Origin of the sequence: Streptomyces sp. NPDC001868 (assembly GCF_040297125.1) — a bacterium.
Classification (GTDB): Bacteria; Actinomycetota; Actinomycetes; order Streptomycetales; family Streptomycetaceae; genus Streptomyces.
Map to the genome: position 1 here is coordinate 1 of NZ_JBEOYO010000045.1, position 57,230 is coordinate 57,230.

Consider the following 57,230-nt stretch of genomic DNA (forward strand, 5'->3'; position numbering starts at 1 on the left):
CTCGCCAGGGTGGTCTCGTTGATCCCCAGGTCCTCGGCGACCTCGGCGATCGTCTTGCCGGTCTCCGTGACGATCCGCACAGCCCCCTCGCGGAACTCCGGGTCGAACTTCCGTCGCTTCTCCGCCATGACTCCCAACTTCCCCTGCAGTCACGGTCTTCACGCTACGAGGGGAGGGACACGGCGGCAATGCGGTCGATGTGCAACAGGGTGCCGTCCAGGATCACGAATGCCTTGTTGGCGGCGACGGTCATGGCCTGCTGGAGGGTGGGGGCGACGGCGGCCAGGACCTCAACCGCCTCGACGATGTACCGGTAGACGGTGGCCAACCCGATCCCGAAGCCGGCCGCGAGCTGGGCATACGTGTGCCCGCAGCGCAGATGGGCCAGCGCGAGCAGAGCCTGTCGGTCCGCGGTCAGGCGGCGCCAGCGCGTGCCGCGCTCACGACGCCGGTCTCTCAACAGGTCGGCCAGGTAGCGCAGGGTCGAGTTGGACAGATCGATCCCCGATGGGTAGACAAGCACGTGAAGCTCCGGGCGGACAGGTTGATCTTGGTCGACAACCCATCTACCAGGAGCTTCACCTTTTCCTCAACGCCGCTCTCAGCCAACCGACTTGCTACGCAACCAAGTTGGAAAAGCCTCAAGATCTTCGTGAGCGCCCTCTCGTTGGCTGTCCCGCTGCAAGTAGCTCGCACCGTGTCATCGTCGCGCTGCGCGACCAGCACGTCGGTCTGCCGACGAACGGCCACACCGACGGCGGCGAGTTGATGAGCGTCAAGGCTTACGGGGAGGACGGCTCCACCTCCAGTCTGGTGCGGGGCATCCAGTACGCGGTCGAGCACCACGCGGACGTCCTCAGCCAGTCGTTCATGAGCTACCTCTACCCCGGACGCGGCGCCCCCCGATCCGGCTGGCGGACCGGGCGGCTGTGGCCGCCGGAGTGACGGTGGTGGCCGCCGGCGGCGATTCGGGCACCGTCGGCGCGTCGGCCGGCGACCCGGAGGTGATCGGCGTCGGCGCCAGTACGTCGTTCCGGCTGGCGGCGCAGGCCTACGGCTATCCCCAGTGGGCGAGCGACAACATCTCCGCGCTGTCCTCCGGGGGCACGACCCAGGGCAACAAGGTCGTCGACCTGGTGGCACCGGGCATGGTCGGCGTGGCCGCCTGCACCGTCGACCCGCACTGGAAGGGCTGCACACTTCCGACGCAGGTCCTCGTTCACCGGCCGACCGGCGGACGAGGACACGGCGCACGTCTCGCTCGACGCCACGACCCGGACGATCGACAGCTCGGCGAAGGCGTCGACCGGTAGCCCCTGGGAGAACGACCCCGAGTGGAAACCCGTCACCGTCACACCGGACACGACCGCGACGATGACCCTCACCCTGACACCGACTGCTCCTGCCGACACGGTGGTGCGCGGAACGGTGTACGTCGACGCGCACAGCGGGTTCCTGAGCTTCCTGGATCGGAGCTCATCGGATCCGAGCTCATCGGAATCCCGTACACCTACACCGTGAGCTGATACGACGAGGCTCCGCCCCGGGACTCGGCGACGCGAGGTGCCCCGGTGGCGGAGCCGACGGTTCACACGGTTGATCGGTTGCCGGCCGCCGAGGCGGCGCGGCACGTGGGAAGGCTCAAGTGGCGGAGTCGGACGGGGTCGGCTCCTGGTCCGCGGCCCAGGAGGCCAGGAGGCGCAGACCGACGTCGGACGGGGAGCCGGGCTCGGCGTTCCACACGATGATGTGCTGGTCGGGGTCCGTGCCGCAGGTGAGCGTGTTCCAGTCCAGCGTCAGCTCGCCCACCACCGGGTGGCGGAGCTTCTTGATGCCCTTGCCCCGCATCGCGACGTCATGCTCGGTCCACCACTGCCGGAACTGTGCGTCGCGGGCGGAAAGCTCCTTGACCAGAGCGGCGAGGTGCGGTTCGCCGGGGTAGCGGGCGCTCTCCATGCGCAGCTGCGCGATGGCCAGCCGGGTGACCTCTTCCCAGTCGGCGTACAGCGTGCGCATCCAGGGTTCGGTGAACAGCAGCCGGAGGAACACGCGCTCCTCCTCCGGGTAGCGCCCGAAATCGGTCCACAGGGCGGCGGCGAGCCGGTTCCAGCCCAGGATGTCGGTGCGCCGGCCGATGACGAAGGCCGGAGAGGCGGTGAGATCGTCCAGCATGCGCTGCAACTGCGTGTCCACCTGCTGGCGACCGCCCGACGCGGACGGACGGGCCGTCTGCTTCGCCGCGAGGTCGAAGAGGTAGGTGCGCTGGTCGTCGTTCAGCCGGAGCGCCTGGGCGATCTCGTCGAGCAGGGGAGCCGACGCCTGGAGACGGCCCTGCTCGATGCGCGTGTAGTACTCGGTGCTGATCGCGGCGAGAAGAGCCACCTCCTCACGGCGTAGACCACTCACCCGCCGCCGCTGCCCACCTCGCAGACCGACCTCGGTGGGGCTGAGCTCGCCACGACGGGCCTTGAGGAACTCACCCAACTCGTTCAGATGAGGGTTGCGGTTCATGATGCGCAGCCTCGCACAGAAGCCCGGCGCTGTGAGGGGGAAGGATCGTGCCCAGGTTGGACTTCGCCCTCACCCGCATATGAAAAAATGCTACCGACTCAGACCTGTTTGACAACCAACGGAAGAGGGCTCGGCGGCCCGGGGTGTGTGCCCGGGCCGCCGAGAGAATACACAGCGCGGCCGTCAGCTCAGTGCCTTGAGCACTTCCTGGGCCAGCGGGACCGCCGAGCCGGGGTTCTGGCCGGTGAACAGGGTGCGGTCCACCTCGACGTGCGGGGCGAACGGCTCGGTCTCGCGGTAGTCCGCGCCGAGCTCGCCCACGAGGCGGTCCTGCAGCAGCCACTTCGCGCGGTCCGCGAGTCCGTTCTGCTTCTCCTCGGCGTTGGAGAGGCCGGTCAGGCGGTAGCCGGAGAAGGGGGACGTCCCGTCCGGGCCGATGGTGGCGAGCAGCGCCGCAGGTCCGTGGCACACCAGGGACACCACCTTGCCCGAGGCGAGCCACTCGGTGAGCAGCTTGCCGGAGGCGGCGTTGTCCGGCAGGTCCTCCATCGGGCCCCAGCCGCCGGGGTAGAACACGGCAACGTAGTCGTCGATGTCGACGTCCTCGATGCGCATCGGGTGCGCCAGCTCGGTCGCCTCGCGCAGCGCGGTCCGCATACGCTCGGCGCCTTCCTCGCCGCCGTTGAAGTCCGCGGTGAGGCTGAGCGCGTCCGCCGTGGGCGGCACACCGCCGGGCGTCGCCGCCGCGATCTCGTATCCGGCCTCCTTGAAGACCTGGTACGGGCCGATGGCCTCCTCGGCCCAGAAGCCGGCCGGCTGCCGGGTTCCGTCGGCCAGCGTCCAGTGGTCGGACGCGGTGATCACGAAAAGGATCTTCGCCATGGGTGGGTCTCCTTGGGGGGTGGTCTCAGCCCTTGAGGGCTTCCTGGAGGATGTGGCTGTCGGCGGCCTGCCGCATGCTGACGGCCTTGCCGTCACGGACGGTCCACAGGTGGATGAACCGGACGTCGGCCGTGTCGCCGGACTTCGTCTCGGCGTGGTAGTGCCCGGACACGAAGACATGGCCTTCGTCGTCGGCGTAGAACTCCTCGGGCACCGCGCCGAAGGAAACGATGTTCGGCATGGGTGTGCCGAAGAAGTCCTTCGCCACGCTGTCCCAGCCGTGGTAGACGCCGCTGTTCGGGAAGCCCGGGGTGATGTCCCAGACGAGGTCCGGGGCCATGACCTCCTTGGTGACCTCGGGCGCCATGCGGGATTCGTAGACCCGACGGATGAGGGCGAGGTGCGGGGAGTCGGACATGGTTGCTCCTTGAGGGGGGTGGTGGATCGGAATGCGGAAGAGAGTCCTGGGATCAGGCCGCGAGGGCGGCCCGCCCGGCCCGGAAGATCGCGGCCTGGCGTGTGACGCGCGCACCAAGGTGCTCCGCGGTGGCGATGTCCGACCGGTGGACTGCTTCGGGGCCGGCATCGGTCGGGCTCTGGGCGCCGGCGCCCATGAAGAAGCCCAGCCGGTTGATGTCGTCCTCGCTGCCCTTGGTGGAATCCCAGCCCGGCATCAGGCCCAGGCTGATCCAGTGCATGCCGTGCTGGGCGGCCAAGGTGGCGAAATAGCCCAGAGTGGACGACTTGTCGCCGCTCTTGGCGCCGGAGTTGGTGAAGCCCGCGGCGAGCTTGTCCACCCAGGCGTGGGAGAACCAGCGCCTGCTGCTGGCCTCGGCGAACGCGTGGAAGGCCGCGGAGGCGGTACCCATGTATGTGGCGGCACCGAAGATGATCGCGTCAGCGGCGTCCAGCTGCGCCCACTGCTCGTCGGTGATGGTGTCGACGGAGATCAGGGCCACGTCGGCGCCGGCTCCGGCCGCGCCACGGGCCACGGCTTCGGCGACGACGGCCGTGTGGCCGTAGCCCGAATGAAAGGCAATGGCGATCGTGGTGCGGCTGGAAGAGGACATAATGATCGGGCTCCTCGAAAGTCCTTGTTCGGTGTGTGCCCGAGCATTGCACCTGAGGCGCGCGCTGTGAGGGGTAAGAAATCTTCCCCTGTCTACCGTTCCCCAGGTACGCGATCCCGGCCCGACGGCCGGCCCGGGCTCGGCGCGCGTTCGGCACCACTAGAGAACGGCGAAGAACTCCACCATCTTGGGGATCGCCTGGTCCACGTATTCGGGCACGTCGTACAAGGCGATATGAGTTGCTCCTTCGACGACGAACAGTTCCTTCGGCCCCTTGGAAAGCTCAAAGGCCTGGTCGCTGAATATCTTGGTGTCCGCCTTGCTCCCTGCGATGAGGAGCATCGGTTGAGTCAGCAGTTCCGGGATCTGGTCGAACGTCGAGAAGGCGAACATCTTGTCCATGCTGGTCAGCAGGAAACGGCCCTTCGAATTGGGGTGCTGACCTCGCGGCGTCCTGTAGTAGTCGTACCCCTCGCGCAGGAGGTCCGGCGTGTTTTCGTCGATCTCGTCCAGTGTTTCAGGGACGAACGGGGCGTAGAGGGGTTCCGCCCCTCGAGCCTCCGCCGTGCGCTGGTTGGCGACCATCTCCAGCGTTCCGATCTGCTCGGCCACCGGAGACAGATGCCCCAGGAAACCCCGGGAGCCTTCACCCATGGGAGCTGCGCTGACCGTAGCCACTGCCTTGAAGCGACGTTCGGTCTGGGCCACGCTGATCGCGTAGCCGCCGCCGGCGCAGATACCGAAGACGCCCATTCGCTCGGAGTCGACGAACGGAAGGGTGGTAAGGAAGTCGGCCGCACAACGGGCGTCTTCGACCCGGGTCGTCGGGTCTTCCAGCAGGCGGGGTTCCCCGCCGCTCGCTCCCTGATAGGAGGAGTCGTAGACGACGGTGACGAACCCGTGCTCAGCGAGCCTCTCGGCGTAGTGGCCGATGGTCTGTTCCTTTACGCCGCCCGCCGGATGAATTCCGACGAGTGCCGGGTACTTCTTGTCTTCGCTGAAGTTTTTCGGCAGGTGAAGATGTCCCGCAATTTCGACTGCCTTGTTCCTGAACGAAACAGTTTCGACCATGGCGCCTGCCCCTTTCTCGGCCTCGGCCCGCCGACAGGCGGCCCTCAGCCATCTTTCGCCGCGGTCGAGATGGTGTCCACTCGTGAAGGGGGGAAGAAACTTTCCCCTGGATACGACTCTCCGGGTCAGGGATTTCCTTCCGGAGCCAGAAGTTAACGTCGCCGATAAATGTGTGGGACCTGCACTTTAAATGCTTGGTCACCGTCATCCACCGCCCCCGCCGACTTCAGTCCCGTGCGCCCCCATGCTCGCCGGAGTCGATTCCCAACGCCAACGAGCTCGTGCATGGTTGCGGTGAGACGTCGAGGACGTGGGTGGGACTCGGGGTTCACATCTACTGCGCTGACGTCAGGTCGCTGATCTGCTGGTGGGACAGCAGGCCGGCGATGGCCTGGACCGTTTCGCTCATGTGCTCGCGGCGGCCGAGTTGGCGGGCCAGGACCCGCCAGATGGTCAGTGCGTGAGGTGGGCGAGCACATTCATGTCAGTGTTGCCGGCGCCCCCCGAGGTGTGCAGCGCGGGCCCGGGCTCGGCTGCCCGGCTGCTGGGAGAGGACTGTCACATCCAGCAGCTGCGCCTGCGTACGCGGGTACTTACCGGCTGTGCGGCGTAGCCGGCGTGTGTGTTCCAGTTCCTCCCACAGCTCGCTGCGGCCGGGCAGCCGCATGCCGCGCAGCAGGCCACCGAAAAGCTGGACGCAGCCGTGGGTGTCGGAGCGTCAGGGCGCACTGCGGGGCGAGGAGGCGGGCGGCGGGGGAGGTGAACTGGGGGAGTGCCGCTGCCAGATAGGTGAGCATCTCCCGCACGCGGGTGCGTTCGGCCGGGCCGCCCGGCGGCTCGGGCCAGCATCGAGCGCGTCCGGGAGGGCGCGGGGCGAGGAGGGTGGCCGGGACAACGACCGTGTGGCTGGTGGCGGCCGCGCAGGCGGTGCAGGCGTCGGCGAGATGCCAGGTGCGGCCGCTGCGGTTGCGGGTGAGGGCGAGGAGCATCGGTCCTGCACAGCCGCGTTGGCGGGGATGCCACTGCAGCCGCGTGCGCTGCACCGGCAGGTACGCAGATGCCCCGGCAGAGCGTCGGTCAAGGACGGCATTCCCCGTGACTGAATGGCATGTGCCTGGTCGCCGGTGGCCACGGGCAGCCGACGGGGGCCTGCTACCTGGGCGCGCGGCGGCGCTTTCCTCACTGGTCAAGGGGGTGGGACTTCGGATATCGCACGGAGAGGGCCGCGATGTCGTCGTCCAGCCTTCCGCCGCTGAAGCGGAGCAGGTCGTGGTGAAGTCGGTCGAGCAGTCCGTGGGGTGACACCGGGTTCTGCTGCCGCATCCAGTCCTGCAGTGGGAAGAACTCGCCGGCGTAGTCCCGGGTTTCCGTCACGCCGTCGGTGTAGAGCAGGAGCTGGTCGCCCGGGGCGAAGTGCACGGTGTCGGTGCGGTAGTTGTCTTTGACGAGTGCCGCGAGGTTGAGAGGTGGCGAGGGTTCGCTGGGCTCCAGGACGTGCATCTGACCCTGGTGCACGAGAAGCGGTGGGGGGTGCCCGCAGTTGAGGAGCTTGACGTGGCCGCCGCCGCGCGGGATCTCGGCGAGCAGAGCGGTGGCGAACCGCTCCGGGAGGTCCTGGGAGGGGTAGGCGGCGCTGTGGCGGCCGATGCTGATCTCCAGGCGCTGGATGACGCCCGTCAGGTCGGGTTCGTCGTGTGCGGCCTCCCGGAAGCAGCTGATCAGCGCAGAGGCCGCCCCCACTGCGGACAGGCCCTTGCCCCGTACGTCTCCCAGGAGCAGCCGGACGCCGTGAGGTGTCTCGGCCGCCTCGTAGAAGTCGCCGCCGATCCGGGCCTGGGCCTGCGCCGCGACGTACAGCGATTCGATCTCGAGCCCTCCGAGGCGGCTCGGCAACGGTCGCAACAGGACTTGCTGGGCAGCGTCGGCCACGAGTCGGATCTGGAGAAGTGCTTCCTCCCGCCGGAGCCGGACGTGGCTCGCGTATGCGGCCGCCAGGGTGACGGCGGCGATTGCGGCCGCCGTGTAGGGAGTCCCCAGGTCGGTGTGGACGAGGCCCAGGCCGAGCATGATCAGCGCGCAGAACACGCCCAGGAGGATCGTGGGGAGCACGGGCCACATCGAGGCGGCCAGAGCGGGCGCGGCAGGCAGGAGGCGGCTGATGGCGATGTCCCTCGGTGTCGCGAACGCCAGCGCGCCGATGAGGATGGTGAGGATCACCGGTGACAGCCGGACAACATCCCATCGGTCACCGGGTGGACGACGGCGTCGCTGTCGCCGCAAAGTAGGCACGAACGAATCGTAACTACAGCAAAGCGGTCATCGGGCCAGGCGAGTGGACTTGGGCGAGGCTGTACACCCCCCCCATGCGCGCCCCGCCGAGTTGTTCACGCCCGGCTCAATGCCATGATCGCCGGACGGAGCGCCCCAGCAGCGGGGCGACCTGGTACAGGCGATCGGCGCCGCAGCTGCCGCTCTGCTCGCCGGATTACTGGCGCGTCGAGCTGTACTCGGCAGCCTGAGCCGACACGGTGGGAACCAGGGCCGCGGCAGTGCCCGCAGTGACGGCTGCGGCCAGAATGGAACGCTTACGCAGGATGGTGCTCCTCCACACGGAACGGATGGTGCTGTAGGTGGAGGACTTTTCAGGACCTGCGACAGTTGCATGCAGAGAGGGCTTCCCCCCATTCGTGTGACACGCGGGGCTTGGTGGACGGAGCGGCGGTGTGGTCGCGCGGCAGTGTCATTGGCCCTCACGCCGACCACGGCATGCCCTGCACGCTCGCCCTGGGCTTCCCAACGGCCTGTGGCCGTACGTTCTGGACCCGGCTGGGTACGCCGGCGCTTTCCTAGCGGCCGTAGGCGTCTGGCCAGTCTTCAGGTGAGGGCGCGGAACACCTGCCGCACCCTGCTGCCGGACCCTGCCTCACATCTGAAGACGGGAAGCGCACGGAGGGGCTCATGGGGACCGTCCCAGAGGCCGGGAAGTACTGCAAGATCAAGATACAGCTCGACCACACCGCTCGGGCCAAGGGTGCCGCCTTCAACCTTCGAGAAGGACAACCCTGATCAGTAGCCGACGAGGGCGCGGGCTTCCTCCGCCTGGGCGGCTACGTCGGGGCGACCCTCCTCGATGGCAATCCGGACGATCGGGCCTCCGCAGGTCTCGGCACGTTTCTTGCAACATCAACGCCCCTACACCGAAAGCGCCTTGCCGGTCAGCAGTTGAAAGGTGGAGGGACGGGTCGCCCGTAGGCCATTCGAGGGGCATCGACATGCGGTGTCGCACATGCGCGGTGAGTATGGACAACGGCGCCTGATCCGCATCCGCCCCGCCCCCGCATGCTCGGCCTCGGCCGATCCGCCGGTCGGGGGCAGATAGCAGGAGAGGCCACCCATCGCCTCTCGACGGCGCTCCCCACCCAGCCGCACTCTCCGCGCTGGATTCCGTCCCACACCGAGGAGAACCATGCGTGTCCTCATCCAGATGAAGCCCGAACGCGACGTCGTCGAGGCCGTCGCCAACCCGCAGCTCACCGCGACCACCCAGGATGTCGCCGGGTCGATGCCCGGCGTCGAGATGGACCAGTCGTTCACACCGGTGGCGCTGCCCCGGCCGTTGCCGTCCACGGGTGGCGGGGACCCGCTGTCCCTGACCCAGTCGCTCCGGTTCTCCATGCGGCCGGAAGACGCCACCGTCATGGTCCGTGGGGAGATCCACGACTATGACTCCGCCAGCCGGCTCTCCATGCTGGCCCTCAGCCGCCCAGAGATCGTCGGCATCTCCGCCGACCCAGTCATCCAGACATCGCCCACGTGTCCCGGGGACGGACCGGTCGGGACCTCGCAGGACGTGAAGAACTTCTTCGCCGAGCTCGGCGCGGACGACCTGGACGGCAACGGCATCGCGGTGGCGATCACCGACACCGGCATCAACACCCAGCACCTGATCAACGAACTGGGCCATCCCGTCACGGTCGACGCGGCACGGAGCTGGAACCCGCCCGGAGTGACCGGCAGGCCGGGCCAGTTCCCGGTCGACCACGGCACCATGTGCGCCTTCGACGCCTTGCTCGCCGCGCCGAAGGCGACGCTGATCGACGTGCCGGTCCTGCTTTCGCAGGCGCAAGGCCCGACGGTCATGAGCGGGCTGCTCTCGGACGCCGTGGCGGCCTACGCCCACCTGTGGAGCGTGCTGGAGACGATGCCCGACGACAAGCGGGCCCTGGTCGTCAGCAACAGCTGGGGTTCCTTCTCGCCTCGGTGGGACTTCGCGCCCAGCCACCCCGGGAACTACTCGGACAACCCCGGCCACCCCTTCAACCTGATGGTGACCGCGCTCGAGAGTGCGGGCGCCGACGTCCTGTTCGCGGCGGGCAACTGCGGCCTGGACTGCCCTGACAACCGCTGCGAGTTCCCCGACCGGCCCATCGTCGGCGCCAACTCGCACCCGCGTGCGCTGTCCATTGGCGGTGTCGACACCCGGGGCCACCGGGTCGGCTACTCCTCGCAGGGTCCCGGCCGGCTCGATGCCAACAAGCCCGACATCTGCGCGTACACCCACTTCGAGGGCTCGCACGCCTTCGGGGCGGACGCACCGGACTCCGGGACCTCGGCTGCCTGCCCGGTGGCCGCGGGCGTGGTCGCCGCCATCCGCACGCAGTGGTCGACCAACGTCCTCAAGCCGGCCGAGCTTCGCACCCTGCTCCAGCGGACGGCCGACGACCGCGGCGCCGCGGGCTTCGACCACAACTACGGGTTCGGCATCATCAACGTACCGTCGATCATGGATGCCCTGCGCCGCCGCAGCAAGAACGGGCACGGCACCCGCAGGTAGCCCATCACATCGGAGGAGAGACCGATGGCTCCCGACAAGCCAACCAGCCTCGTCACGGTGACGCTCCCGTCGGGAGCCACGCTCGAGGACGCCCTGCGTCAGCTCGGCATCGGTCGCGAGGCGGTCGACACCGACTACGGACTCGTCGACCTGCACAACGGCACCTACGCCCTGCTCGTCACCGAGGCCGTCGCCGAGCGCGTCCACGGTATGCCCGGTGCCCAGGGGCCATACGCGAACCCGAAGATCGAACCCTTCGGCCCGCCCCAGCCCCGCCCCGACGAAGACTGAACCCCAACGGCGCCGGGGGCCGATCCGCCGCAACGGCGGGTCGGAGATCGGGGCTTGCGAACATGACGCCAACGCCGACGGTCGTTGCCGAGCTTACGACCCGGGCGAAGCCCGATCCGCGCGTCCTGGCCTGGTCCCGGTCAACCGCCCGCCCCAACCGCTTCCTGAGCGTGATCACCGTGGCCGAGATCGGGGCCGGCGTTGCCGTCGCCCCGGATCCCGTGAGGCAGGCCTGCTACGCACAAGCCCTTGCTTCGGTACGGCACGCATCCGTGACCGCATCGCACTGATCGGCGAAGTCGCGGTCGGACGCCGTACTCGTCGTCGGGGAGGTGCCACCGCACGGCGTCGTTGGTGAACGGCACGCTGCCGACGGTGCAGCTGGCAGGCCTCGTAACGCAACTTGACGAATGCCTCTTGCAGAGGGTCAGCGCAGCTGGTCCTTGGCCTTGTAGTAGGCGCCGCCGAACGGCAGGAACCAGGCGGTGCCGTTGTAAAACGGCACCGGGACCTTGGGGAAGCCGAAGCCGCGCAGGGGGTTGGCCTCCGGGTGGCCGTCCATCACCTCGGCCATGGCGCGGCCCATGTAGGTGGCCATCTGGACACCGTGACCGCAGTAACCCATGGAGTAGTAAAGGCCGTTGGCCTCACCCGCGTGCGGAACGCGGTCCCAGGAGAAGCCGACCATGCCGCCCCACACATAGTCGATCCGCACGTCCGCCACCTGCGGGAAGATCTCCGCCAGTTCCCGCTTCAGGACGTCACCGCTCTTGACGTCCGAGGCGGGGTTGGAGGGGGCGAAGCGGGCCCGGCCGCCGAAGGCGAGGCGGTTGTCCGGGGTGAGGCGGATGTAGTGGCCGATGTTCTTGGAGTCCACGACCACGCGGTTGTTGGGGATGAGCTGCCGGGCCCGCTCCTCGCCCAGTGGCTCGGTGACGATGACGAAGCTGCCGACGTTGATCAGCCGCTTGCGGAACCAGGGCATGGCCTTATCGGTGTAGGCGTCGGTGGCCGCCATGACCTGCGTGGCGCGGATGGTGCCGTGCAGGGTCTCGACGAGGAAACCGCCCTCGGGGATGCGGTGCAGCGCGGTGGCGGCGTTGCGTTCGTGGATCTGAGCCCCGGCGCGTTCGGCGGCCTCGGCCAGGCCATGGACGTACTTGCCGACGTGAAGGTGCGCGCTGAGCGGGTCGAGCAGGGCTCCGTGGTAGTAGTCGGAGCCCAGCTCGGCACGTAGATCGCTCTTGCTCAGCAGCGTGGTGTCGTGGCCGAAGTTGTCGGCCAGGTCGCGCTGCTTGGCCCGCATGCCCTCGAAGTGCTGCGGCTTGAACGCGACGCCCAGACGCCCTACGCGGTGGAAGTCGCAGTCGATCTGCTCCTTGACCGTCAGCTCCTCCACCACGTCCACCGCCTCGCGGAAGGCGTCGTACAGTTCCCGGGCCCGCGGCTGCCCGTAGCGCTTGCGCGCCTCGGCGGGGCTGATGGTGATGCCCTGGGTGCACATGCTGCCGTTGCGACCGGAGGCGCCGGAGCCGACCTTGTCCTTCTCCACGAGGACGACGTGGGCGCCCTTGCGTGCCGCGTGGTAGGCGGTGGACAGGCCGGTGAGGCCGCCACCGATGACCACCAGGTCCGCCTGCTCGGGCAGGGGCTTGCCGGTCCGGTCGGGGAAGGCAGGAGCTGTGTCGAGCCAGTAGGGGATCTGCTTCATGACGTACGTCCTCGGGTCTTCCTGGTAGTCCAGGGGTGTGTTGTCCGGGTCCCGGCTTCAGCAGCCGAGAAGGGCCGGCAGGCCGGACAGGTCGGGCAGCTCGTCGAAGGGCTGGTAGTCGGCGCTGCCGCGGGCGCCGATGGAGCCGTTGTGGCCGTAACGGTTGATCCACACGCGGCGAGCGAGGCCGAGGTCGCGGGTGGGGATGAGGTCGTACTCCCAGCCCTGGGCGACGTGGATGACCTGGGCGGGGTCGATGTCCATGGCCTGGAAGGCGTATTCGAAGGTCTGCCGGGACGGCTTGTACGCCTTGGCCTGCTGGGCGGTGATGACATGGTCGAACTCGACGCCCATGTTGGCCAGGTTCTGGGCGATGAGGTCGTCGTCCGTGTTGGAGATGATGGCGATCTCGTACCGGGACTTCAGCGCCCGCAGGGCAGCCGGGACCTCGGGGTGGGGGCCGAAGGTGGGCACGGCCGCGACCAGGGCCTCGCCGTCGGACTGCCGGTACTCCAGGCCGTGCAGACGCATCGCTGTCTCCAGGCTGGCGGGCAGCAGCTCGCGGAAGGGGCGGTATGCCTCCAGGACGGCGTGGAACCGCATGATGCGGAAGTCGTCGAGGAACTCGTCGACGTTCAGACGGTCCAGGTCCAGCCGGTCGGCCAGGACCTTCAGGGTGGTGGGGCCGAGCTGGAAGTCGACCAGGGTGCCGTAGGCATCGAAGGTGACGATCTGACGCATGATATTCGGCCTCTTTCCAGGCATATAGGACATTCGGTTTGCTGGGAGTCACGATCTCGTCGAGTGCGGCCAGGCCGGCCGCATCGGGGTTTCAGGAGGCTGCCGAGCGTTGGGGCGGCGACCGATGGCATGGGGGCTGAGGGGGTGCCCGAGGGGCCGCCGCTGGAGGACGAGCCCCCGGACAGGCCGGGGACGGCGAATGCTGATCAGGTAGTCGGCGGCAGCATCATTGCTGCTCCGATGCGATGAGCCTCTCCGGCTCGAGGTGATGCGTCAGTGAAGCACTGTGGAGAATCCGGCAACAAGGGACGTGAGGCCGCGAGATCGACCGCGTATTTTGTGCCTGTGCACAATTTCTCAGAGGCACCGCGAGCGGCTCCGGCGCGAACTGCGGCCGCTTGGCGCTGCTGCCCGGCGGCGTGACCGGGCTGTCGGCCGCCAAGGCTGCCGTTCTCATGAAGGGCATGTGGCCTCTGACCGCCGCGCTTTGGCTCCAGCTCTCTCGGTCGCGGCCCCGGCCGGGCCGGTTGCCTTGCCCCGTCCAGCGATCGGTGGATCAGGACATCGTCGCCCGGAAGCGGGCGCCCGCGTCCGTCTCCAGCCAAGCCAGGGCGAGGACCAGCCGGGCGGCGTCGTTCGGGCGGGACAGCTTCAGCCCGGTCGCCTCCTCCGCGGCCTGCAGGCGATTGCCCACCGTGTTCCGGTGACGGTAGGTGCGTGCGGCCACCTCGGCGACCGAGCCCAGATCGAAGTACCAGCGCAGGGTCTCGACGATGCTGTCGCGGTCGCGCAGCTCGAGCAGTGGGCGCAGCACGCCGGTGGCCATCGCACCGGTGAGCTCCTCCTGCGCCGACATGATCGCCCCGATCCAGTGGCCCTCCACGTGCCGCACTCCGGGCTGCGCGGAGCTGCGGATCGCGGCACGTGCGAACCGGATGCCCCGCGCCGTCAGCGCCAGGCCGGGGACTTCCGCGACGCCACAGCGCCACGGGGCGAACGGCCGGAGCATGGCAAGCACGGCCTCTTCATCGCGCCGTCCGTGACCGATGATGCCGAGGAGCTCGTCGCCCATCCATCCGAAATGACGCAGCAGGCCGCCCCGACGCAGCGCGTCGTCGACCTGGGACACAGCCGGGTCCCCGGTAGGAACGGATTCGGCCACGACCACGGTCAGGGCGACGTTCTCGGAGAAGCCCAGCAACGTGGAGGCCTCGGCGACGATGGAGGGATCCTGCTCCCCTTCCAGGACCAGGCGGGTGAAGGCGCGGTTGCGCACCTCCGTGCGATGGCTCGCCAGGTCGCGCTCGGTGCGGCGGTAGGCGTCGACGACCTCGACGCTGTTGGCGTCCGTCGCCTCCCAGACGCGGATCAGCCCGTCGAGGAAGTCGGGATCGGCGCTGATGCCACGTGCTCGCCCCTCTGCGAGCACGGCCTCCCACAGGGTCCTGAGGTCCAGTTGGAAGGAGTGCATCAGAGCGGTCAGGGGAAACGCCTGCTCCGCTCGCTCGCGTCCCACGTCCTCGGTGGCGCGCGAGACCGTCCGGGGCACGGGACCGCCGGCCAGCCGGGTCAGGGCGAGTTCGAGGGTTCGTCGCATCCCCTCCCGTTTCTGGACCGGGTCCCAGTCCGCCGACGCGTAGGCGGGCTCCTCGGCTTCCAGTCGTTCGAGAGCACGGGAGGTCAGTTCGTCGAGTCGTTCTTCGAGGAGCCGGCGCGCGATCGCCTGCACGGCGTCGTGGCGGGCCCCGCCCTGACGGCGTCCCGGGCCGCTCATGAGGACCGCCTCTCCCGACGACAGCCGTCACCGGACGGATCCGGGGCCGTCTCCGGGTAATACCGCTGACATGCCGGTGGGGCTCCCTGGCAGTAATTGTGCACAGGCACAAAATAGGGGGTCGATGTCGCGGCCTCGCGTCCCTTGTTGCCGGATTCTCCGCGGTGTTTCATCTGACGCATCACCTCGGGCTGAGGAAGCTCGTGACATGACCACGCACTGGAGCAGCCATGGCACTTCCGTAGGCACCTGATCCCCAGTCCGTCACCTTGAGTAGGCGCTGCTGAGGACGCCGCGTTCCTCGGGTCAGTGTCAGCGGTTCGCCAGGCAGAGCGGGATCGAGATCACCCAGGATCCCCCAGAGACTACGCCGAGCTCAAGGCGAGGGTCGAGGACCATGAGGACACCGCTGGACCCCGCCCAGGCCCTGTGCGGGGTGCTCCCTCCAACGTCACCTGGGACGTCATAACCGCCGCCGCCGCGTGAGCAGATGGCAGGTCTCGGTGAGCGCTCCGCCTTTGACGGACGGCCCACCTCGGACCTGATACGACCAAGTGTTGGAGCGCGTCCTGGCCCGGGCGCCTGCGGCCCTCGGAGTGGGGCATCGAGGCGAAGCACCAAACGGGGGAGTTCGCCCTGGACCTGTCGGTCGTCGACTTGGCCAGGTCTGCGCAGCCCGTGAGGCGATCGAGACACAGCCGCGGCAGCTCTGCCCGCCGCCACCGGGAGCCGCGATCGATCGGACCGTCCGGGAACCGGCTGACAGCGTCGGGCAAAGCCGACACGGGTGGCGGACACGGGTGGCGGCGGGGGACTGGCCACGACCTGGGCGTCGTGCCACAGGCCCACGGTGAGTGATGAGCGACCTGACGACGAGAGAGAGAACGCACCGATGACCTCAGCGACCACCACAGGCCAGGACGGAACGACCATCCCCGGTCACACCGGCCAACTGCCGGGCTCGCTCCTCGATCACGTGCTGTGGCAGTCCTTCGGACTCGAGGGATATGTCCAGCACCCCCTGGGAGGGGAGGTCGACCAGAACGTCCGGATCACCGGCGACGACGGCATGCGCTACTTCGTACGGGTCACCCGCGCGGAGCCGGACTCGGCCGACGTTCTCTGGCAGAACTCGCTCCTCCAGCATCTGGCCTCCACCGTTCCCGACCTCCCGGTTCCACGGCTGATCCCGACACGCGAGGGGAAGTTCCTTGCCGCCGTCGTCCACGAGGGCCGAACGCACATGGTCCGCGTGATGAGCTGGCTTGAGGGCCGGATCCTGGCGGATCTCGACGACCACCCCGCAGCGCTTCTGCGCCAACTGGGAGAAGCCGCTGGGCGGCTGAGCCTCGGACTCTCCAGCGTGGAGCCACCGGTGGGCTTGGAACCGCACGACTGGGACATGCGCCGGGCCGCCGAGATCGTCGAGGCGTCGCTGCACGCTGTACAGGACGCGGACCGGCGGGAGTCGGTGCGCACGATCATGGGCTGGTACGACGATCTCCTGCCGGCATGGGACCGACTGCCGCGGAGCGTCGTACACCAGGATCTCAATGACGCCAACGTCCTGGCCGACGCCGACGAGGACGGGGTGCTGCGGATCTCGGGCATCGTCGACCTGGGCGACTCGCTCTACAGTGTGCGCGCGGCGGAGGTGGCGATCGCGGCGGGCTACGCCATGGTCCGCAAGGCCGACCCGCTCGCTGCGGCGGCCGAAGTCGTGGCCGGCTTCCACTCGGTGCTCCCCCTGACGGCTGAGGAACTGGCGGCTGTTTATCCGTTGGCGGCCGCCCGGCTGTGCATGAACGCCGTGACGTGGACGCGCCGGGTCGCCGAGAGTGACACGCCGTACGGGCGGACCCGCATGCAACACACCTGGCCCGCGATCGCGCAGGTGGCCGAGGTCTGTCCCGACGTCGCCGAGGCGACGTTCCGGGTCGCGTGTGGGCTCCCTCCGACGCGGGAGCAGCGGGGTTTGGAAGAGGTCCTGGTAGAGGCGGCCCGAGACGGTGCCCCGTACGCACCGGCCCCGCAACTGCTCGACCTGCGACCGGCAAGTGATCTCTACGACGAAGTCGACTGGCACGACGCGAGGGCGCTGCGCGCGAGCATCGACAACATCCTCGACGGACGACGGCGACGGGGCTACGTGCCCCACCTCAGCGCATCGCTGCTCCTGGGGGGCCGGCGCCGCCCGGGAGCCGAGGAGCCCGCGACGGTTCAGGTCGGCGGCTCGCTGATCGTGACCGACGCCGAGGAGGTCGCCAGCCCGCTGTCCGGCATCGTCGAAGCCCGCGGTGGCGCAGGCATGCCGTTGGTGCTGCGACATGCGGTCGAAGGGCTGGAGTTCTGGACGTGTTGGTGGGGACTCGACGACTCGCCGCCCGTTGCGGCGACAGTCCCGGCCGGGGCGCCGTTGGGACGTGCCGGCGCGAGCGAGGAGACGGACCCGCTCGGGCCCCGCGTCCAGGTGCAGGTCCACCGCACCGCACGGATGGCCACGTGGCCGCCCCCTCGTGCCGTGCCGCCTTCCGCACGGCAGGTGTGGAGCCACCTGTCACCCGACCCCGCCCGGCTCCTCGGGTTCACCGAATCCCCCGCCGCGGCCCCCACCATCGACGACGTCGTCTCAGTGCGCCGTCGCCACATCGCTCGCTCCCAGCGCAACTACTACCGCACCCCGATGAACCTCGTGCGTGGGCGGGACGTGTGGTTCCACGACGAGGACGGCCTGGCCTATCTGGACTCACTGAACAACGTCACCCACGTCGGCCATGCCGAGCCACGGGTGACGGCCGCCGCCACCCGACAGCTGCGCAAGCTCAACACCAACAGCCGTTTCGTCTACCCGCAGATCGCCAGTTACGTGCAGAAGCTGGTAGCCACCCTGCCCGACCCGCTCGAGGTCGTCTTCCTCGTGTGCACGGGCAGCGAGGCAAACGACCTGGCGCTGCGGATCGCCCGCCAGGTGACAGGTCGTCAGCACATCGTCAACATCGACGGCGCGTACCACGGAAACACCGGCGTGGTGACCGGGATCAGCCCGAACCGTTACAAGGGCCCCGGCGGCGCCGGTGCGCCCGCGACCACCCACGAGGTCGTCATCCCGGACCGCTACCGCAGCACCTACGGGTACGACGACGAGGACGCGGGAGTCAAGTACGCGCGCGACGCCGCGGCTGTCATCGAGCGGATCACGGCCGACGGCCGACCTCCGGCCGCCTTCATCGCCGAGTCCCTGATGGGATCGGGTGGGAACATCGTGTTCCCCGACGGCTACCTCGACGGTGTGTTCACCGCTGCCAGGCGGGCGGGCGCCCTGTGCATCTCCGACGAGGTCCAGGTCGGCGTCGGACGACTCGGGCCCTGGTGGGGGTTCGAGCTCCAGGGGGTGGTCCCGGACATCGTCACGATGGGCAAGCCGCTCGGGAACGGGCATCCCCTCGCGGCGGTGGTCACGACTCGGGAGATCGCCGACGCGTTCGACACGGGTATGAAGTACTTCAACACCTTCGGCGGCAACCCGGTCTCCTGCGCGATCGGCGAGGCCGTGCTCGACATCGTCGAGCAGGATGGGCTGAGGGAGAACGCCGTGAGCGTGGGCGGGTACTTCGCCCAGTCGCTGCGCGAGCTCCAGCAGCGCCAACCGCTCATCGGTGACGTGCGGGCGGAAGGGCTCTACCTCGGCGTCGAACTGGTCCGCAACCGCACCACCAAGATGCCGGCCACTGAGCAGGCCTTCATGGTCACCGAGCTCATGAAGGAGCGAGGCGTCATCGTCTTCCCCAATGGCGTGCACGACAACGTACTGAAGATCAAACCGCCCATGACCTTCCGCCGCGAGCACGTGGACCTCTACGTCGACGTGCTGGACGAGGTCCTGTCCCTGCCCGAGCTGCGCTCGGCCGTTCAGTCCTGAGACGGGCAACCGTCCACTGGGGCAGGGAACGACAGTGGCCCGCGAAACGCGAGAAGTGCCCTGCTGGCCGGCTTCTCCGGCCAGGGCTTCAGGCTCTCGCCCGCCGTGGGCGGCATCGCCGCGGACCTCGCCCTGGAGGGCCGCACCTCCCAGCCGATCGACCTCATCACCACGAACGGCCGCGCCGCGGCCTGAGCTAGAAAGAGGACACACATGACCGCGGGGATCCAGTCGAGCGGCTCGCACAGCTCCCCGCGGCGGCGGGCGTCCTCGAGGAAGACGAGCGCCGTCTCGTCACGGTCAGTGTGTGGTCGGCCTTCGATCGCACGGCGGTCGGATCGGAATCGGAATCGGAAACGGTCCTGGAGGGCCGATGTCCGCGCATCTCGGGCCACTCGGAGACGAGCTGCACGCCGTACGAGGTCGGAAACCGCACCCTGGTCCGTCCGGCCTGCGGCAGGGTGATGCGGTCGACCAGCCCCTCCACGCTCAGCCGGGCCAGCCGCCGCCGGGTCTGCTCGATGCGCACCGAGGGGGCGATCACCCGGCGCATCTGCTCGGTGGTGGCCAGCGGTGCCAGCGTGCGAGGTGGCGCCACTGGCCGAGGCGTCGCGGGCGACGTCGACGCCGGCTTGGTCCCGTATACGCACACCGCCGGCGACGCGCCAGCGCGTCGGGCCGGTCGATCCCTAGTCGTCCTTGCTGCCCCGTGGGAAGACCGCTTCGGTGAGCACCATCAGGCCGCTGCCATCAGGCATTGCCGTGACGGTGTGTTCGAGCTGGACCAGCAGCCCGGCTACTGCGGCCTGCACGATCACCCTCATGCTGTCGTGGCTTGCTGCGTGGCCTGCCTGGTCACGGCTGAGCGCGGTGAACCCGTCCGAGGCCGTCCAGTTGACCAGAGCGCCTGCGGACATCTCGGTCACCCGCAGTCCCGGAATCCCGCTGTCCGTGTCGCCCAGCACCTGAAAGCCGGCCTGGACCAGGCAAGAGCTCACCCGGGAAACGAGTTCAGCCGGGGTGTACGACACGCAGGTCGCCTGCCCACGAGAAGCACGATCATGCCACCGATCTGCACAGGCGCCTGTTCGGACGGCGGCAGGACGCAGGGGCCCCCGGACGTCGGCAACCGGCGGGTGGGCCGCCGCGTGGCCCGGCCGTACACGCTGACGGCTCCCGTCCTGCGAACAGGGAAGGGAGCCGTCCGGGTGGGTCCGGAGGCGTTATGCCTTCAGCGGGTCGCGTGACGGTGCGAATGCCGGTTGCCGGTGACGAGGCGGTAGAGGGCGAGCAGGATGACGGAGCCGGCGATTGCGGCGATCCAGGTGGAGAGGTCGAAGAACCCGTCGATGGAGTCGACGCCGAAGACGACCTTGCCGAGCCAGCCGCCGAGGAGACCGCCGACGATTCCGATGAGCATGGTGATGATGATGCCGCCGGGGTCCTTGCCCGGCATCAGCGCCTTGGCGATGGCGCCGGCGAGCAGGCCGATGATGATCCACGCGATGATGCCCATGGTCTCTCTCCGCTCGGTCGTGTAGAGACTGTGTCAGCTCATCGTCTGTACCGATCGCGCCCGAACAAACGTCTTCTCCGCACCCGGCTGTGCCAGCTCCTGATCCGAGACGAGCAGGCACGAGAGGGGAGGGCCGCGATCAGAGAGTGAAGTCCCGGTTGTGTCGGCCTCCCCCTCTGCCCGCCTGCGAGCGGGGAAGCAGAGACCAAGCGCATGCGGGAGCCGGCGCCACCTCGCCGACGCTCCGCGTTCCGGACGTCTTCGGCTGGGTCAGTAACCGGCGGTGCGGTTGAAGCTGGCGATGTTGAGCGTGATGCCCTCCGCGCTCTTGAGCGTCGAGGGGAATTCACCCTTCGCGGTCTGGCCGGGCTGTACGTCCGTCTCCAGCTGAGAACCGTTCGCCAACCGGGTGCCGCCGGCGTTGACCGCCTCCCAGTCCCACGAGCAGTTGGACTTCTCGCTGCCGTTGTTCCTGACCGTCCACACCAGCCAGACATTGGTGATCCCGGACTGTGAGCGGTCATCGAGCTGAAAACTCACGAGGTCCGCTCGCTCGCTCTTGCCTTGCGGTTACTGCTTCTTTTCCTGCGGCGTCTTTTCCGTGGTGGTCTCACCCTTCGGCGCAGGCGTGCTGCCCTCGTCGTCGCTGTTTCCGCACGCGGTACCGTGAGACCCGCGACCGCAACCGCTGTGACCAGTGCTGATGAGATTCGGCGGCGGTGCTTGCTCATGACTTGTGCCTCCTTTCTGCTTCCGTCGTGCGACGAATGCGAACCTTTATGCAGAATGCACGTTTTGGCGGGCGGCGAACACGGACTCCAGTGCGGCCCTGCGCCGCCGGTACGGCCAGGAAGTCGTGTCCGTACCGGATCGCCGCAACAGATCGAACGCTACGAACTCGTGACACGATCTTGTGATTCGTGGCTGGTGGGCGTGTCCGGTGCGACGATTCCGGCCGTTCGTGAGGGTGTGAGCAACAGACCGTGGATCGTGGCCGATGCGTTGTGGGCGGTGATCGAGCCGCTGCTGCCGAAGTGGCCACAGCGGTCGCCGGGGCCGCGCCGGTGGACGACCGGCGGTGCCTGCAGGGCATCCTGTTCGTGCTGTACACCGGGATCACCTGGCAGCAACTGCCGCTGAAACTGGGCTTCGGCTCCGGACAGACCTGCTGGCGGCGGCTCGGCCGGTGGCGCGAAGCCGGGGTCTTTGAAGCACTGCACCGCATACTCCTGGCCGAGTTGAACGCGGCCGGGCAGATGGACTGGACGCGCGCCTGCGTGGACGCCTCCCACGTGAAGGCGAAAAAGGGGCGAGGCGACCGGCCCGTCGCCGGTCGACCGTGGCAAGACCGGCAGCAAACGCCACCTAATGGTGACTCACGGGGCCGGTGAAACCTGAAGCACCACCGCGGCCAACGTCAACGACGTCACCCAGACACTCGCCCTGGTCGACGGCATCCCACCAGTCGCCGGCCGCATGGGACGACCCCGCAGACGGGCCGAAGCTCTCCTCGGCGACAAGGGCTACGACAGCGATCCCAACCGCCGGGACCTACGGAACCGCCGGATCCTGCCCGTGATCTCCCGCAAGGGCAGCCCCAACATCGCCGGCCTGGGCAAACTCCGCTACGTCGTCGAGCAGACCTTCGCCCTGCTCCACCAGTTCAAGCGCCTCGCGATCCGCTGGGAACGACGCCTCGACCTCCACGACGCCCTCGTCTCACTCACCTGCGGACTCATCTGCTGGCGACGACTCTGACGACGACGTGCGCGATGAGGTTGAGCCTCCTACGCTGATCAGCTGTGACTGACAAACCCCAACAACTATGGCTCGACAGCGGACTCCGCGCTTTTGAGGTAGTTCACTGCCGAGTGACAGGGCATCGGGGACGCTTCGGTGTGGAAGTCGAGGTGGTCGCTCCAGTGTCCGATGTCCTGGCTTTCATCGACTTCGTGAACCTTACCGACAGCCTGGAACACCCACGCCCAGAGGACTTCCCACCGATCGGGAGCATGCTCGATGCCGTCGCGCTCGACTTCATGCCCTGGGGCGAGCTGCGCTTGACAGCTCGTCCATCGTCACTCACACCTCAGCGGCTGTCGGATTCGCCCGCACACGAGAGCGAACTGCCTCACGCAATCCCTGACGTCAGCTGAACCATCCGCTGATCCGAGATCGTGTTACGAGCTCTACGGAGCCCCTTGCGCGAGGCTCGCCGCCGCCGCATCTGGGTGCTGCTTTCCGCACGGGGCGTACCGGTGGCGAAGATCGCCGAGGTGTTGTTCACCAGCGACGACCGGGTCCGCGATGTGATCCACGACTTCACACGGACGGTTTCGACTTGCTGTATCCGAAGTACAGGGGCGGTCGGCTTAAACACGTTTACCCTCGGAAATCGTGGGATTGCGATGATGGCCCCGTCGCGGACAGTCCCGGCTCGGGCTGGCGTTCATTGCGTGGCCCGGAAGTCACCCGGGCGTCCCGGAACCTGACGTCGACGTCACGGTTCTGCCAACGCCGTGCGAACGGGCAGCCGACGGCGCATGTCGGTATCGAGCCGACGGGGCGGGCGGCTTGCCGAGGCGCGCACGGTGGGCATAGTGAATGCTGCGTCCGTCCCGGGCGGGCGCGTGCGGAGGGGGAAACCGTGGTGCGCTACGTTCACCATCAATTGATAACCGTCGTCGAGGCGGGGGTTGCCGTGGCCGTCACCGCGCCTGTGGTCTTCGGCGTGCGCGGGCTGCCACAGGTCGACAGCGCCACGGTGGCTCTCTTGCTGTCCTTTGCAGGGGCCAGTGCGCTCTTCGGCCTGCTGGCGGTTTCGACCCGGTTGGACTGGCTGGGCGGCGAGAAGCGCGATTTCGAGAGCGCAGTCGCCCTGGCCGACCCCGAGGCGATTCTCCCCGTCCCGCGTGAGTCCCTGCGCCGCAGCTTCGACGGAGGCTTCGTTGTCATCGTCGGACTGCCCTCCCTGGTGTTCGGCCTGCTCTGGGCTCCCTGGGCCATCGGTTGGGCGGTCCTCTTTGTACCGGAGCGGATCGTCAAGGGCGTGTACATGTCCCTCTGGGAGCGACGCCACGGCGTACTCCTGTGGCGCGGCAGAGTCGAGGAACAACCCCTGGGCAAGGGCCAGTTCCTGTATTCCTCGCCGCGAAACACGACGCCCGGATGAGTTCGCTCTGCGCGTCATAGCGTCTCACGCCTCCGCGCTGGACGGCCGTATCGACGTCCTGATAGGCGCGGTCGGCATCGGCGGCGGACCGTTCGGCACCGGGGGCGAACTGCGCAGGACCGTACCCGACGTCCGGATCGTCGGAGTCGATCCGAAGGGCTCCATCGCGTTCGGCCCGCCCGCTCACGATTATCACCAGTCCGGCAACCGGGACGCCCGAGGGCGCCACCATCGGCGCCATGGTCGACTACGAACTGCTCGACGAAGGCGCGAAGGTCGGCGACATCGAGGCGTTCGCCACCGCCCGGGCCGTGGCCCGCCGCACGGGGCTGCTGCTCGGCGGGTCGGCGGGCGGGGTGGTGTACGAGGCGCCCGGCCCAGAGCTGGGCCAGGGCCGAACAGGCCGCCGCGGCCTGAATTGGGGTCTGGGAAATGCAGTTAGTTCACCCGGGCGCGATGGCGTACATCCCGGACGATGCGATCGGCGGTCTCCTCGGGAGTAAGGGCCGCAGTGTCGAACCACCAGCCGACATCGCCGAACTCACGCTTCATGTCGGCATCGAGACCCTCATAGCCGTCAAAGTCGAACCGCTCCCGTGGATCACGGATGGTGTTGCGGTACTGGCACACCTCGATGCCCGGTGAGAGAACGACGAACAAGACCTGCCGAGCCGGGAGGAGATCGAGGAAGAAATCCAGCTTCTCCCGGGAGGGGATCATCGCATCGATCAGCGGCGTGAAGCCGGCGTCAGCGAAGTTGTTCGCCAGGGCGCACAGATTTCGGTGCAACAGCTCCACTTGCCGCGCAGCTTCATCCGCGGGCTCGCCCAGGGCCCAGACGAATCCGCTGACAATCATCCTGTTGAGCTCATCGCCGTCAAGCCGAGCGGAACGCGGCAGCCGCTCGGCGACGAGCCTGGTCACGGTCGACTTTCCGGCCCCCGGCATCCCCGTCACAAGCATGCAGCTCGGTGCTCCGGCAGCGGTCATGACCCCAAGCGTGGCAGCGCGCCCACCGGCCTGCAATCGGATTTCCCCAGGCGCTGTCCTCGTGAGGTGTCCGCTCTGTCCCCAGGGCCGAGCACGCCCTCGACAGCTCGCGCAGGAGTCCGCGAGCCGGAACCATCACACGGTTTGGTCCGACGGCGGCCTGGTCATGCAGTGTCGCTGAAACGCGCCGACAATTCTGCCGCCGAGCCCCCTCAAGCGCTTCCGGAACTCACCATCACGCGTTGCTGCTTCCCGGCTCTGGCTCAAGTTCTGTGGAGCGCGCACGCTGAGAAATTGGTGGGGGTGATCTCTCTGACTGGCTAGGCTCCGAGCTATGAGCGGACCGGTGTTGACGATCGAGCTGGCTCAGGCGGTCCCGCCCACCGTGATCCAGCGGCTTCGAGAGTTCCTGATTCGCTCATCAGCACATTGTGAAGAGAAGCGGGTCGGCGAGTACGACCTGAACGTGCACGCGGAGAGCCTCGGCATTACGGACACCGGAGGCGTTGATGGTCGACGGCCCATCATGGTCTCCGTAACGGGGCCTGGCATGGGCGACGAGGCCGCCTTCGAAGCCGAACACGCCGATCAGGGCGACCAAGAGCTCCGTCTCAGCTTCACCCCAACTCATGCAGTCGCCGTCATCGCTTTCTGCAACAGCACGGTTGATCATGTTGTCACAGTCCTGCTGACTGCTGCCATCATGGACCTGACCGGCGGCGTCGCCAACGCCGAGTTGGGAGAGGATCAGGTGCCGACCGTCACTGAACTTCCCGGCATCATCGCGGTGACGGCCGATCCGTGGCCTGCCGCGTATGGCTCCGCAGAGTTCCTCAGAGCCTGGACTGAACAGCCCGGTTTCCGGCTCGTGAAGTAGGCGGAAGTACATCCGGCCGGCTCAAGCCGGCAGCACCCCCGCTTGCGGAGGAGTTCGAAGCCGGCGCGGCCGAACATGTGACGCTTGAGCATCTCGATCCGGTTGACATGGCCTTCGACGACGCCTGAGCTCCAGGGTGTGGAGAGCCTGGCGGTGACCGCATCGAGGTCGCGCTCGGGGCCGTTGGCGAAGGTGTGCAGGCTGGGGAGGCCGCCGGCGCGGACTGCCGCGATCCACTTTGTGATCTGCTCGCTTCGCGCTGGGTGAGCATGTGGGCGAAGGAGCGGATGGACCGACGCCACGTTCTGGCGCTCAGGCACCCGAGTCCTGGCGAAGGTGGAAGGCCGCGTGCGGCGCCGCTCCTACAATCCGGGTGGCTGCGCCTGTCGTTTCGCATGCCCTCCGTGCAGGCGTCTGCGAGGCCGGCTACCTGTCCACCAGGGACCTGGACGCCACCGTGCGAGGCGTCCAGGAGCTGTGGGACAACCGGGACCAGGCGCTCGCCACGCTGGAGAGCGGCGGGATCGGCGGGCCCTGCGTTCTGGCCGTCGGCAGCGCGGCGTACACGGTGCTGACCCGCGAGCGCCGGGAGCTGATGCGCGAGCCCTCGCCCCGGCGCAGCAGGCTGCTGCCGTCCAGGCCCACCAGCAGGCCGCGATGCCGCAGGAGTACCTGGAAGGCCGCACGACCGACACGGCTACGTGGAGGCGCACACCGGAGAACCTGGAACGGCTCGCCGCCTTCACCCGCGCGGCCAACGCCCGCCGTCGCGCCATCGCCGACCGGCCGAAACACGAGCAGCCCGCCGACGTGGTCAAGCCCGCCGACCAGCAGCACCCCACGGACCGGCCCGACCAGGGCAGGGGAGTGGGTCGCGAGTGAGGGATGGCAGCCCGAGCCGCGCACCGGCGGGACCGAATCTCCCTGGCGCGCGGTGCACGGCACCACACCTGAACGGTTCCGTCGCGGCGGCGAGCAGCTCCGCGGCACGTTCCTCGGGCTGCACGTGCCGCGTCTTCCTCGGTGGAGGATCTCCCGGAACTCTTCGCCTGGGGGCCGGTGGTTACAGCACTCCTTCCTCCTGAGCAGGGTGCCTGCCAGGTGTCTACACTCACTTGAGATGTGGTGAACTCATGGGAGGAGTCGGGATGCCGCGCAACCGTCAGCAGATCCCCCGGGAGGAGCGCACGGGTGATCTGCTAGCCGCGGCCACCGAGCTCTTTCTCTCGAAGGGCTACGCCAAGACCACGATGGACATCAGTTCCGCCGCAGGCGTGGCCTGGGGCAACATCTACTGGTACTTCGACTCCAAGGACCACATCTTCGCCGCCGTCATGAACCGCGTGCTCAGTTGCGAGATCCGCATCCTCAACGAGGAGTAGGCCGGTGCCGACCCACTGAGCCGCCTGGGTTCGACGATCGACTGGCGAGGGCGTCGGGGTTCAGTTCCTCGACCAAACGGTGGAGCAGACGGTGAATGGTGTCCTTGTCGTCCGGAGAGAGCGGCGAGGTCGTCTCCGCTTCGACTCGGCGGGCGATCGAGGCGGCACGAGCGGCCGTCGCGTGGCCCTCGGCGGTCGCGAACAGGCGCATGCTGCGGCGGCTGGTCGGATGCGGCTCACGTCGCAGCAGTCCTCGCTCGACGAGGCCGCTCACCGCTGCCCCCATGGACTGGGCCGTGATGCCGGAGCGGCGCGCGATCTCCGCGGCGGACACCCCCGGCGTCCAGAGGACCTGCTGCAGAGCGTTGTGCTGCGCCAACGTGAGGTCCTCCGCGCGCAGCGCCCGCTCCAGTCGTCCCGCGATGAGCTGCGAGAACTGCCAGGCCAGATATCCGGTGGTGGTGGGGAACGCCGCGTCGGTCACGGCCGCAGTCTACGAGAGTGCGGCGTGCCGCTTGCGAGCGTGCTACCGGTCGGCGGAGCTGCGCCGTTGTGTCATGAACCGTGGGCCTGGGCCGTCTTCCGGCCTGCAGGCGGCGCTGGGGAGCGGCCCTCGATCGGGGGCAGGGTCAGCCGACGGCCGCGCTGCGTGACCCGTGGACATCACGCCAGAAGAGCGTCGCGGCGGCAACCAGGATCCACGCCACAAGGACGACGACGCCGGCGGTGAGACCGTCATTGTTGAAGTGGGACAAGCCCTGGACGGCTCGTACGCCGACTCCCACCGGGAGGATCTCCGAGAACGGGTGGAGCCAGTCCGGCAGGTAGGCGGTGGGCAGAGTGCCGCCGCTCGTGCTGTTGCCGAAGGTGAACAGGACCACGGCGGCCAGCGACATCCCGGCCCTGCCGAAGACGCGTATGAACGCCATGGTCGCGCTCCCGACGGCTGCGGCCATCAGCGCGATGACCCCCGCTACGCCCAGGAAGGGTCCCGGCAGTGCCGAGAAGCCCAGGCTTCCGGCTATCACGGCCACCAGAATTCCGGCGAGGACGCTGAAGGAGCCCAGGCTGGCCAGCCTCCACCGGTATTCCAGTCGAGGAGCCATCTGGTAGGTCATCATGCCGAACAGGAACCCGGCCAGAACGACGCCGAACCCGGCGTAGAACACCGACATACCGCGGGTGTCGCCCGCCGAAGCCGGCACTACGTCCTGCACGCTCATCCGCTCGCCGTTCGCCTTGGCGACACCGGAGAAGGCGCCGGTGACCGTCGAGGTCACCGAGGGACCGTTGGCCCCGGCATAGAGCAACTCGGCGGACCTTCCAGGGGCGGCGACATAGGCGGCGTACACCTTTCGGTCCTGCAATGCGTGGCGGGCCGCGGTCTCGTCGGGGTAGCGCTTCACCTCGAATCCACCGGGCAGTCCGAGCTCCAGTCCTCCGGTGATCTGCTCGAGCCGTTGGGTCGTCCCGACGACGGCGACCGGAAGGTCGTGCGGCCGCGGGGCGTGAAAGGCGGCCAGGAACACGCTGACGAAGATCGAGCCGATGACCAGCACGATCACGACCGGGAGCAGAACCCCCTTCAGCCCAGTGGCCCCTTGCGACGCTGGAGCGGTGTCCAACGCGTGGTGATGGGGCACGTGGCGTGGCTCGACGGAAGTGGTGGGTGTTGTGGGCATGGGAGAGGGCTCTCATTCCGATTGGAAGGCACCTTATATTTGTACCATGGAAATGTAAGGTGCCTTACTGTTGGAGTTGCTCATGAGCCGCACACACGCAGATCCGTCCACGCGCATGGGCTACCTGGCGTGGCAGGTGGTGCACGTCATGGGGACGCGCCTTGAGAGAGCGCTGCGTTCGCTCGACCTCACGGCTGCCCAGCACAACGCTCTGCAGCACGTCGTCTGGACGCCGGGCATCTCCGCAGCGGAGATCGCGCGTCGGACCGGCTTCACGCCCCAGTCCATGGGTGCCGCAGTCAACACGCTGGTCGACCGCGGCCTGCTGGTGCGCCGTGAGCATCCGTCGAACCGCAGAACCGTGCAGCTGACCATCACCGACAGCGGCGCGAAGCTCGCCGATCGAGCGCGGGAACTGGTGGAGCGACTGGACACGGAGGCGCTCGCGGTCCTCGCCCCCGCCGAGCGGGCGGTCATTCACTCCCTGCTGTTCCGCGTGCTTGCCGAGCTCAATCCTGATGCCTTGCCGCCGTTGGATCCGCGTGGTGCGGACACCGGTGTGGCGTGATCTTGGTGGGCTTCGCAGAGAAGCCCCTGTTCCCGTTGGCCTTGGTCACGGACACCATGATCTGCTGTCGCACGTCGCCCACCACGTCACCGGCATCGTCGTGCACGCCAACGCCGCGCTGACGTGCAGGTCCCGGGCGAGTTCCCTGCGCTCACTCTGGCGTACGGAGGTCACGGCCCGGGCCCGGCGGGCGTCCAGGAGGCGCAGATGGCAACCAGGTCCACGGCGGCGCCGACGGCGAATGTCAGCACGAAGGAGTATCCGAAGAAGTCACCCTCCGTGCTCCCGCGCAGCGGCAGGGCGATCACCGCGACAGCCGGCGCCGCCGGCAGCGTCACGGCGGTGGCCGGGCGCACGCCCGCCGCGCGGTCCGGGGGAGCAGTACGGCGGCGAGGGGTCCGGAGACCAGGGGCAGCCGGCTCGACCAGCGGCCCTGCGGGTCGTAGTAGGTCACCAGATCGAACTGTCACACCAGGGTCAGACCTGCGCAGAGGGAGACCTTGATGTCACGCCGTACGGCTGGGGAGCGGAGTATCAGGTTCCACGCCGCAAAGGGTACGTAGGTACGGCTGGGCAGTGGGTCGGCCCGCAGGCCGATGCCGGCCGCCTCGGACCGGCCCGGCGGCCGAGGGCGGGCGCGTGCGTCCGGCGGGATCGTCGACGGCGCTCGTGGGCCCGTCAAGGGCCACGAAGCGGGAGGCGCCGCCCTGTGTCCTGGCCTGAGCTACTCCCGTCCCGGACATGCTCGGCCAAGTCGTTTGCGCGTGGAGATATAAAGATGGTTGATGCACCCACGCTTGTTTGATATAGATCAGGAGGTTAATGCTTGGCCTGTGTCCAGAACCCTGGCGCTGATCACCGGTGACTCGTTGGTCGGCGGTGTCACCTGTGCCGTGCCCTCGGCCGCCGACCGCGGCCTCCTCCCGGTGTTCCTGTCGGCGGGGCGGCGTGGCGACCTGGCCATCGATCCGGGCGTGGTCGGCCCGGTCGCGGCGCACCGTCCGGCCTCCGGTGACGTCCGGCTGCTGGAACACCGCGCCGGACCCGGCGCCACTCTTCTCCCGCCGTCCCGAGAGAACGGCAGCCCGCCGGAGCAACGGGCATGGCACACCTTCGCGGACGGCTCTGCCACCCCCACGCCCCCTGACAACCACCCGCACCCCATCGAGGGAGAGTGGACATGTCCACCGAACAGCCCGCCGAAGCAGAGCCTTTCCCCGTCGAGCCTCCGTCCGAGCCCACCCGGCGTACCTTCATCGCCACGACCACTGTTGTCGGAGGAGCCGCCGTGGCAGGCGGCCTGATCGCGGCGCCGCCCGCGCTCGCTGCCGAGGGAGCGGTGGCCGCCGAGGTGGCGCCCGGCAGCCGTGTCTCCTTGACCGTCAACGGCGTCCGGCGCACCGTCACGATCGACAACCGCACCTCGCTGCTGGACCTCCTGCGCGAGCAACTCGACCTGACCGGCTCGAAGAAGGGCTGCAATGCCGGTGCCTGCGGCGCCTGTACCGTCCTGGTCGACGGACGCCGGGTCAACTCCTGTCTGACGCTGGCGGTGCGCCTGGAGGGCGCCGAGGTCATCACGATCGAGGGCCTGGCGAAGGGCGACCGGCTCCACCCGTTGCAGCAGGCGTTCATCGACCAGGACGCCTTCCAGTGCGGCTTCTGCACGCCGGGCCAGATCGTGTCCGGCGTCGGGTGCATCCAGGAGGGGCACACCGGCTCCACGGAGGAGATCCGGGAGTGGATGAGTGGCAACCTCTGCCGCTGCGGTTGCTACGTGAAGATCGAGCGCGCGGTCGAGCAGGCCGCCGCCGGCCGGAAGTGAGGACCGATCCCCGTGCATCCCTTCACCTACACCAAGGCCGCGGACATGCGTGAGGCCCTCAGCGCCGGCTGGCGCGGCGGGCGTTACATCGCCGGCGGCACCACGCTCGTCGACCTGATGCGCGAGACCGTCGAACGCCCCGGCTCGCTGGTCGACATCAGCACCCTGCCGCTGCGCGAGGTCACCGCCACCGAGCGCGGGGGCCTGCGCATCGGCGCCCTGGTCCGCATGGCCGAGGCCGCCGCCCACCCCAAGGTGCGTGTCCTGTACCCCGTCATCTCCGAGGCACTGGAGCTGAGCGCCTCGGCCCAACTGCGGAACATGGCGACCATCGGCGGCAACATCATGCAGCGCACCCGGTGCACGTACTTCCGGGACGTGACCGCCGACTGCAACAAGCGTGAGCCCGGCTCCGGATGTGCCGCGCTGCACGGCTACAACCGCAGCCACGCGATCCTCGGCACCTCCGACCACTGCGTGGCCACGCATCCCTCCGACGTCGCCGTGGCCTTCGCGGCATTGGAGGCGACCGTGCACCTGCTGGGCCCGGACGGGGAGCGCCGTGTCGCCTTCGCCGACTTCCTGCTGCGGCCCGGCCTGACCCCGAACCGCGAACACGCCCTGCGTAAGGGTGAGTTGATCACCGCTGTGGAGATTCCGGCCCACGCCCGCCCACTGAAGTCCGGCTACCTGAAAGTGCGCGACCGCCAGTCCTACGAGTTCGCCCTCACCTCCGCCGCGGTCGCCCTGCACATCCGTGGCGGCGTCGTCCGCGAGGCGAAGGTCGCCGCCGGCGGGGTGGGCACCGTGCCGTGGAAGCTGCCCACCGTCGAGCGCCGTCTCATCGGCGAACGCCCCTCCGACCGGCTGTGGGCCGAGGCCGCCGGACACGCGGCCGATGGGGCCCACCCCCTCACCCACAACGGCTTCAAGCCCGAGCTGCTCAAACGCACCGTCGAACGCCAGCTGCGCACCGTAGGAGGCACCGAATGAGCCAGCCGCAGGCAGCTGTCGGTGCGGCTGTGCCCCGGATCGACGCACGGCTGAGGGTGACCGGGGGAGCGAAGTACGCCGCCGACAACAGTCCCGACGGGGTCGTGCACGCGGTCCTCGTCGAGAGCGGCGTGGGCCGGGGCCGTGTCACCGGCGTCGACGCCCGTGCAGCCGAAGCCGAGACCGGCGTCCTGAAGGTGATCAGCCACCTCAACGCGCCCGAACTGCCGCCCGTCCAAGGAGGATTCCCGCCGGGCCAGCGGCTGCGTCCCTTCCAGGACGACCGCATTCGGTTCTTCGGACAGCCGGTCGCGGTCGTGGTGGCGACCACGCTGGAGATCGCACAGCACGCCGCGAGCCTGGTGGAGGTCTCCTACGATGCCGAGCCTGTCTCGACCGACATCAGCGTCGCCGAACCCGCCGACGACCCGGAGACCTATGCGCGCGGCGACGCCGACACAGCCCTGGAATCCGCCCCGGTCCGGCTGGACCTGACGTACCGGATGGCCCGCAATCACCACAACCCGATGGAGCCGCACGCCACCGTCGCCCGCTGGGACGGTGACCGGCTGACCGTCTGGGAGAAGACCCAGAACGTGGTAGGCGCCCTGCGCACCCTGGCCGGTGAGTTCGGCATTGCGCCCGGCAGCGTCCGCGTCATCTCGCCTTTCGTCGGCGGGGCCTTCGGCAGCGCCGCCCGGACTTACGTGCACGCCGTCACCGCGGCCCTGGCCGCCCGCGAAGTGAAACGCCCCGTGAAACTCGTCCTCACGCGCAGGCAGTTGTACTTCGGCGTGGGATTCCGGCCCGCCTACGAGTACGAACTGAGCCTCGGCGGCGACCGGCAGGGCCGCCTGACCGCGTCGGCGCACGACATCCGCACCGAGAGCTCCCGCTACGAGAAGCACAGCGAACACGTTCTGGAACCCGGCCGGATGCTCTACAGCACGCCCAACGTCCGCCAGGCCTACCGCCATGTCCCGCTGGACGTGAGTACCCCGTGGTTCATGCGTGGCCCGGGCTACGCCAGCGGCGCCTTCCCCGTCGAGTCGGCGATGGACGAACTCGCCCACGAACTGGGCGTGGACCCGATCGAGTTGCGGCTGCGCAACGAACCGGCCGCCGACGAGTCCACCAATCTGCCGTTCTCCACCCGCCGCCTGCGCGACTGCTACCGCGCGGGTGCCCGCGAGTTCGGCTGGCACCGGCGCAACCCCAAGCCCCGCTCGACGCGTGACGGCGACTGGCTCATCGGTATGGGGATGGCCGCCGGTGTCTACGACACCCAGCGCAGCGCGGCCCAGGCTTCGGTCCGGCTCGACGCCGACGGCACCGCCCTGGTGCAGTCAGCGACCAGCGACATGGGCCCCGGCACGGCCACCTCCATGACTCAGGTCGCCGCAGACGCCCTCGGCCTGACCATGCGTCAGGTGACGTTCCGGCTCGGCGACTCCCTCATGCCCCCGGCCCCCGTCCACGCCGGCTCACAGACCATGGCCAGTGTCGGCTCCGCCGTCCAGGACGGCTGCGACAAGCTGCGGGGGCAGGCCATCACGCTTGCGGTCAACGACGACGGATCACCCCTGCACGGAGCCGACGCCGCAGACATCGTCGTACGAGGCGGCCGGCTGTCCGTGAAGGACGAGCCCACCCGCGGGGAGACGTACCAGCGCCTCCTGGCCCGCAACAACCGCACCCACCTCGAAGTGATGGGCGCGTACGCCGGGGCGCCGGAATCGGAGAAGTTCTCCTTCTACGCCTATGCCGCGACCTTCGCCGAAGTCGCCGTCGACGCCCGCCTCGGCCTGGTACGGGTGCGGCGCATGGTCGGCGTGTACGACGCCGCCCGCATCATCAACCCCAGGCTCGCCGACAGCCAGGCCATCGGTGCCATGGTCGGCGGTATCGGTCACGCCCTCCTGGAGCACACGGTCACCGACCACCGCGACGGCCGGATCGTCAACGCCAACCTCGCCGACTACCTGGTGCCGACCCACGCCGACATGCCCGACATGAAAGCCATCTACATCGAGGGTGAGGACTACGAAGCCGACCCGATCGGCGTCAAGGGACTCGGCGAGATCGTCATCGTCGGAGTGGCGCCCGCCATCGCCAACGCGGTGTTCAACGCCACCGGTCGCCGCATCCGCGAACTGCCCATCACCGCCGAAGCACTGCTCTGAGCCCCCCGGATGGCCGGTGTACCTCACCCGGTCACCCGGGCCGTCCGGCGGCTCGTGATGTCACACCGCCGGGCGCCAGGGCCGTCGTCGCGGTTTCCTCCCCTAGGGCGCGGCGACGGCCCGTTAACCCCCACCTCACGGAAAGCCCCCCATGCTGAACATCAGGGACACACTGCACGGCTGGTGCCACGAGGACCGGCCGTTCGCCCTCGCCACCGTCATCGGCGTCAGAGGCAGCGCACCTCTGCCAGTCGGCACCGCACTGGCCGTGGACGCCGACGGCAACGCGGTCGGTGGCATCTCCGGCGGATGCGTCGAGGCAGCGGTGTACGAACTCGGCCGCCAGGTGCTGGCCGCCCGTGCTGCCCCCGCACGCGTTGCTTTCGGGTACTCCGACTCGGATGCCTTCGCCGTCGGCCTGACCTGCGGCGGAGAGATAGACGTCCTGGTACAGCGCCTGGAGCCCGGCGCCCAACCCCAACTCGCCGCCGCCTTCGAGGCCGTGACCGCCGGACGTCCGTCGGCCGTGGCCCACGTCGTGGACGGTCCCGGTGAGCTTGTCGGCCGTACGCTCCATGTCCCCGACGAGGGGGCCCACGAGGGCACGCTCGGCGACGAGAACGAGGACCGGGCGGTCGTGGCGCATGCGCGTGCACTCCTACGGGCGGGCCGTACCGCCTTGATCGAGGTCGGTGGCGGTGGGGGAGAAGCAGAGAACGCGGACGACGGCACCTGCCTGCGCAAGCTCACCGTCCTCGTCCACGTCCACGCGTCCCGCCCACGCATGCTGATCTTCGGTGCCGTCGACTTCACCGCCGCCCTGAGCCGGGCGGGGAGCTTCCTCGGCTACCGGGTGACCGTCTGCGACGCCCGCCCGGTCTTCGCGACCCCCGCACGCTTCCCGCACGCCGACGAGGTCGTCAGCGACTGGCCCCACCGCTACCTCATGGCCACCGAGGTCGACGCCCGCACCGCCGTCTGCGTCCTCACCCACGACGCCAAGTTCGACATCCCCCTGCTGAGCCTGGCACTGACCCTTCCGGTCGGCTACGTCGGCGCCATGGGCTCGCGACGCACCCACGAGCACCGCGTCGGCCTGCTCCGGGAAGCCGGTGTCTCCCAGGATCAGCTGGCGCGTCTGCACTCACCCATCGGCCTGGACATCGGCGCCCGCACTCCCGAGGAGACAGCGATCTCCATCACGTCGGAGATCATCGCCCACACCAACCGCGCCACAGGCCGGCCCCTGTCACACGGCGCCGGCCCCATCCACCTTCCCGCGCAGCCTCTGCCCGGCCTGGTCACGGCGCCGTAACCCCCGCGCAGACGCCGTCCGGCAGCCACCGGGCGCCCGGCGCACCGAGCGGTGTGCGGACGGTCACGCGCCGGGGTGGGCGTGGCCGGTCTGGTAGGCGATCACGACGAGTTGGGCGCGGTCGCGCACGTGGAGCTTGGCCATGATGCGGTTCACGTGTGTCTTGGCGGTCGAGGGCGAGATGTGGAGCTGCTCGGCGATGGCATTGTTGGAGAGGCCGGCAGCGACGAAATCGAGCACTTGGCGCTCGCGGTCGGTCAGGGTCGTCAACTCCGGGGCAGGAGCGTTCGTCCTGTCGGGTGTGGTGAGGTAGTGGGCGATGAGTGCCCTGGTCGCGCTGGGTGACAGCAACGCCTCTCCGGAGGCGACCAGCCGGATGGCGTCGAGGAGGTAGGAGAGCTCCACGCTCTTGCCGAGGAATCCGCTGGCCCCGGCACGCAGCGCCTGGAAGACGTGCTCGTCGGCATCGAAGGTCGTCAGGATCAGCACTCGTACGTCTGCGAGGTCTTCGTCCGCCGAGATGGCGCGCGTGGCGGCGAGACCGTCCATGTCGGGCATCCGGATGTCCATCAGTACGACGTCGGCAAGGGTGCTGCGGGCCAGTTCGACCACCTCTTCGCCCGTCGCCGCCTCTCCGACGACCGACATGTCCGGCTCCGACTCGATGAGCATGCGGAAGCTGGTGCGGACGAGGGCCTGGTCGTCGGCGAGCAGAACGCGGATGGTCATCGCTGCTTCCCCTTTTCGGCGGTCACGCGCGGGACCGTGCCGGACGACCGATCTGACGTCCGGGTGTCGGCCGGTGGTCCGGTCGCCGGCAGCGGTAGACGCACCGTGAGTCGAAAACGACCGTCGGCTTCTGCTCCGGCATGGAGACTGCCGCCGACCGCATGGGCACGCTCACGCATGCCCGTCAGCCCGTGCCCCGTACCCGTCGCGGCCGACGCCGGGCACGGGCCGGAGTGCAGGAGGTTGGTGATCCGGATGCACAGTTCGTCGAGGCCGTAGTCGACGACCAGGCCCGCCTCCGGGGTCGCGCCGTGCTTGTGCGCGTTGGTCAGCCCCTCCTGGATGACGCGGTAGGCGGCCAGGTCGATGGCGGTCGGCAGGGGGCGCGGGTGGCCTGCCTGGCGGTGGCGGACGCTCAGCCCGACGGCGGTCAGCGATTCGAGGAGCCCTCCGAGGCGGGACAGGCCGGGCACGGGTTCGGTCGGCTGCCCCGAGTCCGTCTCGTCGGCGGACTGCCGTAGTACGTACAGCAGCGGGCCCAGTTCGTCCAGGACTGTGCGTCCCGCCTCACGGATGTGGCCGAGCGCCACCTCGGCCTGATCCGGTTGACCCCGAAGCAAGCGACCGGCGACTCCTGCCTGAATGGTGATCAGGGCGATGTGGTGGGCGATCACGTCGTGGAGTTCCCTTGCGATGCGCAGCCGTTCTTCGGCGACCCGGCGGCGGGCCTCTTCCTCCTTGCTCGCCTCCGCCCGCAGCGCTCGCTCCTCCATCGCGGCGACGTAGTCGTGCCAGGTGCGTACGGTGGCCCCGACGGCGGCGAACATCCCGGTCCAGGCGAACACGGCGCCGGCCTCCGGGCCGGTGGCCGAATCCGTCGCAAAGGTGATGACGGCGTACAGGGCGAGGGCCGTGCCCGAGACTGCGATCAAGGCGGTCCTCCGACGGACCGTTCGGGCCACGGTGTAGACCGCGATCAACGCGGCGAGCTTCAGCGGCTGCGACGGATACGACGTGAGGACGGTGAAGGCCACCTCCCCGAGCACTGCCAGCGCCAGGACGGGCAGTGGTGCCCGACGACGGGCCGGCAGAAGCAGGAGCGCGGCCGCCGCGGCGACGGCGTCGGCGCCCGACGGCCGTGCGCCGTCGGGCCACCGTCCGAACAGCAGAGGCAGCAGGCCGATTCCACCCACGAGTGTGGCGAGGGCGGCATCCACCAGGCGCGGGTGAGCGCCGGTCACCCGTCGCAGCGACGCCGGTGCGAGCACGACTTCACCGTTCCTCGGTACGGATCCCCGGTTGGGGAGGATGTGACCGCCCGGCCGCACGAGCGCATGCGGAGGAGCGGGTTGGCGGTGTGCCCGCAGCAACCGGGTTCACGCGTCACGTTGCTTGAGCAGGACGGCCGCGCCGGCCAGGAGCACGACGATGTAGCAGGCGAACACCCCGAGCCCGGACCCGGGCGGCAGCGAGTCGCCGGTCGTCCGCACCGTCGTGACCGCGTTCGCCGCGTTCGGCGGCAGGTACGGACCGAGGCGTCGTTGCCACTGCTCGGCAGCGGTTGAATCAGGCTCACCAGCTCATGTCTCCCGGACCACACAGGCCACCTCGTCGAGCAGAGTCCTCAGTTGTGCGGCCTTCTCGGGGCCCAGCTTCTCGGCGATCTGCTCTTCGATCCCCACGATCACGGCATCGGCAGCGCGCAGGGAGTCACGGCCCGCGTCGGTGAGGTGCAGCTCCTGTACATGGCGGTGGCGCGGATGCGGTCGGCGTTCCAGTTGGCCCCGCTCCTCCAGACGGGCCACCTGCGAGGCCACCGCCTGCGGTGTGACGTTCAGGCGGCGGGCCAGTTCCGCACCGGTCAGGCCGGGATCGCTGTGGACGGAGATCAGCAGCGTGTACTGTGCGGCCGCGATTCCCAGCGGTCGTAGCCGTTGATCCTTCCGGGCCTGAACTGCCCACTCCGTCCGCCGCAGAGCCCAGGTCACCCGGTCCTGTGCGTTGGCGGCGATCGTCCGCTCGTCATCATGTGTCACGCCGCGAGAATACGGCACCTGGGCTTGTATAAAACAGCTGATATCAATCAACCAGCTGAAGGCGTGGAGCTTCTGTTCAGGGAAGGGCCGAGCTGGGGGAACGTGCTGCGTGACGCATGGCCTGGGCCTCTCTGACCCGATGGACAGTCAGGTGGAGTGTGCCGCGGCAGGTGTTGGTGGTGTGGGGCTCTGCGCGTGGTCGTGGGCATGTGCAGTCAGGGGAGGGGATGGCCTCCGGCTCTCCGGGTGGGGCGCCAGGGAGGCCACCCCTCGCGGGGCGAACCTCGGTCGACGGGATCTCGGGGTCAGTCCTCGCGAATCGTCTCGGCCACCCGGTTGAGCAGCGCCCGCAGCTGCGTGGTCTCCTTCGGACCGAGACCGTCGGTGATCTGCAGCTCGATGCCGGCGATCACTTTGTCGGCGGCGCTCAGCGACTCCCGCCCGGCGTCGGTGAGATGCAGTTCCTGCACGTGCCGGTGGCGCGGGTGCTCGCGCCTCTCCAGCTGGCCGCGGCTCTCCAGGCGTGCCACCAGTGAGGCGATGGCCTGGGGGGTCACGTTGAGGCGGCGAGCCAGCTCGGCGCCGGTCAGCCCGGGTTCGTCGTGCACCGAGATCAGGAGCGTGTAGTGCGCCGCCATCAAGCCCAGCGGGCGCAGCCGCTGTTCCTTGAGCGCCTGCACTGCCAGCTCCGCGCGGCGCAAGGCCCAGGTCACCCGGTCGAGCGCGTTGAGTCCGACGGGCTCCTCGTTGTTTCGCATCACGGGAGCAGGATACGGCACTTCATTTGTATCAAGCGTTTGACAGTGATCTAGCGCTTGAAGGACACTAACCCCATGACTCGAACCAACGCTCTGATCACTGGCGCCTCCTCCGGCATCGGCGCCGCCTACGCCCGTCTCCTGGCGGACGACCACGACCTCATCCTGGTCGCGCGACGTGCCGACCGGCTCGCCGAACTCGCCGAGGAACTCCGCGCCCGCGGAGCAGCCGTCGAGGTGCTGCCCGCCGACCTCTCCACCCAGGACGGCATCGCCGCGGTCACCGCCCGTCTGGCCGTCGGCGACGTACGCATGCTGATCAGCAACGCCGGTGCCGGCGGCTACGCTCCGCTCACCGATGTCGCCCCGGCCGACATCCAGAGCCTTCTCACCCTCAATGCGGTCGCCCCCGTCCAGCTGGTCCGCGCCGCGCTTCCCGGAATGCTTGCGGCAGGGGAAGGCAGCGTCGTCACTGTCGCGTCGCTGCTCGCCTTCAGCGCGGGCAGCACCCTCGCCGTCCGAACGGACGGCACGCCCCCGCAAGCACCCCGACGTACCCTCTACGTCGCTGCGAAGGCCGCGACCGTGGGATTCACGCGCACGCTCGCGGGCGAACTCGCCGACACGCCGGTCCGTGTCCAGGTGGTGTGCCCCAGCATCGTGGCAACGGAGTGGAACGGTGGTGTCTCGCGCGGCAACCCGCGGGCCATGCTGCCTGAGGACGTGGCCTCGGCCAGCCTGGCCGGCCTGCGCCTCGGTGAGACCGTCTGTGTCCCCGGCCTGGAGGACCAGGACTCCGCATTGGACGCGCTGCTCGCTGCGGAGGCCGGTGTGATGGCGGGCGGCTTCCGGCCCGCCCTCGCGACTCGCTACACGGATCAGCGAGCTTAGGCGGCGATGGCCGACGGGCGGGTGATGGTTCTCCTGCCGTCTGCCCGCCTCTCCGGATCCGGCTATCCGCCCGTGGTCGATGGGGTGGCAGGTCGGGTGGCCGTGACGGTCGGGCGAGGCCGAGGGCTGGCCGCGACTGCGTGAGTTCGGCGGCCTGCAGGCCTGCCCGAGCCAGTCCAGGGATCCGGACCCCGTCGACCGCACGACAGGGTCTGTCGGTATACGCGCCGCCACTCCGATCTGGGGAGTGCTGTCGCCGCGCTATGTCAATGCCACCGTCATCGCCGCCATAAGCGCGCCGGTGCTGCCGGTGCTGGCAGGTGCTGATCGGCTGGCGCGGGTCGGCACACCGGTGAGGGGGGCCTGCGACATCAGTCCCGACCTCCTGTGCGGGATGGTGCGCGCCAGGCAGGGCCACGAACAGGCCGAGTCCTGGGTGCTGTACCAGGTCTCCGGCCGAGCGCGCCAGGCCGCTGGTCACGGTCCTCGACGGCCATCCGCACACCCTGCCCTTCTTGGCCACTGCCGACCGCGTGCCTGTTTCGTCCCTTGGCGTGGACCGATCCGAGTAGCCGAATCACAAGCGTCTTGTTGACTATCAAATGCTTGACACTGGCCTAACGGTTGATAATCTTGTATGCGCAACGGCCCTTGGGTCATCGCTGAAGTTCATTCACGTCGGCGCGCGCCCGCTCTCACGCAGGGCCTCTTCGCCGCGCCGAACACCGCGTCCACCACCCCCGGCGCTCTCAGGGTGCAGTCCGGGTGCTGGCGGTCGTAAGAAAGTGGGAGAAACTCGTGAGTAACAACACTCCGACGATCACGCGTGACGGAGCCATCGGACAGGACGGCAGTGAGGTGATCACCGTCGATCAAGCCACCGGAGCCGAGTTCGCGCGGTACCCCGTGGCGGGGAAGAAGGAGGCGGCCGCGGCCGTCGCTGACGCCCGCTCGGTCGCCGCGGCCTGGTGGGACCTCGGATTCGAAGGCCGCGCGGAGCGGCTGCGTGCGTGGCGGCGGGAGATGGCGGTGAGCGGTGAGGAGGGCGCCTCACTCATTCACGCCGAGAACGGCAAGCCTCTCGACGAGGCCCGCGTGGAAGTGCTCGGGATTCTGGAACACGTGCAGTTCGCCATCGAGAACGCCGAGCGCGTGCTGGGGCGCCGGGAGATCCCTGGCAGTCCCACCGTGCCCAATCAGCGTGCGTGGGTCGAATACCAGCCCTACGGCGTCGTCGGTGTCATCGGTCCGTGGAACTTCCCCCTGCTCACCCCCGGGGCCATCCTGATCGAGGCGATCGCGGCCGGAAACGCCGCCATCCTCAAGCCCAGCCAGATCACGCCCGGCATCGGGGAGTGGCTCGTCCGGACATGGCAGCGGGCCGTTCCGGACCTTCCCTCCGTCCTGCAGAGCCTGAACGGGTTCGGGGCCACGGGCGGGGCGCTCATCGAGGCCGGCCTGAACAAGCTCGCCTTCACCGGCAGCGTCACCACGGGCAAGACCGTGGCCGCCCAGTGCGCGCAGACCCTGACCCCCGTTCTGCTGGAACTGGGAGGAAAGGACGGCGTCGTCGTGGCCGAGGACGCCGACCTGGACGAAGCCGCCCGCCATGTCGTCTGGGGCGCCATGCAGAACACCGGACACGGCTGCATCAGTCTCGAGGTGGCCTACGTCGTCGAGTCGGTTCACGACGAGTTCGTAGAGAAGATCAGCGAGCTTGCCAAGCAGGTCCGCGTCGGCAGCGGCGAGGACGCGGAGATCGGGCCGGTACCCCTGCCCACCCAGATCCCGATCATCCGGGAGCACATCCGGGACGCCCTCGAGCGCGGCGCGACAGCCACCGTAGGCGGCCTCGACGCAGTCGGTGACCGCTATGTCACCCCCACCGTCCTCGTCGGCGTGACCCCCGACTCCCTCGCGGCGACGGAGGAGACGTTCGGTCCGACACTGGCCGTCGTCAAGGTGGCCGACACCGAAGAGGCCATCGCTCACATCAACGCCAGCCGGTACGGACTGGGCAGTGCCGTCTTCAGCCGCGACCGCGGCGAAGACATCGCCCGTCAGCTCCGCGTCGGAATGACCAGCATCAACGACGCCCTGGTGTTCTCCATCAACCCCGCGGTGCCCTTCGGCGGTCGCGGCGACAGCGGCTACGGGCGCAAGCAGGGCGAGGAAGGACTCCGGGAGTTCGCCTACCCGCACTCCTTCACCGCCAAGACCGGTCCCGCCCAGTTCTCGGCCACCACCTTCGGCAGGCCCCTGGGCGCGATGGCGGGAGCCCTCGCCGGTGTGCGCGACATGATCCTGGCCGAGGGCGACAAGAAGACCGCCTGACAACCGGCGGCCAGAGCGCACACTCCGGTCCGGCATCCACCCCCGTCACCAGACCGGGCGCTGTCTGACGGCACCGGGTCCGAGAGGGCGGCGCCCACCTCGGACCCGGTCGCCCGACCCGGCCCGTCGGCAGCGCGAGCCGACCAGCTCACAGCCACGCGGGCAGCTTCGGCAGAGACTCCCGGAGGACTGTTCTTCGCGACACTGCTGAAGAGGAGCCGGCCCGGCGCCGAGGTCGTGGTCTTCGAACGCAACGGCCCCGACGACACGTTCGGCTTCGGAGTGGTCTTCTCCGACGCCACCCTCGACGCCGCCGACCCCGTCCTCAGTGAGGCTCTGGAGAAGCACGGCCGGCACTGGGACGACATCGAGGTCCGTGTGCACGGCGCCCGGGAACGCGTCGGCGGCATGGGCATGGCCGCTGTCGTACGCAAGACGCTGCTGAGCCTGTTGCAGGAGCGGGCCCGCGCCGAGGGGGTTCGGATGCGCTTCCAGCACGAGATCCGTGATCCCGCAGAGCTGGACGACTTCGACCTGGTCGTGGTGTGCGACGGCGCCGACAGCCGCTTCCGCACGGTGTTCGCCGACGACTTCGGACCGACGGCGGACGTGGCGAGCGCGAAGTTCGTCTGGTTCGGCACCTCGTACATGTTCGACGGGCTCACCTTCGTCCACGAGGATGGCCCGCACGGGGTCTTCGCCGCCCATGCCTATCCGATCAGCGACTCGCTGAGCACCTTCATCGTCGAGACCGACGCCGACTCCTGGGCCAGGGCCGGGCTCGACGCCTTCGACCCCTCGACGCGGCCGGGCCCGAGCGACGAGAAGACCAAGATCTACCTGGAGGACCTCTTCCGCGAGCAGATCGTCGGGCACCCGCTGGTCGGCAACAACTCCCGCTGGGCCAACTTCGCGACCCGCAGGGCCAGTTCGTGGCGGCGTGGGAAGTGGGTGCTGCTGGGCGACGAGGCGCACACCGCGCACTTCTCCGTCGGGTCCGGCACCAAGATGGCAATGGAGGACGCCGTCGCGCTGGCCGGGGCCCTGGGGGAGTCACCGCACAGCGTGCCGGAGGCACTCGATGCCTACGAGTCGCGCCGCCGCCCCAAGGTCGAGAAGATCCAGAACTCGGCGCGGCTCAGTTTGTCGTGGTGGGAGCACTTCGGCCGCTACGTCCGCTCGTTCGACGATCCGACGCAGTTCGCCTTCCACTTCCTCACCCGCAGCATCCCGCGCGGCAAACTCGCCGTGCGTGACGCGGCGTACGTGGACCGCGTCGACGGATGGTGGCGCGAACGCCACGCGACACCGCCCCTGGAGACACCTTTCCGCGGCGGGACGTTCCGGATTCCCTCGCGCCGCGTGGCAGTCGGCGACGACCTCCTGACCGGGACGGACGGCACCGACATCCCGATGGTCCCCTTCGGCGGTCAGCCGTCCGGGGCGGGTGTGTGGATCGACGCCCCGGACAGGGAGGAGGGTCTGCCGCTCGCCCTCGACCCGGTGCGTGAGACGGCGGAAACGGGCGCCCCGCTCGTCGGCGTACGCGGTGGTACGACACTGACCCGCGTACTGGTGGCTGAGGAGGCCCGACTCGCGTACGGCCTGCCCGCGGCGGTCATCGGCGCGTACGACGACACCGCGACCACCCTCCTGCTGTCCGGCCGGGCCGACCTCGTCGGAGGCACCAAGTGACCGCCCTGGAACCGCTGTTCGCACCCCGAGCCATCGCCGTACTCGGCGCCTCCGTCACACCCGGAAAGCTCGGTGCGGCGATGACCGGCTCGCTCGCCTCGTTCCCCGGACCGGTGCTGAAGGTCAACGCCGGCCGGCCGGATCCCGACCGGGGCTTCTTCCCGACCGTCGCCGAGGCCGCCGCGAGCCACGGCATCGCACCCGACCTGGTGGTGTCCTGTATCCCGGCCGCCGCCACTGCCGGGGCCATCCGCGACGCGGCGAACGCGGGAGCCCGCGCCGCCCTCGTGTGCGCCGGCGGTTTCGCCGAAGCGGGTGGCGATGGCGCGCTGCACCAACAGGCCCTGGCCGAAGTGGTGCGGGACACCGGCATCCGTGTCCTCGGGCCGAACACCTCGGGCTTCCTCGCCCCGCACCGACGGCTGACGGCCAGTTTCGTCCCGGGCGTGGCCGAACTGGAACCGGGTCCGGTGGCGGTGGTGGCCGCCAGTGGCGGAGTGAACCACGCGCTGGCCTTCGCTCTTGCCGAGGCCGGCGTCGGCCTGCGCCTGGGGGTCGGGCTGGGCAACAGCCTGGACGTCACCCAGGCCGACGTCCTGCTCCATCTCGCCGAGGACGAGGACGTACGGGCCGTCGCCCTGCACGTGGAGACCGCCGCGGAAGGGCGCCGTCTCACCGAGGCCGTACACCGCCTGACCGACCGGGTCCCCGTCGTGGCCCTGGTCGTCGGGCGCAGCGACATCGGCGACTTCGCCCGCTCCCACACCGGAGCCCTGGCCACCTCCTGGCGCGTCACCAGGGCCGCGTTGCGGCAGGCCGGAGCAGTCCTCGTCGACGACGAACGCGACCTCGTCGACGCCGTCACCGCGCTCAGCCGCGTACGGCTCCCCGCCCACCCACGCCCGGGCATCGGCCTGGTCACCGCACAGGCCGGACCCGGACTGCTGCTCACCGACGCCGGCCGTCGTCCAGCGCTGGATCGACGCCGTGGCCTCCGGCCGTCACGCCGCCCGCCCGCGCTACGGCTGTTGCAAGTGGGTGGCGCCCGCCTCGCGCCGGAGGTCGCCCGCCGTGTCGAACCCGTGCTCGGCGGCACGCTCCAGCAGGTGTTCGGCATGGCGGAGGGGCTGCTGAACTACACGCGCCCCGACGACCCCGACGACATGAGGATCGAGACGCAGGCGCGCCCCATGTGCCCGGACGACGAGATCCTCGTCGTCGACGCCTCCGACAACCCGGTCCCGCCAGGAGGGATGGGCGCGCTGCTCACCCGCGGCCCGTACACCCCACGCGGCTACTACCGGGCGGACGAGCACAACGCCCGTGCGTTCACCCCCGACGGCTGGTATCGCACCGGCGACATCGTCCGGGTGCACCCCTCGGGCAACCTCGTCGTCGAGGGACGCGACAAGGACATGATCAATCGGGGCGGCGAGAAGATCTCCGCGGAGGAGGTGGAGAACCTCGTCTACCGCCTGCCCGGTGTCGCCCGGGTCGCCGCCGTCGCGAAGGCCGACCCCGACCTGGGGGAGCGGGTGTGCGCGGTCGTGGTCGTCGAACCGGGGACCCACCTGACCCTCGAATCAGTACGTGCGGCCCTCACCGCCATGCAGGTGGCCCGCTACAAACTCCCCGAAGACCTGCTGGTCGTGGACGAGTTGCCGCTGACGAAGGTCGGCAAGATCGACAAGAAACGTCTGCGGGATGTCGTCCGTGACAGGGCAGACCCCGTCGAGGCGGTGTGACAGGGTTCGCCGCCGCGGAGGGCGGGCCGATGACGTTGCGGTGATGCTCCTGCCTCGCCGGGGGAGTCAAAGCTGTCTTGCCGGCCTTCTGGCGGTACCTGGGGAAACAGCTCCAGGTACCGCCATCACCGTCGCCCTGTCCCGACCGTCGGACCAGCACCCGTCGTGTGCGTGGCGAACGGCAGCCCGGAATCGGGGGCGGTCGTCATTCCCCTTCGCAGACGCCCTCGACAGCGACCTTCTGGTACAGGTGCGGGTAGGCGACCGTGCCGGCAGGGTAGCCCTCCAGGTGCGAGGCGAACTCCGGCGTGCCGAGCGCCGCACGGAGGTGTTCGGTGGATTTCCAGACCGCGACGTTGGTGAACAGCCGGCTACCGCCTATGCCCCGGTACAGCTGCACCGAGAGAAGGCTCCCCGACTTCTTCATGTACTCCGCGTCGTCCGTCCAGGCGGCCACCACCTCGTCCTCCTTGCCTTCCGGAGCGACGAACGTGTTGATGATGGTGACCGGGCCGGCCTTCTCCTTCTGCTGGTCGCGGAATTGGGTGGACTCGTCGAGCTGGCCGAACTTGAGCATGATTACTCCATGAACTCGAGGGGGAGGTGGGTCTGCCGACCCACAGGGATCCAAGTGATCCGGGACCGGGCGGCGGCCCGTCCGCGTGTTGGTGAGTCGTGATCAATGGGCGGTCCGCGGGAGGGGCTACGCCGATGACCGCCGCGTGGCCCCGCCTGTGATGGGCGTTCAGGCGTTGTGCTTGCCGAGGAAGTCGGTGATGAGCTGCAGCCACTCCTCGGTCCGCTCCAGCATCGGCAGGTGGCCGGTGGCGATTTCCGCGAGCTGGGCGCCGGGGATGGTCTCGGCGAGCCGGCGGTGCAGGGCGCTGGAGACGAGGCGGTCGTCGGTGGTTGAGATGACCAGGGTGGGGACCTTGATGCCGGCGAGGTCGTCCCGGACGTCGACCTGGCCGACGAGGTCGGTCTGCTCGGAGCTGCCGTCGACCGTACTGGCGGCGACGTAGCCGAGGGTCTGCTGCAGTTGCTCGGCCGGCATCGACTCCAGCGCCTGGGTGCCGAGGGCCACCATGAGCTGGAACTCGGCGAGCAGCTCGCGGTCGCCGGACGCGGCGATCTTGCTCTGGATCGAGGAGGCGAGAGCGAGCCGGTTGTCGCGGTGCGGGAAGGCGGCGGTCAGGACGAGTGCGGTGACGCGCTCGGGGTGGCGGGTGGCGGCGCGGATGGCGACCGGGCCTCCGAGGGAGTAGCCGGACACGGCGAAGCGGTCGACGCCCTCCGCGTCGGCGGCGGCGACGAGCTGGTCGGCGAGGTCGTCGACGGACAGCGGGGTCGTGGAGCGGGGGGTGTCGCCGCTGCCGGGGTAGTCGATGCCGACGACGGTGTGGCGGGCGGCGAGCCCTTCCAGGACGGGGCCGTAGGTGCCGGCCAGGCTGCTGCCGGCGCCGTGGGCGAGGAGCAGGCCGGGGCCGGACCCGAGGCGAGTACGGGCGAACGCGGGCTCGAGCAGGTTGCGAGACGACATGGCCATCTACCTTTCACAGTCACCGACACGCAAGGAATCATCCAGTGCGTGTGATTGCTCTTCGTTTGTATCACACGCAACGTATGATTCAGACTGTGACGCCAATCACACTCGTCGTATGATTTGGCGGTAGGGTGGCGGCATGAACGAGCCTCCCCACCGCCGCCAGCCGACTCCGGGCAACCCGCGCGTGCAGCGCACCCGCAACCGCGTGCTGGCCGTCGCGCGTGAACTGCTGCCTCAGGTCGGACCGGCCGGGCTGACCTATGCTCTGCTGGCAGAGCGGGCAGAGGTCACCCGTCAGACCCTCTACCGGCACTGGCCCACCCGGGCCGCGCTGCTCTTCGACCTCGTACTCGAAGGCCCCGACCTCGGTAACTACCCCGACCCGGGCAGCGACGTGGGCGCCGTGGCCACCGCCTGGCTGAAGAGCCTGCGCGCCGGCGTCAGCGTGCCGTCCGTGCGCACCGCGGCTCTGGCCGTCACCGCCCAGGCCGACCACGATCCCGACAGTGCCCGGGCACTCGTCCGCATCGGCGAAGACCGCTACGCCGGCTTCAACAGGCTGCTGGAGCCTTCGGGCATCCAGATCAGCGAAGACGAGTTCACCCTGCTGTACGGGCCTGTCCTCGCCCGGCTCTTCCTCGACCGCGGCCAGGTCACCGACGCCTTCATCGACGCCGTCGTGACCCAGTGGCTCACCATGCTGCGGTCTGTCGGCGCACCGCAGGACTCGGAGCAGTAGTCACCGAGAGCTCTTGGCGGAGGCCGACCGGAACAACCGCGTTCAGGCGGCAAACGGACTTGTGCTGCCTGGACATGCTCGCCGGCGTCGGTTGGCCGATCGTGCCGGTGTGAACGCCCCCCCGACCTGAGCGAGGGCACGGCGGACGCACCCAAGAACTGACCAGGGTGGCGGCTGAGGGGCCCCTGAATCTGTAAGAAGCCGGAGACCGCTGTAGGAAGTGGGGGCCAGTCCGGCGGTTGGCTTCATGGAAGCTTCATTTGCTGAGTGGTACGTGCCTTATGAGGCGCCTGTTGTCTGACGGTCATGCACGCACTCCTCGTCCCACCGGTGGGCACTGTTGAGCACCCTGCCGTGGGGCACCTGCCTACGGCGATTCACCAGCGCTGTCCGGTTCCGTCGTGCTCGGCGCGTTCCCTTGTCCTGAGTCGGCCAGGCATGTGGACCCCGTCGGGCAGGCGGTCGGCGATCACGCGCTGCATGAACGAACCGGCGGTCAGTTCACGACCTGTGTAGTGGCAGTGGCGGCGGTGTTGCCGACGGGGCCACTCCACAGCCGACTACCGGTTGGCGCGGCTGCATCGGCGCCATGAGGTTCCCACGCATGAGTGCCGACTCGACCTGCTGGCGGCGACCGCCCAGCCGAGGAGCCGACCTACCCGCTTGCACTCTCCGATCGGCCTGGACCGCACACACATCCGTGGCGACAGTCATCGTGGCGGGGACCATCGCCGTCCTGCACAGGACCTGCCCTGCCCGGCTTGGCGACGGGGCCGTGACGCACGCACATACGACCTGACTCTCACACAGAAGGAAGAGGGGAACCTGAAATGAACCTGCGACGGAACATCTCGCGTCGAAGGATGATCGAAGGGGCATCGGCCGCGGCGCTTGTCACGGCGGCGGCGGCCACGGTGCCTGCTGCCATGGCCAGTCCGGAGACGGCATTGTCCGGCTCGGGGCTGCCGAAGGGCAACTGGCGTATCGACACCCACGCCCACTACTCGCCCGACGTGTACAACGACTACCTGCAGCGCTACGGCCTCCTCGGCGCCATTACCGGGGCGTACGGTCCGTGGTCGGTCGAGCGGCATGTGGCCTTCATGGACCAGTACCGGATCCAGGCCAGCGTCCTGTCGTTCGGCGACCTCCAGGTCACCGTCGGCCCGGTCGACGACCGGCGCGCCACCGCCCGTGCGGTCAACGACTACGCCCACAACCTCGTGCAGACCCGGGGTGACCGGTTCGGGATCTTCGCGGTCACCCCGATGCCCGACATCGACGGCGCGGTCGCCGAGGTGGACCGCGCGCTCGGTGAACTGGATCTCGACGGCATCTGCCTGCTCACCAACTACAAGGGCACCTACCTCGGGGATCCCTCGTTCGCGCCTCTGTACGAGATCCTCAACGACCGCCATGCCTACGTCTATGTCCACCCGACGGGTCCGGAGAACAACCCGGCTCCCAAGCTGTGCTTCGGCCCGGACATCCCGGCCGGGAACAACGTCTTCGAGTACAACTTCGACGCGACCCGCGCGATGACGAGCCTGATCTACAACGGTGTCCTGCGGGACTACCCGAACATCCGCTGGCACTTCACGCACTCCGGCGGGGCACTGCCGTTCCTGGCCTTCCGGCTCGCGACCCGGCACTCGGCCTTCCCGCCGTTCAACGAGGTGCTGCCGGAAGGGCCCCTCACGTACATGAAGCGGATGTTCTTCGACAACGCGCAGGCGTTCACCGCCGCGCAGTTGCAGCCGCTGTCGTCGCTGGTGCCCGACAGTCACATCATGTTCGGCAGTGACTGGCCTGCGACCCGCCATCTCTACGCGGCCGACAACGTCGAGACGATGCCCTTCCTCAAGGGCAGCCTGCCCAATCTCAAGGCAGGTGACCCCGAACCGACCGTCGACGAGATCTACAGCCGGCGCCAGCGGATCGCTCTCGAGCGGGACAACGCCCTCGGCCAGTTCCCGAAACTGAAGGCGCGTATACGCCGCGCCGGCTCGCGCTGAGCCGCGACCGCACGCCAAGCCCGCCGCCTGCTGCCCAGCCGACGGGCCGCGGGCGGCGGGCGGCGCTCTGTGCAAAGATCAGCGCCGGCCGACGGAGGGGCCACCGACGGAAATCGACGTCGCCCGGCCCGCCGCCCGGCTGCTGCAGGAGATCGGTTCGGACGTCGTGCACATCCCGTCCCGCTGCGCTGTCTGTGGACCGCCTCATGGAGCTGCCCGGCGGCCCGGCGCCGGATAGGCGAGGGCCGGCCCACAGATCGTCGCCGGCCACGACTAACACCGTACGCTGGCCGCAATCGAGGCCCGCTGCCTCCACGCCGCCGGTCACCCCGCGGCCATGACGTCCCCCCGCCTCCCTCTTCCCGCCCGGCGATGGAAAGCGAGCACGATGAGTACGCAGCGCGTTCTGGTCGTCGATGACGAGCCCAAGATCCGTATGACCGTGCGCGGTTACCTGGAGGCGGACGGGTTCCACGTCATCGAAGCCGCGGACGGACCGTCCGCCCTGCAGGCGGTCACCCGTGACCGGCCGGACCTCGTGGTGCTCGATGTGATGCTCCCGGGGCTGGACGGATTCCAGGTCCTGCGCCGCATCCGGGAGGCGAGTCAGATCCCGGTGATCATGCTCACCGCCCGCGACGAGGAGGTCGACCGGCTGATCGGCTTCACCACCGGCAGCGACGACTACGTCACCAAGCCGTTCAGTCCCCGCGAACTGGCCCTACGGGTGCGCGCCATCCTGCGGCGCATCGACAGCCGGTCCGAGGCGGACCACGAGGACGGCGTCCTGCGCTTCGACGGACTGACAGTCGATCACGTGACGCGGACCGTGCTGGTCGATGCCGACCGGACGGTGGAGCTGTCCGCTCTCGACTTCGATCTGCTGTTCGCGATGGCCCGGGCCCCTGGGCGGGTCTTCACCCGGCGCGGCCTGCTGGCCCAGGTCTGGGGCGAGGACTTCTTCGGTGACGAGCGCGTCGTGGACGTGCACATCCGCACTCTGCGGCGTGCGCTGGGCGACGACGCGGGCGCACCACGGTTCGTGGGAACCGTCCGCACCATCGGCTACCGGTTCATCGGGCGCCCCGCCTAGCGGCCAGGAAGGACACCCACCCATGTCGCCCGCCCGCTTCCCGGCCTACCAGAGGTGTCGTGCGCGGCTGCGCCAAATTCAGGAGCGTCTGTCGCTCCGCAACCGGCTGGTGCTCTCGCACGTCATGGTGCTCCTCCTGGCACTGCTGGCCATGGCGGCGATCAGCGCACTGATCGAGGTCTGGCTCGGTTTTGCCGACATCGAAGGTGACGTGGTCTTGCAGGTCGGCCTCTTGTTCGGATTGGCCGCGGCCTTCCCGGCGTCCGTCGCCCTGTCCCGGTTTCTGCTGAGGCCGCTCGACAGGGTGCGCGTCGCCACGCGCCGGCTCGCCGAGGGACACTACGACGATGTCCTCGAAGTTCCCAGCGAGCCGGGCCTGGCAGCGCTGGTCGAAGACGTCAACACCCTGGCGGCAGCCCTCGCCGACACCGAACGCCGCCGCGCGCGACTGATCTCCGAGGTCGCCCACGAGATGCGCACCCCCATCACCATCCTTCGCGGCCAGATCGAGGGCATCGCCGACGGCATCTTCGTCCCCGATGAGGCGATGTTCGCCTCCCTCGCCGACGACCTCGACCGGCTGCAGCGCCTGGCCGCCGACCTTTCCAGCCTGTCCCGGTCGGAGGAGGGCGCCTTCGTCCTTCACAGCAAGCCCACCGACGTGGCCATGGTGGCTCGGACCACGGCCGAGCGACTGCGCCCCCAGTACGACGACCAGATGGTTTCTCTCGTCGTGGACGCGGGCGCACCCGTCGACGCTTTCTGCGATCCGGACCGGATCACCCAGATCCTGGTGAACCTGCTCGGCAACGCACTGGCCGCATCCGATCGGCATGGGCATGTGGCGCTGTCCGTGCACACTGAACCGTCACCCGTGCCCCATGTGATCGTCCGTATCGTGGATGACGGCGTCGGCATCGCCGAGCACAACCTGAAGCGCATCTTCCACCGCTTCGAACGCCTTGAGCGCCCCGGCCGACCCGCTGCCGCCGGCGGCAGCGGCATCGGCTTGGCCATCGCCCGGGGCATGGCCCGAGCCCATGGCGGAGAGATCACCGCAGAATCCGCCGGCCTGGGCAAGGGCGCGACGTTCACCTTGCGCCTACCGCAGGAACCCGCCCCGGGGGGCCGCGTGTCACCGTTCTCCCGCTGACCCATCGACCCATCGGCCCCGGAGCGGAGGTGATGCGCAGGTCGCGGTCGTGAAGGACGTCGAGGAAGTGGGATCAGTGCGCGTCGCCGAGTTCGGAGACGGCGAGAGCGCGTGCGGCGGCCGCGGTGCGTGACAGGGGCAGCATCCCGGTGATCGCTCGGTCCGCGGGCTTTCCCGGCGCACGGCCGGCAGGACCCACAGCGTGTGAGCGGGTGTCGGACGCCCCTCGGGCAGCGAGATGCCCTGAGTTCTTACGAGGACCAGCAGAGCGCGGGGCTCGGTGACGCCGTCGGCCAGGGCCCGCACCGGCACGTCGGCGCTCGCCGACCGCGACCGGCCCGGCCAACTCCGCCCCGCCGACACCAGGATACGTGGCGCGGCCACCTCGGCGGTGGTGACGGCGGAGCCGGGCTGAGCGAGTACGCGCTGCCTGAAGAAACCCCTGGCCTGCGGCCTGTTCACGACCTGCGGGGCGGCAGTGGCGGCAGGGGTCGCTCGCGGGGCTGCTCCGTATCCGACGGTCGGCCGTTCGCGAGGCCGCCCCGGCTGCGCCGAGCGTCCGGTGCCCCGGACTCGAGCCCAGTCGGGACCTGCTCGCCAACCCGACCCTGTCGTCCGACCCGGACACGGCGGAGCGGATCTCCGAGCTGAGGCGAACCCGCCCCAAGGGCAAGTGACCAACCGTCAGACCGATCAGCTTTCTGGTCCACACCTGGTAGCCGCCTGGTCGAGGTTCGCTCGCACTCGGTCTCGCGGGGCGGGTGAGGCGCAGGCGGCTGTATGTAGCCCCCGATGAACCGCGTAACGATCTGAAGGAACGTGAAAGTGGAACAGACCATGATGGCGGTCCGCCTGTTCGAACATGGCGGGCCCGAGGTGCTCAAGTACATCGAGGCACCGATTCCCGAGGTCGGCCCCCACGACGTCTTGATGCGCGTGCACGCCACGGCCGTCAACAGCTGGGACCTCCGGTACCGCGCGGGCAACTTGCCGCAGCCTCTCCCGGGTCGGCCCGCGTGGCCTCTGCCGTTCCAGCTCGGCCGGGACGCGGCCGGTGAGATCGTCGCCACCGGCGAGAACGTCACCAGGTGGCGCCCCGGTGACAGGGCGGTGCAGCTTCCGCACCCGCCGTGCCGCAACTGCGCCCTGTGCGTGCGCGGCCTCGAGAACCTGTGCATCGACACCGCCTACCCCGGGCACCAGGTCTTCGGCGGATACGCCCAGTACGTCGTGCGTCGCCAGGACGCGATCCTGCCCATCCCGGAAGGCGTCGACTTCGAGACCGCCGCAGCCACCATGTGGACCTACACCACCCCGCTCAACTGTGCGCGGCAAGCACCTGTCGGTCCCGGTGACACGGTGGTCATCACCGGTGCCAGCGGGGGGATGGCGATCGCCTGCGCACAACTGGCGAAGCTGAGCGGAGCCACCGTCATCGGCACCACCACCAAGCCGGACCACGACGAAGCGCTCAGGAAGCTCGGATACGACCACACCGTGCGCTCCACGGATCCCCGACTGCCGGCACAGGTCAGGGAGCTGACGCACGGTCTGGGCGCGGACGCCGTCTGGGACTGTGTCGGCGGCAACGACTGCTTCCAGCTTTCCCTTTCCTGCATACGGCTCGGCGGTACGGTCATCGTCCTGGGTACACCGACCGACCAGGGATCCAGGCTCGAGCTGGACGCACTCGCGCTCATCGGCGGGCAGGTGAAGATCGCCAGCGTGCGTGGCGCGACCCTGCGGGACCAGCAACTGTGCCTGGAACTGCTGGCAGAAGGAAAGATCGAGCCGATCATCGACCGGGCCTATCCCCTGGCAGAGGCGGCTGAGGCCCACGCGTACCTGGAAAGCCATCGGCAGACCGGCAAAGTGATCCTCCTGCCGTGACCCCGCGTCGATCGCTGACGCCCGCAGAAGGCGCGGTCGGGCGCGTCATCGAGAGAATGCGGCAGGAAGTACGCTGCCGGGCCGGACGTCGGCCTGCGACTACTGGCCAACTCCACGGCCATCGTCGTCGGCCTCGGTAACCTGATCCTCCTCCTCGGCCCCGTCTCCGGCGCTCACTTCAACCCGGTCGTCACCCTCGCCGAGTGGTGGACCGCCCGCCGCGGTGGCGCGCCGGAGTCACCGCGCGCGAGGTCGTCGTGTATCTGCCCGCGCAGATCGTCGGCGCGATCGCGGGCGCGATCCTGGCGGACGCGATGTTCGGCGAGCCGCTGGTGAAGTGGTCCGCGCATGACCGCTCGGGGGGCCATTTGCTGCTGGGCGAGGTCGTTGCCACGGCCGGTCTGATCCTGCTGATCTTCGGTCTCGCCCGGGCTGACCAGCTGCGCTTCGCACCCGTCGCCGTCGCCTCGTACATCGGCGCCGCGTACTGGTTCACCTCCTCCACGTCCTTCGCCAACCCGGCGGTGACCATCGGCCGCGCTTTCACCGACACCTTCGCGGGCATCGCCCCCAGCTCGGTCGCGGGCTTCATCGGCATGCAACTCATCGGCGGCGTGATCGGGCTGGCGCTGGTCGCGCTCATCTTCATGCCCGGACGATCGACCGAGTGACCAACAGGACCCAGGTGGTGGTGATCGGCGGCGGCCAGGCCGGACCCGCCGCCGGCTACCACCTGCGCCGCCTCGGCCCGGAGTTCGCCATCCTCGACGCCCAGGCCACGCCGGGCGGCGCCTGGCAGCATGCCTGGGATTCCCTGCGCCCGTTCTCCCCGGCTGCGTACTCCTCGCTACCCGGCCGCCGCATGCCGCCGCAGACCGGCCAGACCTACCCCGACGCACAGCACGTGGTGGAGTACCTGGCCGATTACGAGAAGCGGTACGAGCTGCCCGTCGAGCGACCCGTGAGCGTCGTCGGCGTCCACCGGGACGGCCAACTCGTGCGGGTGGAAACCGGCTCCGGCGCCTGGCACACCCGCGCCGTCATCAGCGCAACCGGCACCTGGTGGCGGCCCTTTCTCCCCGCCGTTCCTGGTCAAGCGGCCTTCGGGGGCCGCCGGCTGCACACGGCGGAGTACCGCAGCCCCGCCGACTTCGCAGGCCAGCGCGTGATCGTGGTCGGCGGAGGCAACTCCCTCGCCCAGATCGCCGCCGACCTCGCCTACGACACGGACCTGACCTGGGTCACCCAGCGCCCGCCGCGCTTCCTCGCCGACGACATCGACGGGCCTGCCTTGTTCGACGTGGCCACCGCTCGCCGCCGCGCCCTGGACGAGGGGCGCACGGACACGGGCGGCGTCGCCTCGCTCGGCGACATCGCCGCCGTCCCTCCCGTACGCGAGGCCCGAGACCGCGGCTGCGCATGCTGCCCGCCGACATGGTCAACGGCCGCGACCGCACCCTGTCCGTCGACGGCAACGCCTTCGAATGGATCGGGGTGTTCCTGCTGGACCACGAGCAGGTCCCGAGCGGCACGATCTGCTCGTTGGAGCCGATCGGCATTCCCGCGATCGCCCTGACACGGCGCGACTGGGACTTCCTCTTCGACCAACTTCACAGCTCGCCGCCGGCGGGGCGACGGTGCGGGATGACCAGTTCGGTCCCCTGGTAGCCGCCGTCGGCGATGGTGGTTGTCCTGCCCACCGCCGCCGCGGCACCGATTCGGACCACGCCTTGCAGTCGTTGCGATTGCCCGGAACCGGGCGGCCGACGGCAACGACCAGGCGGGTGTCGGCGTCGATAACCACTTGGTGGTTGGTTGAGTAGCGGTAATTCTTCGACTGCTCCGCTACCTGATGGTCACGAGTCGCCACCAGCGTCCCGTCCACGATGGGCACAGTGCCGTGACGGAACCGCTGGCGCTGGTTCAGTGCCAGCAGCGGCCCCGTGTGGTCCACGATCCGATCCGCCGCCGACTTGGACAAAAGCGCCTGAGTTCGCAATTTCTGAGCGCTCGGTGACCCGAACTCGGACGGGACTTGCGTGAAGGCCAGCCCTCGTCGTCGTCCCTTCATCCAGCAAGCGGTGCGTATGTCGTGGCCGTCGCAGGCCCGATGCCATCCCTGGGTTCCCGGCTGCGGCCGTGCGTCGGCCTCGGTGCGCGGGTTCTCGAGCGTCTGCCCCCGGTACAACAGCATGCGTCGTGAACATCGCAGGCGTCACCGACGAGACACACGTAGGGGTGTTTCCGAGAGGTCCTGCCCTGCCCTGCTTCTCTGTAGATGGTGATCGTTGTTCCACTCGGGGTCGAGGGCGGGGTAGCGGATCGTGAAGGTGTCGCGGGCCCCGACCCTCGGCTGGCCGCTAGCGCAGTTCCTGTCCCGCCGCCCAGCCCGGAGCGTCGAGGTTGATGGGCGAGTCGCCGACGAATTGGGCGAGCTGCGTTTCCAGCTCGGCGAGTTCGGCGGCGCCCAGTCGCACTTCCCAGCGGGCCCGCACCTCGTCGAAGATCGCCGTGCTCTCGGTGATCAGCCCGATCCCGTGATCGGTGATCCGGATGTTCTTGCGGCGGATGTCGGCGGGGTCGGTCTCGGTGGTGACGTACCCGCGTTCGACGAGCGCGGCGATCGTCTTCGCCGCGGCCTGCTTGGTGATGGCGAGTCTGCGGGCCAAGTCCGAGGCGCTGTCGGCGCCGGCTCGGATGGCCCGGATCGCGTACTCGTGCGACGGCCGGGCGTCGGGGTATCCCCGGGTCGCCAGCTCCCGGACCACTTCGTCCACCAGATTGCGATAGCTGCCCAGGAGCAGCAGGGCGAGATCGGCGCCGGATCGTGAGGACATGACCACAGTCTAGATCTTCCCTTGACCTGGACAACCAGGTTGACCAACACTGGAGTCAACCTGGTTGTCTATCTTGGGAGTCATCGCATGACCAGCTCTTTCGTGACCGCCTCGCCCACCGTGGCGGGCATCACGCACCGCACCGCCGAGGTCAACGGCACCACGTTGCACTACGTCTCGGCGGGCGACACCGGCTCCCCGATCCTGCTGGTGCACGGGTGGCCGGAGTCCTGGTGGGCCTTCCGCGACGTCATCCCGCTGCTCGCCGCCACCCACCGGGTGTTCGCCGTCGACCTGCGCGGATTCGGCGACTCCGGCATCGCCGACGGCGACCACGACTTGGCCACCATGGCGGAGGACCTGCACCAGCTGGTCGCCCACCTCGGCGTCGGGCCCGTGCACGTGACCTGCCAGGACATCAGCGGCGGGCCGGTCTTCGCGTTCGCGGCCACGCACCCCGGC

Annotated in this window: 51 protein-coding genes and 7 pseudogenes (1 of these 58 running past the window's edge); 30 read left to right on the forward strand and 28 right to left on the reverse strand. The window is 69.1% G+C overall.

The genetic code is table 11. From position 1 onward, the window contains the following. Together ABT147_RS35620 and ABT147_RS35625 are read right to left on the reverse strand one after the other, a co-directional pair. A partial coding sequence (locus ABT147_RS35620; protein ID WP_351414193.1) for a transposase occupies positions 1-128 on the reverse strand: 128 nt, incomplete at its 3' end. 53 nt (positions 129-181) lie between these two features. Then, positions 182-523, reverse strand: a pseudogene (locus ABT147_RS35625) (helix-turn-helix domain-containing protein); the annotation flags it as partial. 245 nt (positions 524-768) lie between these two features. On the opposite strand from ABT147_RS35625, the gene ABT147_RS35630 reads away from it, so the two are divergent. After that, on the forward strand, positions 769-945 hold the full coding sequence (locus ABT147_RS35630; protein ID WP_351414055.1) for a hypothetical protein: 177 nt from the start codon (positions 769-771) through the stop codon (positions 943-945). Beyond that, positions 930-1,313: a S8/S53 family peptidase gene (locus tag ABT147_RS35635; protein ID WP_351414057.1), complete on the forward strand. Its 384-nt coding sequence runs from the start codon at positions 930-932 to the stop codon at positions 1,311-1,313. Before ABT147_RS35630 ends, ABT147_RS35635 begins: the two co-directional genes overlap by 16 nt. 328 nt (positions 1,314-1,641) lie before the next feature. On the opposite strand, the gene ABT147_RS35640 is transcribed toward ABT147_RS35635, so the two are convergent. From ABT147_RS35640 to ABT147_RS35665, 6 genes are all read right to left on the reverse strand, one after another. Beyond that, positions 1,642-2,511: a helix-turn-helix domain-containing protein gene (locus tag ABT147_RS35640; protein ID WP_351414060.1), complete on the reverse strand. Its 870-nt coding sequence runs from the start codon at positions 2,509-2,511 to the stop codon at positions 1,642-1,644. A gap of 183 nt (positions 2,512-2,694) precedes the next feature. After that, on the reverse strand, positions 2,695-3,393 hold the full coding sequence (locus ABT147_RS35645) for a type 1 glutamine amidotransferase domain-containing protein (RefSeq protein ID WP_351414062.1): 699 nt from the start codon (positions 3,391-3,393) through the stop codon (positions 2,695-2,697). A 25-nt stretch (positions 3,394-3,418) separates the two neighbouring features. Next, positions 3,419-3,811, reverse strand: coding sequence for a nuclear transport factor 2 family protein (locus ABT147_RS35650; RefSeq protein WP_351414064.1), 393 nt, complete (start codon positions 3,809-3,811; stop codon positions 3,419-3,421). A 52-nt stretch (positions 3,812-3,863) separates the two neighbouring features. Then, positions 3,864-4,463, reverse strand: a complete 600-nt coding sequence (locus ABT147_RS35655; RefSeq protein WP_351414066.1) for a flavodoxin family protein — start codon at positions 4,461-4,463, stop codon at positions 3,864-3,866. A gap of 159 nt (positions 4,464-4,622) precedes the next feature. After that, entirely contained in the window at positions 4,623-5,534 is a 912-nt protein-coding gene (locus ABT147_RS35660) for an alpha/beta hydrolase (RefSeq protein WP_351414068.1), read from the reverse strand. A 1,179-nt stretch (positions 5,535-6,713) separates the two neighbouring features. Beyond that, positions 6,714-7,751 (reverse strand): PP2C family protein-serine/threonine phosphatase, encoded by a 1,038-nt coding sequence (locus ABT147_RS35665; protein ID WP_351414070.1) that lies wholly within the window; start codon positions 7,749-7,751, stop codon positions 6,714-6,716. Positions 7,752-9,000: 1,249 nt separating this feature from the next. On the opposite strand from ABT147_RS35665, the gene ABT147_RS35670 reads away from it, so the two are divergent. Both ABT147_RS35670 and ABT147_RS35675 read left to right on the forward strand, forming a co-directional pair. Further along, positions 9,001-10,368 carry a S8 family peptidase gene (locus tag ABT147_RS35670; protein WP_351414072.1) on the forward strand — a complete coding sequence of 456 codons (1,368 nt, stop codon included), beginning with the start codon at positions 9,001-9,003 and terminating at the stop codon, positions 10,366-10,368. Positions 10,369-10,392: 24 nt separating this feature from the next. Then, on the forward strand, positions 10,393-10,659 hold the full coding sequence (locus ABT147_RS35675) for a hypothetical protein (RefSeq protein ID WP_351414074.1): 267 nt from the start codon (positions 10,393-10,395) through the stop codon (positions 10,657-10,659). 427 nt (positions 10,660-11,086) lie between these two features. Here ABT147_RS35675 and ABT147_RS35680 read toward each other — a convergent pair whose 3' ends face one another. The 3 genes from ABT147_RS35680 to ABT147_RS35690 all read right to left on the reverse strand — a co-directional run bounded on the left by ABT147_RS35680 (position 11,087) and on the right by ABT147_RS35690 (position 14,885). Continuing rightward, positions 11,087-12,370: an NAD(P)/FAD-dependent oxidoreductase gene (locus ABT147_RS35680; protein WP_351414076.1), complete on the reverse strand. Its 1,284-nt coding sequence runs from the start codon at positions 12,368-12,370 to the stop codon at positions 11,087-11,089. Positions 12,371-12,427: 57 nt separating this feature from the next. After that, complete coding sequence (locus ABT147_RS35685; protein ID WP_351414079.1) at positions 12,428-13,111, reverse strand: haloacid dehalogenase type II; 684 nt, start codon at positions 13,109-13,111, stop codon at positions 12,428-12,430. Positions 13,112-13,667: 556 nt separating this feature from the next. Further along, positions 13,668-14,885, reverse strand: coding sequence for a PucR family transcriptional regulator (locus tag ABT147_RS35690; protein WP_351414081.1), 1,218 nt, complete (start codon positions 14,883-14,885; stop codon positions 13,668-13,670). 892 nt (positions 14,886-15,777) lie between these two features. Between ABT147_RS35690 and ABT147_RS35695 the strand changes: the two genes are divergently transcribed. Beyond that, entirely contained in the window at positions 15,778-18,804 is a 3,027-nt protein-coding gene (locus tag ABT147_RS35695) for an aminotransferase class III-fold pyridoxal phosphate-dependent enzyme (RefSeq protein ID WP_351414083.1), read from the forward strand. A gap of 196 nt (positions 18,805-19,000) precedes the next feature. Here the strand turns inward: ABT147_RS35695 and ABT147_RS35700 are convergent, their stop codons facing one another. From ABT147_RS35700 to ABT147_RS35715, 4 genes are all read right to left on the reverse strand, one after another. After that, positions 19,001-19,357, reverse strand: coding sequence for a hypothetical protein (locus tag ABT147_RS35700; protein WP_351414085.1), 357 nt, complete (start codon positions 19,355-19,357; stop codon positions 19,001-19,003). 136 nt (positions 19,358-19,493) lie between these two features. Continuing rightward, positions 19,494-19,835, reverse strand: coding sequence for a hypothetical protein (locus ABT147_RS35705; RefSeq protein WP_351414087.1), 342 nt, complete (start codon positions 19,833-19,835; stop codon positions 19,494-19,496). Positions 19,836-20,035: 200 nt separating this feature from the next. Then, positions 20,036-20,320, reverse strand: a complete 285-nt coding sequence (locus ABT147_RS35710) for a GlsB/YeaQ/YmgE family stress response membrane protein (protein WP_351414090.1) — start codon at positions 20,318-20,320, stop codon at positions 20,036-20,038. 270 nt (positions 20,321-20,590) lie between these two features. Continuing rightward, complete coding sequence (locus tag ABT147_RS35715) at positions 20,591-20,860, reverse strand: hypothetical protein (protein ID WP_351414092.1); 270 nt, start codon at positions 20,858-20,860, stop codon at positions 20,591-20,593. A gap of 447 nt (positions 20,861-21,307) precedes the next feature. On the opposite strand from ABT147_RS35715, the pseudogene ABT147_RS35720 reads away from it, so the two are divergent. From ABT147_RS35720 to ABT147_RS35740, 5 genes and pseudogenes are all read left to right on the forward strand, one after another. Beyond that, positions 21,308-22,078, forward strand: a pseudogene (locus tag ABT147_RS35720) (IS5 family transposase). Between the two features lie 140 nt (positions 22,079-22,218). After that, the gene (locus ABT147_RS35725) at positions 22,219-22,476 is read left to right on the forward strand and encodes a hypothetical protein (RefSeq protein WP_351414094.1); all 258 of its coding nucleotides are present in this window, start codon (positions 22,219-22,221) and stop codon (positions 22,474-22,476) included. Between the two features lie 60 nt (positions 22,477-22,536). After that, positions 22,537-22,697: pseudogene (locus tag ABT147_RS35730) on the forward strand (helix-turn-helix domain-containing protein); the annotation flags it as partial. Between the two features lie 270 nt (positions 22,698-22,967). Continuing rightward, a complete protein-coding gene (locus tag ABT147_RS35735) occupies positions 22,968-23,492 on the forward strand; it encodes a hypothetical protein (RefSeq protein ID WP_351414199.1) in 525 nt (174 codons plus the stop codon). A gap of 34 nt (positions 23,493-23,526) precedes the next feature. Continuing rightward, a pseudogene (locus tag ABT147_RS35740) lies at positions 23,527-23,863 on the forward strand (pyridoxal-phosphate dependent enzyme); the annotation flags it as partial. A 67-nt stretch (positions 23,864-23,930) separates the two neighbouring features. Here the strand turns inward: ABT147_RS35740 and ABT147_RS35745 are convergent. Next, positions 23,931-24,482, reverse strand: a complete 552-nt coding sequence (locus ABT147_RS35745; RefSeq protein ID WP_351414096.1) for an AAA family ATPase — start codon at positions 24,480-24,482, stop codon at positions 23,931-23,933. Between the two features lie 334 nt (positions 24,483-24,816). Here ABT147_RS35745 and ABT147_RS35750 point away from each other — a divergent pair, with 334 nt between their 5' ends. Beyond that, entirely contained in the window at positions 24,817-25,359 is a 543-nt protein-coding gene (locus tag ABT147_RS35750; RefSeq protein WP_351414098.1) for a DUF6368 family protein, read from the forward strand. Between the two features lie 38 nt (positions 25,360-25,397). On the opposite strand, the pseudogene ABT147_RS35755 reads toward ABT147_RS35750, so the two are convergent. Then, positions 25,398-25,595, reverse strand: a pseudogene (locus ABT147_RS35755) (transposase); the annotation flags it as partial. A 421-nt stretch (positions 25,596-26,016) separates the two neighbouring features. Here ABT147_RS35755 and ABT147_RS35760 point away from each other — a divergent pair. Continuing rightward, on the forward strand, positions 26,017-26,241 hold the full coding sequence (locus ABT147_RS35760) for a hypothetical protein (protein ID WP_351414101.1): 225 nt from the start codon (positions 26,017-26,019) through the stop codon (positions 26,239-26,241). Between the two features lie 266 nt (positions 26,242-26,507). Then, a complete protein-coding gene (locus ABT147_RS35765) occupies positions 26,508-26,741 on the forward strand; it encodes a helix-turn-helix domain-containing protein (RefSeq protein ID WP_351414103.1) in 234 nt (77 codons plus the stop codon). Here the strand turns inward: ABT147_RS35765 and ABT147_RS35770 are convergent. Both ABT147_RS35770 and ABT147_RS35775 read right to left on the reverse strand, forming a co-directional pair. Next, on the reverse strand, positions 26,728-27,225 hold the full coding sequence (locus ABT147_RS35770; RefSeq protein ID WP_351414106.1) for a MarR family winged helix-turn-helix transcriptional regulator: 498 nt from the start codon (positions 27,223-27,225) through the stop codon (positions 26,728-26,730). The two genes, ABT147_RS35765 and ABT147_RS35770, sit on opposite strands and share 14 nt — an antisense overlap. 145 nt (positions 27,226-27,370) lie before the next feature. Next, positions 27,371-28,306, reverse strand: coding sequence for an ABC transporter permease (locus ABT147_RS35775; RefSeq protein ID WP_351414108.1), 936 nt, complete (start codon positions 28,304-28,306; stop codon positions 27,371-27,373). Positions 28,307-28,505: 199 nt separating this feature from the next. Here ABT147_RS35775 and ABT147_RS35780 point away from each other — a divergent pair, with 199 nt between their 5' ends. After that, the gene (locus ABT147_RS35780) at positions 28,506-28,991 is read left to right on the forward strand and encodes a MarR family winged helix-turn-helix transcriptional regulator (protein WP_351414110.1); all 486 of its coding nucleotides are present in this window, start codon (positions 28,506-28,508) and stop codon (positions 28,989-28,991) included. Between the two features lie 170 nt (positions 28,992-29,161). On the opposite strand, the gene ABT147_RS35785 is transcribed toward ABT147_RS35780, so the two are convergent. After that, the gene (locus ABT147_RS35785) at positions 29,162-29,347 is read right to left on the reverse strand and encodes a hypothetical protein (protein WP_351414112.1); all 186 of its coding nucleotides are present in this window, start codon (positions 29,345-29,347) and stop codon (positions 29,162-29,164) included. Between the two features lie 824 nt (positions 29,348-30,171). Between ABT147_RS35785 and ABT147_RS35790 the strand changes: the two genes are divergently transcribed. The 4 genes from ABT147_RS35790 (at position 30,172) to ABT147_RS35805 (ending at position 35,307) form a co-directional block, all read left to right on the forward strand. Then, positions 30,172-30,816 carry a (2Fe-2S)-binding protein gene (locus tag ABT147_RS35790; RefSeq protein WP_351414115.1) on the forward strand — a complete coding sequence of 215 codons (645 nt, stop codon included), beginning with the start codon at positions 30,172-30,174 and terminating at the stop codon, positions 30,814-30,816. A 12-nt stretch (positions 30,817-30,828) separates the two neighbouring features. Continuing rightward, positions 30,829-31,809, forward strand: a complete 981-nt coding sequence (locus tag ABT147_RS35795; RefSeq protein WP_351414117.1) for an FAD binding domain-containing protein — start codon at positions 30,829-30,831, stop codon at positions 31,807-31,809. Then, positions 31,806-33,992 (forward strand): xanthine dehydrogenase family protein molybdopterin-binding subunit, encoded by a 2,187-nt coding sequence (locus ABT147_RS35800; RefSeq protein ID WP_351414120.1) that lies wholly within the window; start codon positions 31,806-31,808, stop codon positions 33,990-33,992. Before ABT147_RS35795 ends, ABT147_RS35800 begins: the two co-directional genes overlap by 4 nt. Before the next feature lie 151 nt (positions 33,993-34,143). Then, positions 34,144-35,307 (forward strand): XdhC family protein, encoded by a 1,164-nt coding sequence (locus ABT147_RS35805; protein ID WP_351414122.1) that lies wholly within the window; start codon positions 34,144-34,146, stop codon positions 35,305-35,307. 63 nt (positions 35,308-35,370) lie between these two features. Here ABT147_RS35805 and ABT147_RS35810 read toward each other — a convergent pair whose 3' ends face one another. From ABT147_RS35810 to ABT147_RS35825, 4 genes are all read right to left on the reverse strand, one after another. Next, positions 35,371-36,036, reverse strand: coding sequence for a response regulator (locus tag ABT147_RS35810; RefSeq protein WP_351414124.1), 666 nt, complete (start codon positions 36,034-36,036; stop codon positions 35,371-35,373). Then, complete coding sequence (locus ABT147_RS35815; protein WP_351414127.1) at positions 36,033-37,304, reverse strand: sensor histidine kinase; 1,272 nt, start codon at positions 37,302-37,304, stop codon at positions 36,033-36,035. Before ABT147_RS35815 ends, ABT147_RS35810 begins: the two co-directional genes overlap by 4 nt. A 312-nt stretch (positions 37,305-37,616) precedes the next feature. Continuing rightward, on the reverse strand, positions 37,617-38,072 hold the full coding sequence (locus ABT147_RS35820) for a MarR family winged helix-turn-helix transcriptional regulator (protein ID WP_351414129.1): 456 nt from the start codon (positions 38,070-38,072) through the stop codon (positions 37,617-37,619). A gap of 305 nt (positions 38,073-38,377) precedes the next feature. Next, positions 38,378-38,830, reverse strand: a complete 453-nt coding sequence (locus ABT147_RS35825; protein WP_351414195.1) for a MarR family winged helix-turn-helix transcriptional regulator — start codon at positions 38,828-38,830, stop codon at positions 38,378-38,380. Between the two features lie 75 nt (positions 38,831-38,905). Between ABT147_RS35825 and ABT147_RS35830 the strand changes: the two genes are divergently transcribed. From ABT147_RS35830 to ABT147_RS35845, 4 genes are all read left to right on the forward strand, one after another. Continuing rightward, complete coding sequence (locus ABT147_RS35830) at positions 38,906-39,721, forward strand: SDR family NAD(P)-dependent oxidoreductase (RefSeq protein WP_351414131.1); 816 nt, start codon at positions 38,906-38,908, stop codon at positions 39,719-39,721. A gap of 798 nt (positions 39,722-40,519) precedes the next feature. Then, positions 40,520-42,055 (forward strand): aldehyde dehydrogenase family protein, encoded by a 1,536-nt coding sequence (locus tag ABT147_RS35835; RefSeq protein ID WP_351414133.1) that lies wholly within the window; start codon positions 40,520-40,522, stop codon positions 42,053-42,055. A gap of 189 nt (positions 42,056-42,244) precedes the next feature. After that, complete coding sequence (locus tag ABT147_RS35840; protein WP_502983215.1) at positions 42,245-43,750, forward strand: FAD-dependent monooxygenase; 1,506 nt, start codon at positions 42,245-42,247, stop codon at positions 43,748-43,750. Continuing rightward, entirely contained in the window at positions 43,747-45,495 is a 1,749-nt protein-coding gene (locus ABT147_RS35845) for an AMP-binding protein (protein WP_351414137.1), read from the forward strand. The genes ABT147_RS35840 and ABT147_RS35845 overlap by 4 nt, the downstream gene beginning before the upstream one ends. Before the next feature lie 205 nt (positions 45,496-45,700). On the opposite strand, the gene ABT147_RS35850 is transcribed toward ABT147_RS35845, so the two are convergent. Together ABT147_RS35850 and ABT147_RS35855 are read right to left on the reverse strand one after the other, a co-directional pair. Then, complete coding sequence (locus ABT147_RS35850) at positions 45,701-46,072, reverse strand: antibiotic biosynthesis monooxygenase family protein (protein ID WP_351414140.1); 372 nt, start codon at positions 46,070-46,072, stop codon at positions 45,701-45,703. A 168-nt stretch (positions 46,073-46,240) separates the two neighbouring features. Further along, positions 46,241-47,035, reverse strand: coding sequence for an alpha/beta fold hydrolase (locus ABT147_RS35855; RefSeq protein WP_351414142.1), 795 nt, complete (start codon positions 47,033-47,035; stop codon positions 46,241-46,243). 142 nt (positions 47,036-47,177) lie between these two features. On the opposite strand from ABT147_RS35855, the gene ABT147_RS35860 reads away from it, so the two are divergent. From ABT147_RS35860 to ABT147_RS35890, 7 genes and pseudogenes are all read left to right on the forward strand, one after another. After that, positions 47,178-47,780 carry a TetR/AcrR family transcriptional regulator gene (locus tag ABT147_RS35860; RefSeq protein ID WP_351414145.1) on the forward strand — a complete coding sequence of 201 codons (603 nt, stop codon included), beginning with the start codon at positions 47,178-47,180 and terminating at the stop codon, positions 47,778-47,780. A gap of 926 nt (positions 47,781-48,706) precedes the next feature. Next, the gene (locus ABT147_RS35865) at positions 48,707-49,795 is read left to right on the forward strand and encodes an amidohydrolase family protein (protein ID WP_351414147.1); all 1,089 of its coding nucleotides are present in this window, start codon (positions 48,707-48,709) and stop codon (positions 49,793-49,795) included. 388 nt (positions 49,796-50,183) lie between these two features. Beyond that, the gene (locus ABT147_RS35870; protein WP_351414149.1) at positions 50,184-50,888 is read left to right on the forward strand and encodes a response regulator transcription factor; all 705 of its coding nucleotides are present in this window, start codon (positions 50,184-50,186) and stop codon (positions 50,886-50,888) included. Positions 50,889-50,910: 22 nt separating this feature from the next. Beyond that, positions 50,911-52,041: a sensor histidine kinase gene (locus tag ABT147_RS35875; RefSeq protein WP_351414151.1), complete on the forward strand. Its 1,131-nt coding sequence runs from the start codon at positions 50,911-50,913 to the stop codon at positions 52,039-52,041. Positions 52,042-52,866: 825 nt separating this feature from the next. Further along, the gene (locus ABT147_RS35880) at positions 52,867-53,931 is read left to right on the forward strand and encodes a quinone oxidoreductase family protein (protein ID WP_351414153.1); all 1,065 of its coding nucleotides are present in this window, start codon (positions 52,867-52,869) and stop codon (positions 53,929-53,931) included. 84 nt (positions 53,932-54,015) lie between these two features. Further along, positions 54,016-54,602: pseudogene (locus ABT147_RS35885) on the forward strand (aquaporin); the annotation flags it as partial. Next, complete coding sequence (locus ABT147_RS35890; RefSeq protein ID WP_351414155.1) at positions 54,599-55,507, forward strand: NAD(P)-binding domain-containing protein; 909 nt, start codon at positions 54,599-54,601, stop codon at positions 55,505-55,507. The pseudogene ABT147_RS35885 and the gene ABT147_RS35890, both read left to right, overlap by 4 nt. Before the next feature lie 46 nt (positions 55,508-55,553). Here ABT147_RS35890 and ABT147_RS35895 read toward each other — a convergent pair. Then, positions 55,554-55,912, reverse strand: a pseudogene (locus ABT147_RS35895) (transposase); the annotation flags it as partial. Between the two features lie 379 nt (positions 55,913-56,291). Then, entirely contained in the window at positions 56,292-56,768 is a 477-nt protein-coding gene (locus ABT147_RS35900) for a MarR family winged helix-turn-helix transcriptional regulator (protein WP_033532175.1), read from the reverse strand. Positions 56,769-56,855: 87 nt separating this feature from the next. Between ABT147_RS35900 and ABT147_RS35905 the strand changes: the two genes are divergently transcribed. Continuing rightward, a protein-coding gene (locus ABT147_RS35905) for an alpha/beta fold hydrolase (RefSeq protein WP_351414157.1) crosses the window boundary here: on the forward strand, positions 56,856-57,230 show its start. The gene runs 516 nt beyond the window's last position; the window shows 375 of its 891 coding nt (coding positions 1-375); the start codon lies at positions 56,856-56,858; its stop codon lies off the right edge, out of view.

Coding starts and splice junctions, on each gene's coding strand:
- ABT147_RS35675 (WP_351414074.1), top strand. CDS start 10,393: ATGGCTCCCGACAAGCCAACCAGCCTCGTCACGGTGACGCTCCCGTCG.
- ABT147_RS35900 (WP_033532175.1), bottom strand. CDS start 56,768: ATGTCCTCACGATCCGGCGCCGATCTCGCCCTGCTGCTCCTGGGCAGC.
- ABT147_RS35870 (WP_351414149.1), top strand. CDS start 50,184: ATGAGTACGCAGCGCGTTCTGGTCGTCGATGACGAGCCCAAGATCCGT.
- ABT147_RS35810 (WP_351414124.1), bottom strand. CDS start 36,036: ATGACCATCCGCGTTCTGCTCGCCGACGACCAGGCCCTCGTCCGCACC.
- ABT147_RS35780 (WP_351414110.1), top strand. CDS start 28,506: ATGAGCCGCACACACGCAGATCCGTCCACGCGCATGGGCTACCTGGCG.
- ABT147_RS35655 (WP_351414066.1), bottom strand. CDS start 4,463: ATGTCCTCTTCCAGCCGCACCACGATCGCCATTGCCTTTCATTCGGGC.
- ABT147_RS35650 (WP_351414064.1), bottom strand. CDS start 3,811: ATGTCCGACTCCCCGCACCTCGCCCTCATCCGTCGGGTCTACGAATCC.
- ABT147_RS35685 (WP_351414079.1), bottom strand. CDS start 13,111: ATGCGTCAGATCGTCACCTTCGATGCCTACGGCACCCTGGTCGACTTC.
- ABT147_RS35700 (WP_351414085.1), bottom strand. CDS start 19,357: ATGCGCCGGGTGATCGCCCCCTCGGTGCGCATCGAGCAGACCCGGCGG.
- ABT147_RS35855 (WP_351414142.1), bottom strand. CDS start 47,035: ATGTCGTCTCGCAACCTGCTCGAGCCCGCGTTCGCCCGTACTCGCCTC.
- ABT147_RS35640 (WP_351414060.1), bottom strand. CDS start 2,511: ATGAACCGCAACCCTCATCTGAACGAGTTGGGTGAGTTCCTCAAGGCC.
- ABT147_RS35670 (WP_351414072.1), top strand. CDS start 9,001: ATGCGTGTCCTCATCCAGATGAAGCCCGAACGCGACGTCGTCGAGGCC.
- ABT147_RS35750 (WP_351414098.1), top strand. CDS start 24,817: ATGAGCGGACCGGTGTTGACGATCGAGCTGGCTCAGGCGGTCCCGCCC.
- ABT147_RS35645 (WP_351414062.1), bottom strand. CDS start 3,393: ATGGCGAAGATCCTTTTCGTGATCACCGCGTCCGACCACTGGACGCTG.
- ABT147_RS35710 (WP_351414090.1), bottom strand. CDS start 20,320: ATGGGCATCATCGCGTGGATCATCATCGGCCTGCTCGCCGGCGCCATC.
- ABT147_RS35830 (WP_351414131.1), top strand. CDS start 38,906: ATGACTCGAACCAACGCTCTGATCACTGGCGCCTCCTCCGGCATCGGC.
- ABT147_RS35865 (WP_351414147.1), top strand. CDS start 48,707: ATGGCCAGTCCGGAGACGGCATTGTCCGGCTCGGGGCTGCCGAAGGGC.
- ABT147_RS35630 (WP_351414055.1), top strand. CDS start 769: ATGAGCGTCAAGGCTTACGGGGAGGACGGCTCCACCTCCAGTCTGGTG.
- ABT147_RS35760 (WP_351414101.1), top strand. CDS start 26,017: ATGCCGCAGGAGTACCTGGAAGGCCGCACGACCGACACGGCTACGTGG.
- ABT147_RS35695 (WP_351414083.1), top strand. CDS start 15,778: ATGACCTCAGCGACCACCACAGGCCAGGACGGAACGACCATCCCCGGT.
- ABT147_RS35745 (WP_351414096.1), bottom strand. CDS start 24,482: ATGACCGCTGCCGGAGCACCGAGCTGCATGCTTGTGACGGGGATGCCG.
- ABT147_RS35850 (WP_351414140.1), bottom strand. CDS start 46,072: ATGCTCAAGTTCGGCCAGCTCGACGAGTCCACCCAATTCCGCGACCAG.
- ABT147_RS35790 (WP_351414115.1), top strand. CDS start 30,172: ATGTCCACCGAACAGCCCGCCGAAGCAGAGCCTTTCCCCGTCGAGCCT.
- ABT147_RS35800 (WP_351414120.1), top strand. CDS start 31,806: ATGAGCCAGCCGCAGGCAGCTGTCGGTGCGGCTGTGCCCCGGATCGAC.
- ABT147_RS35660 (WP_351414068.1), bottom strand. CDS start 5,534: ATGGTCGAAACTGTTTCGTTCAGGAACAAGGCAGTCGAAATTGCGGGA.
- ABT147_RS35860 (WP_351414145.1), top strand. CDS start 47,178: ATGAACGAGCCTCCCCACCGCCGCCAGCCGACTCCGGGCAACCCGCGC.
- ABT147_RS35765 (WP_351414103.1), top strand. CDS start 26,508: ATGCCGCGCAACCGTCAGCAGATCCCCCGGGAGGAGCGCACGGGTGAT.
- ABT147_RS35875 (WP_351414151.1), top strand. CDS start 50,911: ATGTCGCCCGCCCGCTTCCCGGCCTACCAGAGGTGTCGTGCGCGGCTG.
- ABT147_RS35690 (WP_351414081.1), bottom strand. CDS start 14,885: ATGAGCGGCCCGGGACGCCGTCAGGGCGGGGCCCGCCACGACGCCGTG.
- ABT147_RS35680 (WP_351414076.1), bottom strand. CDS start 12,370: ATGAAGCAGATCCCCTACTGGCTCGACACAGCTCCTGCCTTCCCCGAC.
- ABT147_RS35825 (WP_351414195.1), bottom strand. CDS start 38,830: ATGCGAAACAACGAGGAGCCCGTCGGACTCAACGCGCTCGACCGGGTG.
- ABT147_RS35805 (WP_351414122.1), top strand. CDS start 34,144: ATGCTGAACATCAGGGACACACTGCACGGCTGGTGCCACGAGGACCGG.